This is a genomic window from Streptomyces sp. NPDC057424 (assembly GCF_042803315.1).
Classification (GTDB): Bacteria; Actinomycetota; Actinomycetes; order Streptomycetales; family Streptomycetaceae; genus Streptomyces.
Genome location: NZ_JBHVCP010000060.1, coordinates 1 through 42,812 on the forward strand (window position 1 = coordinate 1; position 42,812 = coordinate 42,812).

36 protein-coding genes and 8 pseudogenes are annotated in these 42,812 nt (G+C 72.2%); 16 read left to right on the forward strand and 28 right to left on the reverse strand.

Features of this window, described 5'->3' with window-relative positions:
- Positions 1-687: 687 nt before the first annotated feature.
- Positions 688-1,214: pseudogene (locus tag ACFU3E_RS32110) on the reverse strand (Ku protein); the annotation flags it as partial.
- 418 nt (positions 1,215-1,632) lie between these two features.
- On the opposite strand from ACFU3E_RS32110, the gene ACFU3E_RS32115 reads away from it, so the two are divergent.
- On the forward strand, positions 1,633-2,169 hold the full coding sequence (locus ACFU3E_RS32115) for a dihydrofolate reductase family protein (protein ID WP_384166235.1): 537 nt from the start codon (positions 1,633-1,635) through the stop codon (positions 2,167-2,169).
- Between the two features lie 469 nt (positions 2,170-2,638).
- Positions 2,639-2,743 (forward strand): annotated as a pseudogene (locus tag ACFU3E_RS32120) (IS5/IS1182 family transposase); the annotation flags it as partial.
- Positions 2,744-2,811: 68 nt separating this feature from the next.
- Here ACFU3E_RS32120 and ACFU3E_RS32125 read toward each other — a convergent pair.
- On the reverse strand, positions 2,812-3,246 hold the full coding sequence (locus ACFU3E_RS32125; RefSeq protein ID WP_384166237.1) for a VOC family protein: 435 nt from the start codon (positions 3,244-3,246) through the stop codon (positions 2,812-2,814).
- A gap of 234 nt (positions 3,247-3,480) precedes the next feature.
- Here ACFU3E_RS32125 and ACFU3E_RS32130 point away from each other — a divergent pair.
- Positions 3,481-3,570 (forward strand): annotated as a pseudogene (locus tag ACFU3E_RS32130) (IS5/IS1182 family transposase); the annotation flags it as partial.
- Between the two features lies 1 nt (position 3,571).
- On the opposite strand, the pseudogene ACFU3E_RS32135 reads toward ACFU3E_RS32130, so the two are convergent.
- From ACFU3E_RS32135 to ACFU3E_RS32145, 3 genes and pseudogenes are all read right to left on the reverse strand, one after another.
- Positions 3,572-3,745, reverse strand: a pseudogene (locus tag ACFU3E_RS32135) (GNAT family N-acetyltransferase); the annotation flags it as partial.
- A gap of 157 nt (positions 3,746-3,902) precedes the next feature.
- Entirely contained in the window at positions 3,903-6,839 is a 2,937-nt protein-coding gene (locus tag ACFU3E_RS32140) for an AAA family ATPase (protein WP_384166240.1), read from the reverse strand.
- 102 nt (positions 6,840-6,941) lie between these two features.
- Positions 6,942-7,186: pseudogene (locus tag ACFU3E_RS32145) on the reverse strand (hypothetical protein).
- A gap of 450 nt (positions 7,187-7,636) precedes the next feature.
- Here ACFU3E_RS32145 and ACFU3E_RS32150 point away from each other — a divergent pair.
- A complete protein-coding gene (locus ACFU3E_RS32150) occupies positions 7,637-8,518 on the forward strand; it encodes a universal stress protein (RefSeq protein WP_384166243.1) in 882 nt (293 codons plus the stop codon).
- Positions 8,519-8,531: 13 nt separating this feature from the next.
- Here ACFU3E_RS32150 and ACFU3E_RS32155 read toward each other — a convergent pair whose 3' ends face one another.
- From ACFU3E_RS32155 to ACFU3E_RS32165, 3 genes and pseudogenes are all read right to left on the reverse strand, one after another.
- The gene (locus ACFU3E_RS32155; RefSeq protein ID WP_384166246.1) at positions 8,532-9,764 is read right to left on the reverse strand and encodes a DUF4032 domain-containing protein; all 1,233 of its coding nucleotides are present in this window, start codon (positions 9,762-9,764) and stop codon (positions 8,532-8,534) included.
- A 145-nt stretch (positions 9,765-9,909) separates the two neighbouring features.
- Positions 9,910-10,652 (reverse strand): annotated as a pseudogene (locus ACFU3E_RS32160) (MBL fold metallo-hydrolase); the annotation flags it as partial.
- A gap of 123 nt (positions 10,653-10,775) precedes the next feature.
- Complete coding sequence (locus ACFU3E_RS32165; protein ID WP_384166249.1) at positions 10,776-11,399, reverse strand: alpha-ketoglutarate-dependent dioxygenase AlkB; 624 nt, start codon at positions 11,397-11,399, stop codon at positions 10,776-10,778.
- 101 nt (positions 11,400-11,500) lie between these two features.
- Between ACFU3E_RS32165 and ACFU3E_RS32170 the strand changes: the two genes are divergently transcribed.
- Together ACFU3E_RS32170 and ACFU3E_RS32175 are read left to right on the forward strand one after the other, a co-directional pair.
- Positions 11,501-12,139 (forward strand): TetR/AcrR family transcriptional regulator, encoded by a 639-nt coding sequence (locus tag ACFU3E_RS32170; RefSeq protein WP_384166252.1) that lies wholly within the window; start codon positions 11,501-11,503, stop codon positions 12,137-12,139.
- A gap of 16 nt (positions 12,140-12,155) precedes the next feature.
- Positions 12,156-13,829, forward strand: coding sequence for an FAD-binding dehydrogenase (locus tag ACFU3E_RS32175; protein ID WP_384166254.1), 1,674 nt, complete (start codon positions 12,156-12,158; stop codon positions 13,827-13,829).
- 22 nt (positions 13,830-13,851) lie between these two features.
- On the opposite strand, the gene ACFU3E_RS32180 is transcribed toward ACFU3E_RS32175, so the two are convergent.
- The 3 genes from ACFU3E_RS32180 to ACFU3E_RS32190 all read right to left on the reverse strand — a co-directional run bounded on the left by ACFU3E_RS32180 (position 13,852) and on the right by ACFU3E_RS32190 (position 15,973).
- Positions 13,852-14,202 carry a DUF488 domain-containing protein gene (locus ACFU3E_RS32180; RefSeq protein WP_384166257.1) on the reverse strand — a complete coding sequence of 117 codons (351 nt, stop codon included), beginning with the start codon at positions 14,200-14,202 and terminating at the stop codon, positions 13,852-13,854.
- 195 nt (positions 14,203-14,397) lie between these two features.
- Positions 14,398-14,652 carry a WhiB family transcriptional regulator gene (locus ACFU3E_RS32185; RefSeq protein ID WP_102909756.1) on the reverse strand — a complete coding sequence of 85 codons (255 nt, stop codon included), beginning with the start codon at positions 14,650-14,652 and terminating at the stop codon, positions 14,398-14,400.
- A 103-nt stretch (positions 14,653-14,755) separates the two neighbouring features.
- Positions 14,756-15,973 carry a saccharopine dehydrogenase family protein gene (locus ACFU3E_RS32190; RefSeq protein WP_384166260.1) on the reverse strand — a complete coding sequence of 406 codons (1,218 nt, stop codon included), beginning with the start codon at positions 15,971-15,973 and terminating at the stop codon, positions 14,756-14,758.
- Positions 15,974-16,099: 126 nt separating this feature from the next.
- Here ACFU3E_RS32190 and ACFU3E_RS32195 point away from each other — a divergent pair, with 126 nt between their 5' ends.
- Positions 16,100-16,807 (forward strand): TetR/AcrR family transcriptional regulator, encoded by a 708-nt coding sequence (locus tag ACFU3E_RS32195; protein WP_384166263.1) that lies wholly within the window; start codon positions 16,100-16,102, stop codon positions 16,805-16,807.
- Positions 16,808-16,820: 13 nt separating this feature from the next.
- Here ACFU3E_RS32195 and ACFU3E_RS32200 read toward each other — a convergent pair whose 3' ends face one another.
- The gene (locus ACFU3E_RS32200; RefSeq protein WP_384166330.1) at positions 16,821-17,720 is read right to left on the reverse strand and encodes a LysR family transcriptional regulator ArgP; all 900 of its coding nucleotides are present in this window, start codon (positions 17,718-17,720) and stop codon (positions 16,821-16,823) included.
- A 69-nt stretch (positions 17,721-17,789) separates the two neighbouring features.
- Between ACFU3E_RS32200 and ACFU3E_RS32205 the strand changes: the two genes are divergently transcribed.
- On the forward strand, positions 17,790-18,407 hold the full coding sequence (locus ACFU3E_RS32205) for a LysE/ArgO family amino acid transporter (protein WP_384166266.1): 618 nt from the start codon (positions 17,790-17,792) through the stop codon (positions 18,405-18,407).
- Between the two features lie 291 nt (positions 18,408-18,698).
- On the opposite strand, the gene ACFU3E_RS32210 is transcribed toward ACFU3E_RS32205, so the two are convergent.
- Positions 18,699-19,154, reverse strand: a complete 456-nt coding sequence (locus ACFU3E_RS32210) for a cyclic nucleotide-binding domain-containing protein (RefSeq protein ID WP_384166269.1) — start codon at positions 19,152-19,154, stop codon at positions 18,699-18,701.
- Positions 19,155-19,771: 617 nt separating this feature from the next.
- Positions 19,772-19,993, reverse strand: a complete 222-nt coding sequence (locus ACFU3E_RS32215; RefSeq protein WP_384166272.1) for a hypothetical protein — start codon at positions 19,991-19,993, stop codon at positions 19,772-19,774.
- A gap of 271 nt (positions 19,994-20,264) precedes the next feature.
- On the opposite strand from ACFU3E_RS32215, the gene ACFU3E_RS32220 reads away from it, so the two are divergent.
- From ACFU3E_RS32220 to ACFU3E_RS32245, 6 genes are all read left to right on the forward strand, one after another.
- Positions 20,265-20,699, forward strand: a complete 435-nt coding sequence (locus ACFU3E_RS32220) for an ATP-binding protein (protein WP_384166275.1) — start codon at positions 20,265-20,267, stop codon at positions 20,697-20,699.
- Positions 20,700-20,899: 200 nt separating this feature from the next.
- Positions 20,900-21,763, forward strand: coding sequence for a SigB/SigF/SigG family RNA polymerase sigma factor (locus ACFU3E_RS32225; protein WP_384166278.1), 864 nt, complete (start codon positions 20,900-20,902; stop codon positions 21,761-21,763).
- A 31-nt stretch (positions 21,764-21,794) separates the two neighbouring features.
- Positions 21,795-22,052 carry a DUF5133 domain-containing protein gene (locus tag ACFU3E_RS32230; RefSeq protein ID WP_384166281.1) on the forward strand — a complete coding sequence of 86 codons (258 nt, stop codon included), beginning with the start codon at positions 21,795-21,797 and terminating at the stop codon, positions 22,050-22,052.
- A 113-nt stretch (positions 22,053-22,165) separates the two neighbouring features.
- On the forward strand, positions 22,166-23,017 hold the full coding sequence (locus ACFU3E_RS32235) for an ANTAR domain-containing protein (RefSeq protein ID WP_384166284.1): 852 nt from the start codon (positions 22,166-22,168) through the stop codon (positions 23,015-23,017).
- Between the two features lie 135 nt (positions 23,018-23,152).
- The gene (locus ACFU3E_RS32240) at positions 23,153-23,989 is read left to right on the forward strand and encodes a DUF1206 domain-containing protein (RefSeq protein WP_384166287.1); all 837 of its coding nucleotides are present in this window, start codon (positions 23,153-23,155) and stop codon (positions 23,987-23,989) included.
- A gap of 28 nt (positions 23,990-24,017) precedes the next feature.
- Positions 24,018-24,452: a hypothetical protein gene (locus ACFU3E_RS32245; RefSeq protein ID WP_384166290.1), complete on the forward strand. Its 435-nt coding sequence runs from the start codon at positions 24,018-24,020 to the stop codon at positions 24,450-24,452.
- A 31-nt stretch (positions 24,453-24,483) separates the two neighbouring features.
- Here the strand turns inward: ACFU3E_RS32245 and ACFU3E_RS32250 are convergent, their stop codons facing one another.
- The 9 genes and pseudogenes from ACFU3E_RS32250 to ACFU3E_RS32290 all read right to left on the reverse strand — a co-directional run bounded on the left by ACFU3E_RS32250 (position 24,484) and on the right by ACFU3E_RS32290 (position 34,270).
- Positions 24,484-26,727: an FUSC family protein gene (locus ACFU3E_RS32250; RefSeq protein ID WP_384166292.1), complete on the reverse strand. Its 2,244-nt coding sequence runs from the start codon at positions 26,725-26,727 to the stop codon at positions 24,484-24,486.
- A gap of 195 nt (positions 26,728-26,922) precedes the next feature.
- On the reverse strand, positions 26,923-28,293 hold the full coding sequence (locus tag ACFU3E_RS32255) for an NAD(P)/FAD-dependent oxidoreductase (protein ID WP_384166295.1): 1,371 nt from the start codon (positions 28,291-28,293) through the stop codon (positions 26,923-26,925).
- 217 nt (positions 28,294-28,510) lie between these two features.
- Positions 28,511-30,238, reverse strand: coding sequence for a PP2C family protein-serine/threonine phosphatase (locus tag ACFU3E_RS32260; RefSeq protein WP_384166298.1), 1,728 nt, complete (start codon positions 30,236-30,238; stop codon positions 28,511-28,513).
- Positions 30,235-31,089: pseudogene (locus ACFU3E_RS32265) on the reverse strand (SpoIIE family protein phosphatase); the annotation flags it as partial. The gene ACFU3E_RS32260 and the pseudogene ACFU3E_RS32265, both read right to left, overlap by 4 nt.
- Positions 31,090-31,482: 393 nt before the next feature.
- Positions 31,483-31,866 (reverse strand): annotated as a pseudogene (locus tag ACFU3E_RS32270) (ATP-binding protein); the annotation flags it as partial.
- Positions 31,866-32,306 (reverse strand): anti-sigma regulatory factor, encoded by a 441-nt coding sequence (locus ACFU3E_RS32275; protein WP_384166333.1) that lies wholly within the window; start codon positions 32,304-32,306, stop codon positions 31,866-31,868. The pseudogene ACFU3E_RS32270 and the gene ACFU3E_RS32275, both read right to left, overlap by 1 nt.
- Complete coding sequence (locus ACFU3E_RS32280) at positions 32,306-32,725, reverse strand: STAS domain-containing protein (protein WP_384166300.1); 420 nt, start codon at positions 32,723-32,725, stop codon at positions 32,306-32,308. Before ACFU3E_RS32280 ends, ACFU3E_RS32275 begins: the two co-directional genes overlap by 1 nt.
- A complete protein-coding gene (locus ACFU3E_RS32285) occupies positions 32,722-33,609 on the reverse strand; it encodes an STAS domain-containing protein (protein ID WP_384166303.1) in 888 nt (295 codons plus the stop codon). The genes ACFU3E_RS32280 and ACFU3E_RS32285 overlap by 4 nt, the downstream gene beginning before the upstream one ends.
- Positions 33,610-33,868: 259 nt before the next feature.
- Positions 33,869-34,270: an STAS domain-containing protein gene (locus ACFU3E_RS32290; protein ID WP_384166306.1), complete on the reverse strand. Its 402-nt coding sequence runs from the start codon at positions 34,268-34,270 to the stop codon at positions 33,869-33,871.
- A 349-nt stretch (positions 34,271-34,619) separates the two neighbouring features.
- On the opposite strand from ACFU3E_RS32290, the gene ACFU3E_RS32295 reads away from it, so the two are divergent.
- Complete coding sequence (locus tag ACFU3E_RS32295) at positions 34,620-34,991, forward strand: PRC-barrel domain-containing protein (protein ID WP_384166309.1); 372 nt, start codon at positions 34,620-34,622, stop codon at positions 34,989-34,991.
- Positions 34,992-35,029: 38 nt separating this feature from the next.
- On the opposite strand, the gene ACFU3E_RS32300 is transcribed toward ACFU3E_RS32295, so the two are convergent.
- Positions 35,030-35,464, reverse strand: coding sequence for an ATP-binding protein (locus tag ACFU3E_RS32300; protein WP_384166312.1), 435 nt, complete (start codon positions 35,462-35,464; stop codon positions 35,030-35,032).
- A 117-nt stretch (positions 35,465-35,581) separates the two neighbouring features.
- Positions 35,582-37,480, reverse strand: coding sequence for an AMP-dependent synthetase/ligase (locus ACFU3E_RS32305; RefSeq protein ID WP_384166315.1), 1,899 nt, complete (start codon positions 37,478-37,480; stop codon positions 35,582-35,584).
- 152 nt (positions 37,481-37,632) lie between these two features.
- Here ACFU3E_RS32305 and ACFU3E_RS32310 point away from each other — a divergent pair, with 152 nt between their 5' ends.
- The gene (locus ACFU3E_RS32310) at positions 37,633-37,866 is read left to right on the forward strand and encodes a DUF6480 family protein (protein ID WP_384166318.1); all 234 of its coding nucleotides are present in this window, start codon (positions 37,633-37,635) and stop codon (positions 37,864-37,866) included.
- A gap of 27 nt (positions 37,867-37,893) precedes the next feature.
- Here ACFU3E_RS32310 and ACFU3E_RS32315 read toward each other — a convergent pair whose 3' ends face one another.
- The 3 genes from ACFU3E_RS32315 to ACFU3E_RS32325 form a co-directional block, all read right to left on the reverse strand.
- Entirely contained in the window at positions 37,894-38,982 is a 1,089-nt protein-coding gene (locus tag ACFU3E_RS32315) for a glutamate--cysteine ligase (RefSeq protein ID WP_384166321.1), read from the reverse strand.
- A gap of 110 nt (positions 38,983-39,092) precedes the next feature.
- On the reverse strand, positions 39,093-41,300 hold the full coding sequence (glgB, locus tag ACFU3E_RS32320; protein ID WP_384166324.1) for a 1,4-alpha-glucan branching protein GlgB: 2,208 nt from the start codon (positions 41,298-41,300) through the stop codon (positions 39,093-39,095).
- Between the two features lie 3 nt (positions 41,301-41,303).
- Positions 41,304-42,674, reverse strand: coding sequence for a maltokinase (locus tag ACFU3E_RS32325; RefSeq protein WP_384166327.1), 1,371 nt, complete (start codon positions 42,672-42,674; stop codon positions 41,304-41,306).
- Positions 42,675-42,812: the final 138 nt, after the last annotated feature.

Consider the following 42,812-nt stretch of genomic DNA (forward strand, 5'->3'; position numbering starts at 1 on the left):
TGCCCACCCGCCGCACCAGACGGCAGGCCACACAGACCTAACGGAGTCCTACTAGCGCTCCGGTGACGATCTGTACGTACACAGCCGCCAACTCGCGCGACGTCAGCTCAACTCCCGCTGCGTGCAAATCGTTCAACAGCCAGTCGTCCTGGGCACGGCCCCGTACGGTCAGACACTCCTCCCGGTCCGTGAGGCCATCGAGTGCGGCACGGGAGAGTGTCACGTCCTGGCCGTCATGAGAGAGGTACGTGACCGTCGGGGCTGTCATCGCCCGGAGCCGCTCCACCTCCTCCGCGGGCAACCGCAGCAGCAGAAAAAGCGTCGCCAGCGCAGATGGGCTGCGCGAAGCTGGCAACGAGCCTGCGGCCGTCAGCCCCATGGCCGATCTCCGCGAAGACCTCGCGGAGGGGCGGCCGCATCCGCTCGGCTTGGGACCGGGAGAAGTGCCTGCCGCGGCACTAGCATCCGCTGGACGGGTGCGTCGGAGAAGACAGGCCAGCACCCCAGGGGGAACGCTTCTAGTCCGGGAACGGCCTGCGCCCCCGGGGCGCCTTCCAACGCAGGCTCCAGCGGGGAAGCGCCGCGCGCGACGAACCGCCGGTCCGTCAGCATCTCCCGTACGTGTGCCGGGTCCGTGACGTACCAGGAACGCGTCGGATCGTGCCACAAGCGCGTACGCCCGGTAGGGGTTTCTGGCGACCTGACCTCGTCAGGCCAGCGCATCGCGTGAAAAACGACGGCGTCCTCGCGGACCCTCAGCAGGCCGAGGTGCTCGCGGCCGGACCAGGCGTACTTCGCGACGGCCACCTTGCTGCTCCGGTCGAGGGCCATGCGCAGAAGCTTGTGCGGCTTCGCGGCGACCTGCCCGCTCGGGGCCGGGTAGTAGCCCTCGCCGATCTTCAGGGGGTCGAGGGAGTCCAGCGGAACGAATGCGACGATCGCGATCGCCTTCGCCGTCGGCAGCGGCAAGTCCCGCAGCTCCTCGTCGCTGTTCGGGATGACCTGTTCCTTGGTCACTGGTAGCCCTTGCCGATCCCGCCCTGGTCGACCTCGCGGTCCTCGATCTCGCAGTATCTGCGCACCCGTACCCGGCCCATGTCCTCCAGGTGGTACTGGTGGAACCTGATCGAGTGGTCCTCGGTGGCGCTGGCCACGTTCATCGGCACGGTGACCAAACCAAAGCTGATCGCGCCGCTCCAGATGTTCCGGGGCATGACAGACCTCAGCGATTACTCCGAGCAACACCAGGCTATGAGGGCAACTGCCAGCCGCGCACGGGCAGGGGCGCCTGCCGACCCTGACTGGCCTCACTTCGCGGGCACGAGGCTGAGAGTCCTGGAACACCCAGCTCGCACCACGGGTCCCCGGAGCCTGGCATATGGAGTCGTGTGCGGCCGTGGTCGACCCCGACGGCACCGCGCCCCATGACGTTTTGGTCCTGCAGGGTCAGCAGCGCCGTGAAGCGGAAGTCCCAGTCCTCGGAGACGAGATCGGACACGGCCAGCATCAGCACGTCGATGAACCACCGAGGTGGCGCCATTGGACAGGTCCAGGTCGTGGCCACCGCCGGAGAGGATGTTGCTCACCGACCTAGGATGCGATCCCGGCCCTCCACCTGCTTGGAGAAGACGTATGACGGATGCGAGCACCGGCAAAGTGGTCGTGAACAGGGTGATGTCCCTCGATGGGTTCATCGCCGGTCCCGGCCACACGATGGACTGGATCTTCGAGCACATGACGTCGGCGACGTTCCCGGAGGTCATGGCGGCCACGGGCGCCATGCTCATCGGCCGGGGCACGTACGAGGTCGGCAAGCGCATGTCCGACGAGAACACCGACTACGACGGCGGGGCGCAGTTCGTCCTCACCCACCGCCCGCCCGACGAGCCGGACCCCAACGTCACCTTCCTCACCTGCGGCATCGAGGAAGCCGTGGCCATGGCACGCCGCGCCGCCGGTGACAAGAATCTGGAGATCCTCGGCGCCGACGTGGCCGCTCAGTGCCTGCAGCGCGGCCTCGTCGACGAGATCCTGGTGTACGTGCTGCCGGTGCTGCTCGGCGACGGCGTCCGCTTCGCGCCGCCGGGCCTCGACCGGATCGACCTGGAACTGTTCAGCAACGTCCAGTCGGGCGGGGTCACCATGCTGCGCTTCCACGTGCGCAAGTAGGCACGGTCGCAACTACTAGCCTGCTGTCATGGCCCCCCCCGTGGGGCAAGTTCCCCACTCTCGCTGAACATCCACTGGGCCGACGGTGGCTGCAGTTCATGGCGAGCGTCGGTCGGGCTTCCAGCACGATCGACGCGTACGGGCGGTCGAGGACCACCTGCGGTTCTGTGCAGTCGAAGGCACAGATCCCGTACTGGCCGGTGCGGACACGGTTGCCGCCTGGATCGGGGACATGCTCGACCGTCCCCGCCAGCGATCAGCGAAGGCGCCGCTGCATCCGGAGACGGGACTGGCGAACGCGACCGTCCAGCATCGTGTGGTGGCCGTGCGGTCCTTCTACGCGTACCTGGTGGAAGACGGGCTGCGCGAACGGAATCCTGTACGTCGAGGGCAGTGAGCCGCCGTGGCCGTCCTCCTCGGCAGGGGCTCGCGCGGCGCCTCGAGCAGGCACCCTGGCAGCGGATCCTCTTTGCGTGCATGGAAGATCCTTCGTGACTGCCGTCTGAACGGCGACGGCGTTCACACCGCCATGCTCGGCATCGCCCGGCTGCACAACCTCGCCCTCGCGGGGTAGCGCCCGCCCCGTACGAGACCGAGAGCCCCGAGGGAGGTGGCTCCCCACCTCCCCGGCTCGAAGAGTGTTCAGTCGATACAGAACTCGTTGCCCTCGATGTCCAGCATCGGGATGCACGACTCGTTTTCCTCATCGGCATACAGCGTTTGCACGTGGGTTGCACCGAGTGTGACCAGTCGCGCACACTCGGCTTCGAGCGCGGCTAGGCGCTCGTCCCCCACGAGCCCGGTGCCGACCCGGACGTCGAGATGCACCCGATTCTTGGCGATCTTGCCTTCCGGGACACGCTGGAAGTACAGGCGCGGGCCCACGCCTGAGGGATCACTGCAGGCGAACCATGACCCCTGCTCCTCAGGAGGCAGGGTGCGGTTGTACTCGTCCCAGGTGGTGAACCCCTCAGGCGGCGGCGGAATGACGTACCCCAGCACTTCGCACCAGAAGCGAGCGAGGCGCTCAGGTTCTGCGCAGTCAAAGGTGACTTGGAACTTCTTGATCTCTGACATCGGCGCACCGTACCGCGTACCAGGGGGACTCTGCCGCTCATTTCCCCAGGCGGTTCCGCCCGCCCCCGTCGCATCCTGGGCCGCCCTGGAATGAAGGATCGTCGTCAAACCCGGTTGCGCCATGAAGTCGCCGCACGAACTTTGGTCCGATCCTGTCGAGGCCGAGGCGCTGAAGGTTCGACTCGACGATCTGCACCGAGCGAAGATCCGGCTCGCGGGTGAAATGATCTTGTCGTGACTGGTGTGATCACGGCGTTGCCCTCCTGGACAGCCCCGTTCACCGGGCTGAGCCCGCGCAGGTTCGGCGAGCTGATCACCGCTCTGGGTTGGCGGTCTGGGTGCAGAGCGCTGCCGGCTCGCCGGGGAGCGCGTCGGCGAACCAGTCGAGTGCCGCCGCGCACGCCTGGGCGGCGTACCCGCACCCCCACGCTTCCGGCAGGAACATGTAGCCGAGCTCGGCCTCCCCGGCCTCCGGACGAATGCGGCCATGTTCGGCGTCAGCATCGGAACCAGCAGGGGAGAAACCGCCTCAGGGTCCTGCCCCAACAGCCGACCGTGTTCCGCGCGTTCAGACCGGCACCGGCCAGCGCCTCGTGCGCGGCCACCAGCACCAGGGGCTTGAGCCGCACATACCGGGCCCTTGGGCAGGCGGCCGGTCAGCCGGACGCCGACGGCTCCGCGGTGATCAGGCCCTCGCGGTAGGCGATCGCCACGGCCTCGCCGCGGCTCGAGGCGGCCAGCTTGGCGAGGATGTTGGAGACATGGACGCTCGCGGTCTTGCCGCTGATGAACAGTTCCTCGCCGATCTGCCGGTTGCTGCGGCCGAGGGCGAGCAGCCGCAGCACGTCCTGCTCGCGCGCGGTGAGCACGGCGGCCCCGATGCCGCCGCCGGGCCTGTCCGACAGCCGGCCGCGACGGATCAGGGCGTCCACCTGTTCGCGCAGCGGCGCGGTGCCCAGGAGGTCCGCGGTCTCCCGGACCGCCCGGGCCTCCGTCCCGGCCTCCTCACGGCGCCCGGCCGCCACCAGGGCCTCGGCGTACCGCAGCCGGCACCGCGCCTGCTCGTAGACATCGCCGTAGCCGAACGCGGTCACCGCCTCCGCCCAGGCCGCCACGTTCGGCCCCGACCGGGCCCGGACCCACTCGGCCTCGGCACGCGCCAGCCACGCCTGCCCCTCGGGGCCCTGGGGAGTGCCGTCCTCGCCCCGTCCGGCAGTGGCCCGCGCCAGCTCCACCAGTTCCGCAGCGGTGTCCGTCCAGCGGCGCGCGCCGGCCTCGTCACCCGTCAGCCGCAGCCCGGCGGCCGCGTCGGCCACCGCCGCCAGGGCCAGGGCGGCGAGCCGGACCGCCGCGTCGGGCGGCGCGCCCGTCTCGTCGGTGAGAGCCCTGATCGTGGACCGCGTCCACCGCACCGCATCCTCCGGATCATGGCGCAACGCCGCGGCGTCGGTGAGCACGATGCCCGCCACCAGGGCGGCCATCCAGTCGAACGGCCCCTCCAGCAGGGCACGCGCCCGGTCGGCCGCCGCGACGTCACCCCGTGCGAGCGCCACGTACAGCCTGGGTCCGACCGTGTACCCGCCGGCCGGAGGCAGCACTTCGGCATCGGCCGCCGCCGCGCGTACACACTCCTCCCAGCGGCCCAGCACCTGCAGCACCACCAGCCGCAGATAGCGCATCTCCAGCGGGTACGGCGACGACAGCAGCCCGGCACGCCGGGCACGGTCCAGGCCCTCCGTCAGCCAGGGCACACACTCCGCCAGGTCCCCGTTCTCGTAGCAGCCCATGGCGAGGTTGAACAGCGCCCGCAGCTCCACGGCCGCGTTGCCCGAACTCCGGGCGAGGTCCCGGGCCCGCATCAGCCGCTCACGGCCCTGCGGTGCGCGCCGCCCGCCCTCGTCGAAACCGGCCAGGGAGATGAGCAGGTCCGCCTGGGCGTCGGGCACCCGCAGCTCTTCGGCCACGGTGAGGGCCCGGCGGGCGACGCGCAGCGCGGTCTCGTTCTCCCCGACGTAGCGCGCGGCCATGACGTGCGTGGCGGCGGCCCACACCCACGTCCGCGACGGGGGCTGCTCGGGGATCATCGCCAGGGCCTCGCTGCTGTAGGCGAACGCCGCCGTCAGGCTGTCCACCCGCAGCAGGTCCCCGGCCAGCGTGTAGCGGACCCGGGCGGCGAGTTCGGAGTCGGCGTCCTGGCCGAGCTCCGCCAGCGCGGACCGGGTGAGGGAGACCGCACGGTGCAGCTCCCCGGCGTGCGCGGCGGCCGCGGAGGCCCGCAGGGTCAGCGTCACCCGGTCGGCACCCCCGTCCGGCGGACGGGCCTCGGGCCCCACGGCCGGCCACAGATCGAGGGCCGCTTCGAGATGCCGCTGCTCCTCGGCCGGCGCACCGACCTGCTGGGCGTGATCGGCGGCCTCCAGCGATGCGGCCAGCGCCTCGGCGAGGTCGTGGCTCTCCCGGTAGTGGTGGGCGCGCTCGGCGGCACTCTCGGCGAGGTTCCCGCGCCCGGCGAGCAGCCGCGCGAACGCGCCGTGCAGCCTCGCCCGCTCCCCGGGCAGCAGATCGGCGTAGACGGCCTCGCGGGCGAGGGCGTGCCGGAAGGAGTACGTGTCGTCGTCCCCGGCGACGAGCAACTGCCGTCCCACCGCCTCCCGCAGCGCCGACTCCAGCTCCGCCTCCGGCAGCCCGACCGCCTCCCGCAGCAGGTCGTGGTCCACTCGGCGCCCGGCGACGGCGGCGGTCCGCAGCACCTGCTGCGTGGTCTCGGAGAGCTGCTCGAAGCGGATCAGCAGCACATCGGCGAGCCCGCTGGGCACCCCGCCGGACTCCGTGTCGGTGGCGGCGAGCAACTCCTCCGCGTAGAAGGCGTTCCCCTCGGCCCGCTCCACGATCCGCCGCACCGTGGCCTCCGGCAGCGGCCTGGGCTCCAGGGCACGCACCAGCCGGTTCACATCGGGGTCGGCCAGCGGCCGCAACTCCAGCCGCTCGACGGCCGGCAGCCGTACCAGCTCCGCGAGCAGCGGCCGCAGCGGATGCCGCCGGTGCAGATCGTCCGCCCGGTACGAGGCGAACACCGCCAGCCGGTGCCGGAGCACGCCCCGCCCGAGCAGGAACCGCAGCAGATCCCGCGACGACTGGTCGGCCCAGTGCAGATCCTCCAGCACCAGCAACAGCGGGGCGACCTCCGCCACATCGGCGAGCAGTCCCGCCATCCCCTCGAACAGCCGCAACCGCCCGTCCACGTCCCGCACGGAGCCGGTCCCGGCCCCCAGCAGCCTCTCGACCACGGGATGAGCGGCCAGGGCACCCGAGAACCGCTCGTCGGCGGTGAACACCCCCAGAATCTCGGTGAACGGCAGATAGGGGAGTCCGACGTCCCCGAGATCCACACAGTGCCCGGTGACCACGGTCATCCCGTGGTCACCGGCCCGCCCGGAGATCTCCTCCAGCAGCCGCGTCTTGCCGACTCCGGCGTCCCCGGCAAGAAGCACGGCCCGGGCCTCGCCGGCACGTGCGTGTTCCAGCACGCCCGAGAGCCGACCGAGTTCGGCTTCCCGTCCTACGACCGGCGTGACGAATGAAATCTGAGGCACTCGACCAACTCTCCTGGGGGCGTGGGACTGTGACACCGTGCGGCCCCGCCGCGCGAGCGCGGCCAACCACATACCACCCGCTGCCGCGATGGACCGGACCCTCTAGGTCCGCAAGACCTTGGCCCAGTCCGCCGGCACCCGCCCCGCAGGTCCGGGCGTGGGCTGATCGGCCGGATGACTCACCGGCCCCGCCAACTCCGGCCCGCCCCCGTACAGTTCGTTCGTCCCGTAGTTCCAGTACCAGTCCTCCGCCGCGGGTGGAACCACCCCCCACCCGCCGCATCGCACTCCGCGCACCCGTTGCCGCTCGGCGGCACACTCGGGTCGATTCCGTTCCGGCCCCTCATGCCGACTCCTTCTCGACCCCTGCGAGCGGATCCGGACACCTGGTTGAACGACGCGGGGTGGGCCGGGAACCTCGGCAGCGTACGGACCCGCCCGCCGGACTCCTCCCGCACCATCCGGTACGCCCCGCCGAACCGCCGCCTCAGGCCCCGGGCCACGGCCCGGGAGACGCCCGGGTCGTCGTCCACGGTCATGATGACGGTCCGCGCCGAATCGGCGGCCTGTGCCATACGTCCCCCACGCCGGGCGGTCGACTCACGGCACGGCGTCCCGGGGCACCGCGCCGATCTCCGCCCATCGTATGTTCGATCGCCCCGCCGCGCTCCGATACGCGGACCGGTTCGGCGGGCCCGGCCGTCCCAGGGCTGTCGGCCACCACCGCGCGGTGAGGCGGGAGAGGTAGTGAAGACTGTGCGGCAGCACGTAGTGATCGTGACAAGGGAGGCACCGGGATGACACGCCCGATCACCGCAGGGGTCGACGGATCGCAGGAGAGCCTCGCGGCCCTCGCCTGGGCGGCGCGGGAGGCGGTGCGGCGCGACCGGCCGCTGCGCGTGGTGCACGCCTGGCGGTTCCAGCCGCAGGAGACGCTCGGAGCGGGCATCGAGGGGGACGCGGACAGCCAGGCAGAGTGGGTCCACAGTGCGGTGACCGGGGCCGTCGGGACCGTCGGCGAACGGCATCCGGATCTCGCGGTGACCACCGACGTCATCGAGGGCGCGGTGGCCGACACCCTGGTCGCGGCGGCGGCCGACGCCGAGTTGCTGGTGCTCGGCTCGCGCGGGCACGGTCGCCTCGTCGGGTTCCTGCTCGGCTCGGTCGGCCAGCAGGTGATCGCCGCGGCCACCCGGCCCGTGGTGCTCGTCCGGGCCGGTGACCAGCCCTCGTCCGAGGCCGCCGGGCGCGAGATCGTCGTGGGTCAGCAGGGCGACCCGCAGGACAGCGCCGACGCGCTGCGCTTCGCCTTCGAGACCGCCGCCGCGCGCGGGGCGGCCGTGCGGGTCGTGCGGGCCTGGAGCCTGCCGCCCGTCTTCGCCTACAGCCCCGGTTCGCTGAAGCTCCTCGACGAGGCCGGGGGACTGGAGCCGTACGAGAAGAAGAGCCTGGCCGCCGCGGTCCGGCCTTTCCGGGACCGCTTCCCCGACGTGCCGGTCGAGGAGCACGTGGAGATGGGCAGCGCGAGCCAGGTGCTGCTGTCGGTGGCCGGGACGGCCCAGCTGATGGTCGTCGGCCGCCGGGCCCACCGCACGGCCGTAGGGGCTCGCATCGGCTCGGTGGCCCACGGGATGCTGCACCACGCGGACTGCCCGGTGGCGGTGGTGCCGCACGTGTGACGGCCCCGGCCGCTCACTCCGCCGTCGGCTGCAGGGTCTTGCTCGCCTTGGGCAGGATGTTCTTGATGTAGTCCTCGACCGCGGTCTCGATGCCGATGTCGTGCTGGGCCCGCTCGGACATGTACCAGCGGTGTTCGAGGAGCTGGTGGTAGATCTCCGCCGGGTCCATCGCACCGCGCAGTTCGAGCGGCACGGCCCGCACGGTCGGCCGGAACACCTCCCGCACCCAGCGGTGGGCCAGTACCTCGGGGCGGGCTCCGAGGGGGTCGCCCGGCGCGTAGTCGTCCTGGGTCGCCATCCAGCTCTCCAGGTCGTTCAGCAGCCGCCGGGCCTGGTTCTCCTCGGTGTCCAGCCCGGTCAGGCGCAGCAGTTGCCGCTGGTGGTGGCCCGCGTCGACGACCTTGGGCACGAAGCTGACCGTGTCCCCGTTCGAGGCGTGCTCGATCTGCATCTCCGCGACGTCGAAGCCGAGGTCGTTCAGGCGGCGGATCCGGCGTTCGATGTGGTGGTACTTGTCGGCCGGGTAGACGGAGGCCCGGGTCAGCTCCTCCCACAGGCCGCGGTAGCGGGCGCAGATCTCCATGCCGAACTCGATCGGGTCCACGGACGGGTGCAGCGCCCCCGACGCCTCCAGATCGAGCAGCTCACCGCTGATGTTCACCCGGGCGAGATCGAGGTCGTAGTCCCGCTGCCCGGCGCTGAGCTGCGGATGCAGGTCACCCGTCTCGGCGTCGACGAGGTACGCGGCGTAGGCGCCGGCGTCGCGCCGGAAGAGGGTGTTGGACAGCGAGCAGTCGCCCCAGGCGAACCCGGCCAGGTGCAGTCGCACCAGGAGCACGGCGAGCGCGTCCATCAGCCGGTGCATGGTGGCCGGGCGCATGGTCGTCTCGAACATCGAGCGGTACGGCATCGAGCCGCCCAGGTGCCGGGTGACCAGGACGCTCTCCAGTGGGGCGCCGCTCGCGTCGGTGCGGCCGGTGACCACGGCCAGCGGGTCCACTGCGGGGATGCCGATCCGGTCGAGGCCGCGCAGCAGCTCGTACTCGCGCAGCGCGGGCCGCTCGGCCAGTTCCTTGACGGCGATCACCTCGTCGCCGGCGCGGGAGTAGCGCACCACGTGCCGGGAGATGCCGCGCGGCAGCGGGACGAGGTACTCCTCCGGCCAGTCCTCCAGGGGCAGGTGCCACGGCAGTTCCAGCAAGAGCGCGGGGTGCTCGGGGTTCGTCGCGCTGATCTGCAGTGCCATGCGCCGGGTGTCCTTGTCTCGCCGCCGATCGTCGCCTCACTCTAAGGGGTCCTTGCTCCAGAGCGCCCGGTCAGGTCGCGTGCTCCGGTGTCTGGGGAGGCACGGCCGCGCGACCCGGGCGCTCCTGGTGCGAGAACCTCTGCAGGGCGCGTTCCCGGGCCCGGTGAGCGGCGTCCCGCACCGGCCCGCGGTGGACCGGCCCGTGGCCGGGGAGCAGCAGCCCGCCCTCCAGTTCCGCCAGGACGTCCAGAGAGGCCAGGGCCAGCGGCCGCTCGCGGTGGAACATGTCCGGCAGCAGCTGCGGCCCTGCCACCCGCGAGGTGGGGTGTCCGCTGACCAGGGCGTCCCCACAGATCAGCACACCGGTGCCGGGCGGGTGGTAGGCGCAGTGCCCGTCGGTGTGGCCGGGTGTGTGCACCGGCACCGGCCGTCCGCGGGCGGGTCCAGTGGCCCCCGCCGCCGGGAACGCCTGTGGAGCGGTGACGGGGACAGGGGGGTGCCGCCCGCGCGCAGGGCGTGCACCGCCCACGGCAGGACCCCCGGCCGCCGGCCGTTCCTCAGCACTGTCCCGACGGACGCCTGGTGCAGGAACTTACGGCGCGCGTGGGGCACTTCGGCCTCGTGCAGGTGGACGGGCGTGCCGTACGCGGCGCTCAGGTGCTCGGCATTGCCCAGATGGTCGTTGTGCGCGTGCGTGATCAGCACGGCCGCTACCGCCTCCGGTGAGCTGCCCACCTGCGCGAGCGGGGCCAGGACCTGCTCCCGGCCACCGGGGTAGCCGGTGTCGACCAGGGTGACGGCGTCTCCCCCGCTGAGGATCACCCAGTTGGTGTTCGAGCCGTGCACCAGGTAGGTGCCTTCCGCGACTTGGCGCACGTCCGCCCGCATGATCGCCCCGCCTCGTGTGGTCCCGGTACCGGCCCGTCGGGAGAAGGGAAGCAGACCAGGGGGCAGGCGGAATCGCCGGGTCCGCCTCAATGGAGCCGTGCGGGAGGAGTGTTCGGTCCGTGGTCAGCGCACACCGTGCGGGCGGAACTGGATGCTGATGCGCGGCTCCGTCGCGCGGGTGCTCTTGGGGATCGCGTGCTCCCAGGTGCGCTGGCAGGAGCCGCCCATCACGACGAGGTCGCCGTGGCCCAGCGGACGGCGCACGGTGTCCCGGCCGCCCCCGAGCGGGCGCAGCAGCAGGTCCCGGGGCGCCCCGACCGAGAGGATCGCGACCATCGTGTCCTCGCGCGCGCCGCGCCCGATCCGGTCTCCGTGCCAGGCCACACTGTCCCGGCCGTCGCGGTAGTAGCACAGTCCGGCCGTGGTGAACGGCTCGCCCAGCTCCTCGCCGTAGTGGGCGCTCAACGCGGTCCGAGCCTCGGCCAGCACCGGGTGCGGCAGCTGATCGTCCACGCCGTAGAACGCGAGCAGGCGGGGGACGTCGACCACGTTGTCGTACATCTTGCGCCGCTCCGCCCGCCACGGAACCTCCGCGGCCAGCAGCTCGAACAGTCCGTCCGAGCCGCTGAGCCACCCGGGCAGGACGTCGAGCCAGGCGCCGAAGCCCAGGTGGGTACGGCTGATCCCGTCCAGAGAGCCGAGGCGCAGCTCGTCGGCCTGGTCGAAGAGGGAGCCCTGGAGATGCATGCGGCCAGCGTACCCCCAAATCGAAAATGTGTTCCATGAAGAATCGGTCTTTCGATACATCGGTGTATCCAATACAGTCGTGTATCAAAAGGAGGCCGGAGATGCCTGCCGAGGGAACCACGGGGCGCGTGACCAGGCGCCGAGTCCGCACACGCGCCAACCTCCTCGAGGCGGCCTTCTCCGTGTTCGCGGCCAAGGGCTTCGGGCATGTCTCGATCGAGGAGGTCTGCGAGGCCGCGGGCTACAGCAGGGGTGCCTTCTACTCCAACTTCTCCAGCCTCGACGAGCTGTTCTTCGCCCTCTACCGCGAGCGGGCCGACCTGATCGCCGAGCAGGTGTCCGGTGCCCTCGCCCTCGACGGGCCCGGCCTCGACGTGCCCGCCGCCGTGGACCGCGTCACCCACGTGCTGCTCCTCGACCGTGACTGGCTCCTGGTCAAGACGGACTTCCTGGTCCACGCCGCCCGAGACCCGGAGGTGGCACGGAGCCTGCTCGAACACCGTGCGCGGCTGCGGCGGGCCATCGCCGAGCGGCTCGGCCGGGCCCGCGGGCACACCGCGCTGCCCGCCGTGCTGGGCGACACCGACGGCGCCGCCCGCGCCGTGGTCGCCGCCTACGACGGCGTCACCACGCAACTGCTGCTGGACCGGGACCTCGATCACGCCCGCGCCTGGCTGAAGCAACTGCTCACGGCCCTGCTGACCGACGGCAGCGGCACCCTCGCCCACCCGAAGAACTGAAGAAGGGAACGTCGCCATGGATGCCGATGTCATCGTCGTCGGAGCCGGCCTCGCCGGTCTGGTCGCCGCACACGAACTGACCAGCAGGGGCCGGCGGGTCGCCCTCGTCGACCAGGAGAACGCCAACAACCTCGGCGGCCAGGCCTTCTGGTCCTTCGGTGGGCTGTTCCTCGTCGACTCGCCCGAGCAGCGGCGCCTGGGTATCAAGGACTCCTTCGACCTCGCCTGGAGCGACTGGCGCGGCAGCGCGGGTTTCGACCGGCTGGAGGACGAGGACTCCTGGGCCGTGCGCTGGGCCCGCGCCTACGTCGAGTTCGCCGCGGGGGAGAAGCGGTCCTGGCTGGACGAACACGGCATCAAGTTCCTGCCCACCGTCGGCTGGGCCGAGCGCGGCGACCTCACCGCGCACGGGCACGGCAACTCGGTGCCCCGGTTCCACATCGCCTGGGGCACCGGCACCGGCGTCGTCGAACCGTTCGTGCGCTACGCCAGGCAGGCCGCCCGCGACGGCCTGCTCACCTTCCACCACCGACACCGCGTCGACGCACTCGTCGTCGAGGACGGTACCGCCCGGGGCGTACGCGGCACGGTCCTGGCCGAGGACCCCGCACCCCGCGGCGTCGCCTCCGGCCGCGACGCGATCGGCGAGTTCGAACTCACCGCCCAGGCCGTCATCGTCACCAGCGGCGGTATCGGCGCGAACCACGACATCGTCCGCCGCTACTGGCCGGAACGCCTCGGCACCCCGCCCCGCGAGATGGTCACCGGCGTCCCCGCCTACGTCGACGGGCGCATGCTCGACATCAGTGCCGAGGCGGGCGTACGGCTGGTCAACCGCGACCGCATGTGGCACTACACCGAGGGCCTGCAGAACTGGGACCCGATCTGGCCCGGCCACGGCATCCGCATCCTGCCCGGACCGTCCTCGATGTGGTTCGACGCCCTGGGCCGCCGCCTGCCCGGCCCGTACCTGCCCGGCTACGACACCCTCGGCACCCTGAAGCACCTGCGCACCACCGAGGACATCGCCGGCTACGACCACTCCTGGTTCATCCTCACCCAGAAGATCATCGAGAAGGAGTTCGCGCTGTCGGGCTCCGAGCAGAACCCCGACATCACCGCCAAGGACCGCGCGGGGTTCCTCAGGGAACGCATCCTCGGCAAGGGCGCGCCCGGGCCGGTCGACGCGTTCCTGCGCAAGGGCGCCGACTTCGTCACCGCCCCCGGTATCGAGCAGCTCGTCGAGAAGATGAACCAGCTCACCGACAAGCCGCTGCTCGACGCTGCCGGGATCAAGCGCCAGGTCGAGGCCCGTGACCTGCAGATCGCCAACCCCTACGCCAAGGACGCCCAGGTGCAGGGCATCCGCAACGCCCGCCGCTACATCGGCGACCGCCTCGGACGGGTCTCCACCCCGCACCGCATCCTCGACCCGGCCGCAGGCCCGCTGATCGGCGTCAAGCTGCACATCCTCACCCGCAAGACCCTCGGCGGCATCCAGACCGACCTCGACTCCCGCGCCCTGGGGACCGACGGCAAGGCGGTCGAGGGCCTTTACGCGGCCGGTGAGGTCGCCGGATTCGGCGGCGGCGGTGTGCACGGCTACAACGCGCTGGAGGGCACCTTCCTCGGCGGATGCCTCTTCTCCGGGCGGGCGGCGGGCCGGGCGGCGGCGAAGCAGACCGGCTGACCTGGCAGAACGGCCCGCCGCCTCACGCTTCGAGGAGGCGGGCCAGCACCGTGGCGTGGCTCTCCTGCGGCGTCTTCGACGCGGTCAGCAAAGTCACATCGCCCTTGCGGACCAGCTCCCGCACTCCGTCGAGGACCCCGGCCGCCTCACGGGCGGCGAGCTCCGCCTCGTACCGTTCGGCGAACTCCTCGTAGGAGCCCTCGCCCGCGTGGTACCAGCGCCGCAGCTCCGTCGACGGGGTGATCGCCTTCGGCCACTCGTCCACCCGGGCCGCGTCCTTCGCGATTCCGCGCGGCCACAACCGGTCGACCAGGACCCGCACTCCGTCCTCCGGCTCGGCGGGATCGTAGACACGGCGCACGCGCACGCTCATGGTCGGCTCCTCTCCGCGGCGGTCACGGGTGTGCCGCGAGCCCGGCCCCGGCCGGGGGCGCGTACCGTTCGCCACCGATCGGTGCCGAACGGCCGGTTCCGCTCGGCCGGGCGGGTGTTCCGTCCGCCCGGCCGAGCCGGGGAAGAAAGGTGATGACATGAGTGCACCCCAGATCCCCAGGTGCGGTGGCCGGTGTTAGCCGGAGCGGCGGCGGGCGGCCGCGCGGCGCTTCAGCGCACGCCGTTCGTTCTCGCTCGTCCCGCCCCACACGCCGATGGACTGGCCCGTGTCCAGGGCCCATTGCAGACACTGCTCCTGGACGGGGCAGCGCCGTCGGCACACCGCCTTGGCCTGCTCCGTCTGCAGCAGAGCCGGGCCGGAGGTGCCGATCGGGAAGAAGAGCTCGGGGTCCTCGTGCCGACAGGCAGCGTGGTCTCGCCAGTTGTCCATCGAAGTCACCTGCATCGCAGTAGAAACGTGCTCTCTCGGATGCTTACTCCTCTTCGGGTCACCTGTCGCTGCGTGGTGAAACAGGGCGTTCCCGGACAGTCGTTCACTGTTCCCGCATGCCCCAGGGGGAGCCGTACTCCGTCAGCAGGTCCAGGAAGGGCCGGGCCGGGAAGGCCTCCGGGCCGAGGACGCCCGCACCGGACCAGGCGCCCGTGGCGAGGAGTTCGAGCGCGACCACGGGATTGATCGCGGTCTGCCACACCACCGCCTGGGAGCCGTACTCCGCCATGGACCACTGGTTGTCGACCACGTGGTACAGGTAGACCTCGCGCGGCTCGCCGTCCTTCAGGCCCCGCACCCAGGTGCCCGCACACGTCTTGCCGTGCATCCGCTCGCCCAGCGTCGCCGGGTCGGGCAGGCAGGCGGCGACCACGTCCCGGGGTGAGACCTTCACCGGCCCGTCCGGCCCGGCCACGGTCACCGGTTCGGTGCGGTCCAGGCCCAGCAGATGCAGCGTCTTCAGCGTGTCGACGAACTCCCGGCCCAGACCGTACTTGAAGGTCACCCGGCCGGCGTCGATCCAGCGCGGGACGAGCAGCACCTCCTCGTGCTCCACGTTCACGCACTCCACCGGGCCGATGCCCTCGGGAAAGTCGAAGATCTCGGGCTCGCTGAAGGGCTCGGTGGTGAACCAGCCCTTGCCGGCCTCGTGGACGACCGGCGGGTTGAGGCACTCCTCGATGGTGGTCCAGATGCTGAACGAGGGTGCGAAGTCGTAGCCGTCGACGGTCAGGTTCGCGCCGTCGCGGATGCCGATCTCCTCGATCTCGTCGAAGAGTTCGTCGGCGGCGTAGCGCGCGAACACGTCCGACAGACCCGGCTCCACGCCCATGCCGACCAGGGCCAGCAACCCCTCCTTCTCCCAGTCGGCGGCCTGCGCGAACTGCTCGTCGCCGAGCTTGACCCCGCACTCCTCGTACGGCCGCTCGGTGTGCGGGCGGGACAGCGACATCGCCATGTCGAGATAGGTGGCGCCCGCGGCGCGGGCCGCGCGGAACAGGGGCATCACGAAGCGGGGATCGGTGGCGTTGAGGAGGACGTCGCAGCGGTGCCAGGCGAGCAGGCGGGCCACGGCCGCCTCGTCGCCGGCGTCCACCTGCTCGGCGGTGAACCGCGCGTCACCGCCCAGCGCCGCGACCGCCGCCTCGGCGCGGTCCGGGGCGTAGTCGGCCACCACCATGGCCTCGAAGAACGGCCGCCGGGCCGCGATCCGGGTGATGGCTCCGCCCACACCACCGGCACCCACGAGCAGTACACGCATGACAGAAACTCCCTTTTTGCGTAGAAACGCGACGCGCTCTTGGGGAGATACAACGCCGCCCCGTGTCTTAAGGTCAATGGCGTTGGCATAAGGATCCGGGGCCGGGCCCCGAGGAGGGAGTCCGCCGTGCCCAAGCCCGTGGTGCCCGAGGGGAAGCGCCGTCGGCGCAGGCCCACCAAGAGCGGCACCGTCCTGTCCGAGGAGCTGATCGTCGGCACCGCGCTGCGCATGCTGCGCGAACACGGCAGCGCGGGGCTGACCGCCCGCCGGCTGGGCCTCGCCCTGGACGCCGACCCGAGCACGCTCTACCGGTACTTCCGCGGCATGGACGACCTGACCCTCGCCATCGGCGACGCGCTCATCGGCCAGGCCCTGGAGGGCTGGCGGCCCACAGGGGAGTGGCGGGCGGACCTGCGGTCCTTCGGGCTGCGCATCCACGCCGCGTATCTCGCACACCCGCAGGCGGCCCTGCTCACCACGAACCGCGTCACGGGCCGGGCCCACGAACTGGCCGCCGACGAGGCCGTCCTGGACGTCCTGCGCACAGCCGGTTTCCCGCTGCCCGACACCGTGCGCATCTACCACGCCTTCATCGACCAGACCCTGGCCTTCGCCGCGCTGGACGCCGCCTCGCTGACCCTGCCCAGCGACTCGCTGCACGCCGACGAGGACATGTGGCGATCTACGTACGCCCGCCTGCCCGCCACCACCCATCCCCGCATCGCCGAGGCGGCGCCCCTGCTCGCCACCCGCATGCTCACCAGCGCCTACCCGGCGGCCCTGGAGATGCTGCTGGACAGTGCGGCGGCCCGGCTGGAAAACATCGGGGCCTGAGCGGGCCCGAGCGTCAGGCGCGCAGGGCTTCCGCCGCGGTCTCCGTCACCGTCTCCGCCACCCGCGCCAGGGCCGGCGAGTCGAGCTTCCACTGCTGCCAGTACAGCGGCACGTCGACCGTGCGGCCCGGGGCGATGCAGGCGAGCCGGCCGTCGCGCAGCAGCGGATCCGCCTGGGGCTCCGGCACCAGACCCCAGCCCAGCCCGGCGGCGACGGCCTCGACGAAGCCCTCCGAGGTCGGCACGTAGTGCCGCAGAGTGCCCGCGCCGCTCCGCCCCCGGGTGAGCCCGCGGACGAAGCCGTCCTGGAAGTCGTCGCGCCGGTCGAAGACCACCACGGGCACCTCCGTGAGCGCCTGCGTCAAGGGCCCGCCGAGGTGGCGCGCGGCGAAGTCCGGCGCGGCCACGGGCAGGTAGCGCATCCGCCCGAGCGACCGCGCCGTGCAGCCGGGCACGGGATCCGCGGACGAGGTCACCGCGGCCATCACCACGCCCTCCCGCAGCAGCGCCGCCGTGTGGTCCTCGTCCTCGCGGCGCAGCTCGAAGCAGAGCCGCGGCTCCTGCGGCACGCGCGTCAGGACGGGCAGGAACCAGGTGGCCAGAGAGTCCGCGTTCACCGCCACCGACACCCGTGTCGGCTCCCCGGCGCCGCTCAGCCCCAGCTCCGCGTACGCGTCGTGCTCCAGCCGCGCCACCTGGCGGGCCAGGCGCACCAGCACCTCGCCCGACTCGGTCGGCCGCACCGGCTTGGTCCGCAGCAGCAGGACCCGCCCGGTGCGCTGCTCCAGCGCCTTCACCCGCTGGCTGATCGCCGACGGCGTCACATGCAGTGCGGCCGCCGCCGCGTCGAACGTCCCCTCGTCCACGACGGCGAGCAGGGTCCGCACCTGGTCCAGCGGGAGATCGGTCATCATCACGCGTGCTAATGATACGTAAGAATCCTTAGCTGGCCCCTGACTGGGCGTGTCCGTAGCGTCGACGCCATGACCAGCACCTTCACCGCCGGCGCCGCCGGTTTCGGCACCGGACTGTCCCTCATCGTCGCCATCGGCGCCCAGAACGCCTTCGTCCTGCGCCAGGGGATCCGCCGCCAGGCCGTTCTCGCCGTCGTCGGGATCTGCGCCCTGTCCGACGCCGCGCTCATCGCGCTCGGGGTCGGCGGGGTCGGCGCGGTGGTGGTGAGGTGGCCGGGCGCCCTGACGGTGGTCGGCTGGGTCGGCGGCGCGTTCCTGCTGGGCTACGGCGCCCTGGCCGCCCGCCGGGTGTTCCGGCCGGACGGCGGCGCGCTGCGGACGGAGGGCGAGGCGGCCGGATCGGTGCGCCGGGCGGTGCTCACCTGCCTGGCGATGACCTGGCTCAACCCCCACGTCTACCTCGACACCGTGTTCCTGCTGGGCTCTGTCGCCGCCGGCCACGGTTCGCTGCGCTGGACGTTCGGTCTCGGCGCGGTGCTGGCCAGCCTGTGCTGGTTCACCGCCCTCGGGTTCGGAGCCCGTATGCTCGGCCGCTTCCTCACCGAGCCCGCCGCCTGGCGCGTCCTGGACGGCCTGGTCGCCGTCACCATGATCGTGCTCGGCGCCGTACTCGTCCTCGGCAGCTGACACCTCGCCTGCGGGGCGCGCTTCGGCTGGTGCGACAGTGATCCTCACCCGAGAGATGTGGCGAGCACCGAGGAAGCGGCGCGTGGACGCGAGCGAGAGCGCGACCGAACGGCGGGAGCCCGAGTCGAAGGAGCCACGGCGGCGCGGCCGGCGGCGCTGGGCCATGGGCACCCGCGCCTGCCGCCTTCGGCCCCCGCGCCGCCGTCGCGGGCGGCGGACTCCTGGTCGTCGCGGTGATGCTGGTACTGGCCGCCGCCGCGCCGGTGCTGCGGCGCTACCGGGTCTGACGTCTCACAGGGCTCCGCGCCGGTGCAGCGTGTACTGCTCCATCAGCTTGCCCCGGGTCATCTCCAGCCGGTGCGCGAGCACCTCGGCGACGTTCCGCACGAGCATCAGCCCGAGCTCCGGGTCCTCCTCGCACAACCCCAGCACGGCCGCCGCGTCGAACTCGTAGGCCCGCACCGGGCTGAACGCCACCGCGCCGAAGTCCCAGGTGTAGGGCGGGAACAGCCACGACCAGCCGAGCAGGTCGCCCGCGCCGAGGCTGGCCACGGTCACCCGCTGCAGGGAGCTCACCTGCTGGTCCAGGGAGACGGCGCCGGAGCGGATGATCCAGAAGCGGTCGGCCGTGCCGTCCGCCTCGAAGATCCGGGCGTCCTCGGGAAAGGACACCTCCCGGGCGAGCGTCATCAGACGCTGCCGCTGGGGCGGAGGCAGGGCGGTCAGGAGTTTGATCGCTTTGGTCATGCGGAGCTCCTCGCCGGGCGGTCGACTGCGGTGCTGTCCCTAGGGGGTCCTTTCACTATGCCCGCCCGGGTCGCGCGGCCTGGCACCGCGCCTCGCCGCGTTGCCGAGAAGCCCTGGTGGCTCCTCGCCCGAGCTCTCGCCTTCGCTCGAGCAGGGGGCACCCCCATCGACGGCTCTCCGGCGCCCTGCGATGCACGGCACCAGACCACGCGACCTGATCGGGCGCTCATAGTGAAAGGGCCCCTAAGCCCATTTCAGCCGCTGGCGGGGCCCTGGGCACCTCGGCGTACGGGACTTCTTCGGGCAGGCTGTCCGGGCATGAAAAAGCCCTGGCTGGACGGGGGAGACCAGCCAGGGCCGTAAGCGGTGATGCGCGGAGGACGAGGGGTCGACTCCGGCACCACGTATGGATGAACCGTAAACCATCTAGGAGCTGTGTGCGTCCCCGAGGCCGGGTTGCGTGACCTGTTTCACGTCCGGGTCACCGCATGAGCACCCGGACCGTCTCCGGTCCCGGGTCCTCGGGGTCGGGCAGGTGCATGTCGCCGTCCTGTGCGCCGGGTTCCCGGCGTGTGCCCCGGCGATCCGGTCGTACCAGGGCGCCGGCCCCCGCCCGGTCAGTCCTCCGGGCCGTGTTTGCCCGGAGTCACGATCTCGTCCAGCACCCGCAGCACCGCCTCGTAGGACATCCGCCGCACGGTCGCGTCCCGAGCCCCTTGCGGGTCGGTCGCATGCAGCTCCTCGCTCCTGGTCCGCCAGGCCCGCTCTTCCTGCACCGCGCACTCCCTCGCACGCTGGATGCGCCGCAGCAACTCGTCCGAATCCACCACATCGGTCATGCACACCGCGTACCCGCCCGGCGCACGGAAATGGCACCCGGCCCACGGCCGTTCGAGGTGTTTTCGCGTCTTCCGGCCGGACCGGAGGTTTGCAGGTGCGGGGAGAGGTGAGCCGAAGAGCAGGACCGCGGCGCTCGTGCGGTGTTCGTCCCGAACGCCGCGACAGGTCGAAGCGAGCAGTGGGTCCGCGGGCCCCAGGCAGGCCCGTGCGGGCGGCCGCGGAGCGCGGTCCGGACCCGGTTTTCCGTCTGTGCTGCCAGGGAGCTGCAGAATGTGCGACGAGCACATGATCGAACCCGTATTCGAGCCGCCCGGCGCCCACCGCGCCCGGCCGTGCAAACCCGCCGAGGCGCGCCGGGCGGTGGAGCGGGCCGTGGCCGAGCGCTGCCGGGCCACCCACACCCCGTGCGACACGGACGCGCTGTCCGACGCGCTGCTCGTCGTCTCGGAGCTGACGACCAACGCGATCCTGCACGGCGGCGGCGTCACCGACTTCCAGGTCGACGTCGACGGCCCGGGTGTGCGCGTCTCGGTGAGCGACGGCAGTGACGCGCTGCCCGTGACCGTGCCACGCACCGACCCGCACGGCCGGATGCGGCACGGCGGCCACGGCTGGCCCATCGTCTGCCGGCTCGCCCGCGACATCCGGGTGTCGGACCTGCCCGCCGGGGGCAAGTGCATCACCGCCGTCGTACCCCTGTCCTGAAGACCCGTGAGTCTGCGCCCGACAGATTGCACAGCAAAGCGGAGTTTGTTCCACCAGGGGCAGGGCAGACGCAGTTTCGTGCTTCGGACCGGAGGCGCGCCAGCGGGAGCGGTATGACTGCCCCGGAGGCCCTCCGGGCGTTCCGGGCAGCGATCTTCCCGCGGTCAGTCCCTGAAACCACCGTTCAGGAGCGAATCCGCATGCTCATCGAAACGCCCACCCATCGTCCCGGCACGCCCGAAACGACGACCCCCGCTTCCCGGCGGCGTCACGACGACGCCCCCGACACCGCCGCCCTCTTCGCCCGGATGGCGGAGCTGGAAGAGGGTCCCGAGCGGGAGGCCGTCCGCGACGAACTGGTCACCCTGTGGCTGCCCATGGCCCACCGCATCGCCGGCCGCTTCCGCGACCGCGGAGAGTCGATCGAGGACCTCCGGCAGGTCGCCGCACTGGGCCTGGTCAAGGCCATCGACCGGTTCGACCCGAGCCGGGGTGCCTTCGAGAGTTACGCCGTCCCCACCATCACCGGCGAGGTCAAGCGGCACTTCAGGGACCGCATGTGGGCCCTGCGGGTCCCCCGCCGTGTGCAGGAGCTGCGCAACAAGGTGCGGGTGGCACGACGTGAACTCACCCAGAACCCGGGTAGCCCCGAGCCCTCCGTGGCGGCCCTCGCCACCCACACCGGCCTGACCGAGGAAGAGGTCAACGCCGGGCTCGAGGCCCTGGACAGCTTCAGCACCCTGTCGCTGGACGCCGAGCTCTCGGCCGACGACGACGGCTACAGCCTCGCGGACACCCTCGGCGCCGCCGACTCCTCCTACGACGTCGTCGTGGACCGCGAGTCGGCCAAGGAAGGCCTGCGCCGGCTGCCGGAACGCGAACGGGCCATCCTCTACATGCGCTTCTTCGAGGACATGACCCAGAGCCGTATCGCCGACCACCTCGGCATCTCCCAGATGCACGTCTCGCGCCTCATCAGCCGCAGCTGCGCCCGTGTGCGCGACGAGGTCCTGGGGCAGCGGACGGGCACCCGGGGGAGCGGCGGCCCCTTCACGACGGCCTGACCATTCCGACCCCGCGAGGAGCGAACGACCCATGCTGAGGCCCCACCCCGCCGTGCTGCGCAGACTCGTCGACGAGTACGAGGCCCTGGCGGCCGCCGAGGCCGCCCGCGGACCGGCGGAGCTGAATCCACGGGCCCGCGACCTGGCGTACACCCTGTGCGTGTCCACCGGCACCCGGGACGTCAAGCGCGCCCTGGAAGCCGCTCACCGGTGGCTCGCGGCCGCACCGGCCCGCGAGCCTGCTGTGCCGGCGGCCGGACAGCGCATGCCGGCCACGGAGCCCGCCTGACGCGCGTGTGCCACTGACACGAGGGGGAAGGCGAGGCAGAACGAGGGCCCGGCCGACGGCGGAAGCCGCGGCCGGGCCCGTTCGCGTCATGTCACCGAGACCCTGGGAGTCCCATGTCCACAGCCGGGCGGGCAACGGCCGACGACGAGCTGGAGCGCCTGCGAGCCGAGGTGCGCGACCTGCGCGCCCGGGCGCGCGTCCACCCACTGATCTCGCAGGCGCAGGGCATCGTGCAGGAGCGGTACGCGCTCCCGGACGGGGAGAGCGGCTTCGCGTTGATGCAGCGGGCGTCCCAGCGGTACAACGTCAAGCTGCGCACGCTGGCCGGCGTCCTGGTGACCGCACCGCGGCCCGACGAGCCGGACACGCTGTGGTTCCCGCGGCGCGTCCGCGGGCCGGAACCCGACCTGACCTTCATGCGGGCGCACCGGCCCGGGGCCGGCAGCCGTGGTGCCGTCCTGCGGGCCGTGCTGGACTCCACCCTGGCAGTGGTCGGCACCGACATGGGCAACGTGCAGCTCACCGACCCCGCGCGGGGAGGTCTGCGCATCGAACAGCACACCGGCCTCACGGCCGACTTCGTCGACTTCTTCGCCCACGTCGGCGAGGACGGCACCTCGTGCGCCCGGGCCGCCCAGGACGTCGCCCAGGTCACCGTGCGCGACGTGGAGAGCGACCCGGTGTTCACCGAACCGGCCCGGCGGGCCATCCTCGCGGCGGGCAGCAGGGCCTGCCACAGCGTGCCGCTGACGACCGAGTCGGGGCGGTGCGTCGGCATGGTCTCGGCCCACTTGGACCGGCCCCTGAACGGACTGACGACGGCCCAGAGCAAGGCCCTCGACGCGGTGGGCGGCCAGGCCGGCCGCTGGCTCGCCTGGCACGACCGCACGGTGGTCCTGGACGCCCTGGAGTACCTGCACGCCCTCGGCCGCGCCGGTCGAGGATCGAGGTTCCGGCGGTCCTGAGCCGGTCACGGACGTGACACCTGCGTGCCGCTGGGGAGACACCACGCCCCGCAAGAAACCGGAACCCCCTGGTCCGGGGGCTGGGGAGGGTGTGTGAACGCCGACCCGGGGCATCCGGACTGCCGGGAGGTCGACATGAACACGAGTGCGATGGCACAGAGCGGTCGGTTCCGGGCCCGGCGCATGGCCCGGGGTTCGGTGACCGAGTGGGCGGCACGGGCGGGGTTCGCCGCCCGGGGCGTGATCTATCTGCTCGTCGGAGCGCTGGCCCTGCAGATCGCCTTCGGCGACACCGGCCGGCAGGCCGACCGCGGGGGAGCCCTGCAGGAACTGGCGCAGAAGCCGTTCGGCGCGCTGCTGCTGTGGGCGCTGGGCATCGGGCTCGTGGGCATGGCCCTGTGGCGGCTGTCCGAGGCGCTCTTCGGCTCCGTCGGCAAGGACGGCCGCAGCGCACGCAAGCGGCTGATGGCGACGGTCCGCTTCGCCTTCTACGTCTTCGTCGCCTACTCGGTGCTGACGTTCGCGGCCAGCCGCCACCAGAGCGGCGGATCCAGCGACCAGCAGTCCCGGGACGCCACGGCCAGGGCCTTGGAGATACCCGCCGGCCAGTGGCTGGTCGGTGCCGCCGGGCTCGCGGTCATCGCCGCCGGCGGCTGGATCGGCGTGCGCGCGGTGCTGCGCAAGTACCACGACAAGCTCCGGCTGGGACAGATGAGCCACCGGATGCGGCAGCTGGTGGACGTCACCGGCGTCGCCGGCGGCGCCGCCCGCGGGCTGGTGTTCGCGGTGGCCGGGGTCTTCGCCGTCCGCGCCGCCATCGCCTACGAGTCCGACAAGGCCAAGGGCCTGGACGACACCCTGCGCACCTTCGCCGGCACCCCGCTCGGCCCCTGGCTGCTGGTCTGCGTCGCGGCCGGGCTGGTGCTCTTCGGAGTGTTCTCCTTCGCCATGGCCCGGTGGCGACGCGTCTGAGCCGCGTCCTGTGGGGAACACGAAGCCAATGAGCGATTCCGAGATTCCGCATGGCGACGGCCGGCCCGTGGACGTGTACCTGGACCTCCTGCGCATCCGGATGGACACGGAGGACTACCGCCTCCTGATGCGCGCGGTGGAACCGGTCCTCGAGGCGATCGACGAGGAACGCCTGTCCAGCCTCGACTTCGCGCTCGACTCCGGCCCCGACGACGAACTGCCCCAGGAGGTCCGTGACGAGGTGGCCCTCGTCATCGCCACCGCCGTCACCGGCCGCCTGGACAACGAAGTGGTCGAACTCGACGTCGACGACACCGGCCCGGTCAGGATCGTCACGGACGCCACCACCGCGTCCGACCCGATCCGCCTCGGGGAGATTGCCGACTACATCCGGGACCGGCACAAGCAGACCGAGGAGCTTCGGGGCATCGCAGAGGTGAGCGGGCTGCCCACGGACTTCTGACGGGCGGCGCCTCTCGCCCCCGGGGCGCCTCTCACCCCTTGGGTGCCGCAACCGGCACGCCCAGCGGCCGGGCCAGGCCCACCACGGCCTCGTCCAGCCGCTCCAGATGCCGCAGCACGCGGTCGGTGATGCGGCCGTAACGCGGTGTGCCGGCGTCGGACCCCAGCAGGGAGGCGATGCTCGGCCCGGTCTCGGCCTGCACGTCCGCGTGCTCGTCGGCCACCCGGGTCGCGATGGTCTCGATGTTGCGTACCGTGCGCCCGGCGGCCCCTCGCAGCCGCGGGTCCGCCGCGATCGAGGGATGCGTGGGCAGCAGCTCGGCGGTCGCCGCCAGCGTCCGCGCGTGATACGCGCACGTCTCCAGCAGGGCCACCACGTACCGGGCCGTGTGGCGCCGGGTGCGCAGCGGTGTGACCGGGTGGATCAGCGGCTGGGTCGCGGCCCGAAAATCGGCCAGCGCCTGGTCCAGGTCGCGCGCCTTGTCCAGCAGGTCGTCCGCCGGCCCGCCGCTGAGCTGGCCGACCGCGGCCTCGGTGACCTCGGCCAGCCGCTCCAGCACGGTGCCGAGCAGCTCGTTCGTACGGCGATCGGTCTGCACCGGCAGGACCAGCGCCGCCGCGACCACCCCGCAGGCCACGCCGAGCGCCGTCTCCTCGATCCGCAGCACGAGCACGTCGAGACTGTAGGTGTGCAGCAGCGTGTACAGCAGCCCCAGCATCGCGGTGACGAAGAACGACATCAGGGTGTACGACAGCGGCGCCGTGTAGAACATCGCGAAGATCAGCACCAGGACCAGGGCGAACGCCGTCCAGGTGTGCCGGCCCACCAGCCCCGCCAGGACGATGCCGGCCACCACGCCGAACACCGTCCCCAGCAGCCGCCGGTAGCCCTTCACCAGGATCTCGCCCGTCGACGCGGTGTTGAGGAAAACGATCCAGCACGTCAGCACCGCCCAGTACCAGCGCTGCGTGGACAGCAGCTCTCCGCCCACGATGGCCAGTGAGGACCCGACGGCGACCTGCACGGCCGCACGCGTGGTGGGTCGGCGCAGCCCTGTCTGCTCCTCCTGCGCCGCTTCCTCGCCGCCACCGTCGATCGCGGCGTCCTCGGCGTCCAGTTCCTCGCGGGAGCGGGCCGTCGCGGGGGTGTCGTCCGACTCGTCCTGCGGGCCGTCCAGCGCGATCCGCAGCCCGAGCACGGCGCGGGCCGACTCGCCGATGCCGCGGAAGACGTCCTGGACGGCGGCCGACGCCGGCGGCAGGTTCTCCTCGTCCCGGTAGCCGAGGAGACGGTTGCGCACATGGGCCAGCCCGGTGCCCGTCTCGCCGCTGCCCGCCCGCAGCACCAGGGCGTGCAGCGCCTGCAGATCGCGGTGGAGCGTGGCACCCGTCTCGTCCGGCACGGCCGGCCCGGCCACCGACGGGGCGGGTGCGCCGGGCAGGTGCAGGGTGAGCGTGTCGGCCCGTTCGGCGCTGCGGGCGGACAGCAGCAGCAGGCCGAGCCGCTCGGCGGCGACCTCGGCGTCCGCGATCCTGCGCTGCACCAGCCGTGCCGCCGACTCGTCCGGGGTGCCCTCCTCCAGCCGGTCCTGGATCATCATCGCCGTCTCGTGGAGTCGCGCGGTGCCCTCGCGTACGGCCTCCAGCGCCTTGTCCATCTCGTCGGCGGGGGCGTCGAGGAGTCCGAGCTGCGCGGACACCAGCTGGGCCAGCCGCGCGCGGAAGGCCAGCCGCATCCGCAGCAGGACACCCGTGGGCGTCGCCGGCACGATCGCGAAGCGCATCAGGGCGCTGGAGCAGAACGCCACGGCCATGGCACCGCACAGCGCGGGCAGCGTGGCGACGGTGGCACCGACGAACAGGGACAGGAAGTAGACCTGGAAGCCGATCAGTCCGAGCGCGGTGCCCCGGTCGCCGAACCGGCGGCCGTAGACCGCGCAGAAGATCAGGACGACGAAGAAGGCGTCACCGACGACGAGACGCGCGTTGAGCACCGCGCCCAGGGACAGCGAGGCCAGGGCCACCGGCAGCCCCAGCGCCAGGGTCACGGCCTGCGCGGCCGGCTGCTTCTCCCGGATGGCGAAGGTGGCGACCATCGCCGCCATGGCCCCCGCCACCAGGAGGTGCACATCGGCGCCCAGCAGGGAGAGCACGGCCAGGGTCAGGGCGATCGCGCCGACCGTCCGCAACCCGGCCGTCAGACGCAGCAGTCCGGGGTCGGACGCCGCGATCCGGTCCCGCAGCCGTGCCCGCACCGCGCGTCCCGCTGCCCTCACGCCGCCGCACTCTCTCCCGACTCACACCAAGATCCGTATCTCAGCATGACATGCCACGAGCGGGCACTCCCCTCCGGCCCGGTCCTGAGCGGTGTCCGCACGGTCCCGCCTGCCCCGCGACGCCGGGCACGCACGCTCGCACGCACCAGATGCCGCGGGGCCCCGCCCTCCGGCGGACGACGGGACTGTGCGGCACTAGTCCGGCAGGCCGGACCCCTCGACCTGCGCCCGCACCTGCTCCGGCGTCAGATAGGCGTCGGTGTACTCGAAGTCCTTCAGCCGAGCGGCCTTGCGGGCCTGGAACCCGGTCCGCACGAAGTCGTCACCGGCCACCGCGTTGAGCAGCCAGTTCGTCATCACCCGCGTTTTGGCCACATTGGTGCGCAGTGCCGACCAGTGGTAGCCGCGGGCCACGGCCTGGGCGGGCAGCCCGCGCAGTTCGATGCCCAGTGGCTTGGAGACCGCGTCGGTGCCGCCGAGGTCGACGACGAGCCCGAGGTCCTTGTGGACGTACGGCTTCAGCGTCTGGCCCCGCAGTGACGCGATGACGTTGTCGGCGACGTGCCTGCCCTGCCGCAGGGCGTGCTGCGCGGTGGGCGGGCACATGGCCCCGTCCCCCTTGGCCAGATCGGGCACGGCGGCCGAGTCGCCGAGCGCGAACACCCCGTCGTCGCCCGGCAGGTTCATCTCGGGGGCGACCGCGAGCCGCCCCTTGACCGTCTCCGCGCCGAGCGTGGCGATGAGCGGACTGGCGACGACCCCGGCGGTCCAGATGAGCGTGCGGGTCGGAACCACCCGCCCGTCGGTGAAGGTGACCTCCTCGGGGCCCGCCTTGGCGATGGAGGTGCCCAGGGAGATGTCGATGCCCCGCCGGCGCAGGATCTCCTGCGCGCTGCTGCCGAGCTTGTCGCCCAGCTCCGGCATGAGTTTCGGCGCGATGTCGATCAGATGCCACTTGATCAGACCCGGGTCCAGCCGCGGGTAGCGCTTGACCGCCGCGTGGGTCAGCCGCTGCAGGCACGCCGCGGTCTCGGTCCCCGCGTAACCGCCGCCGACCACCACGAACTGCAGCCGCGAGGCCCGCTCGACGGGGTCCTGGCTCGCGTCGGCCAGGTCCAGCTGCGAGATCACGTGGTCACGGATGTACGCCGCCTCGGCGAGCGTCTTCATCCCGAACGCGTGGTCCGTGAGCCCCGGGATGTCGAAGGTCCGGGTGATGCTGCCGGGCGCCAGCACGATGTAGTCGTACGGCTCGTTGACGATCTCGTCGGTGATGGTGCGGATGACGCAGACCTTGGACTTCAGGTCCACTCCGATGGCGCCGCCCGGAATGATCCGCGTGCGGTACTTCTTGCTGCGGCGCAGGGAGACGGCGATCGACTGCGGCGTCAGCACGCCGGAGGCGACCTGGGGGAGCAGCGGCAGGTAGAGCTGGTAGGCGAACGGCGTCACCAGCGTGACGTCGGCCTCGTCCGGGGAGAGTTTCCGTTCCAGACGGCGGACGCACTCCACGCCGGCGAAGCCTGCGCCAACCACCAGGATCCTGGGTCGTGTCACGGTGTTCATCCCTTTCTGCGGCTCCAGGCGGTCTGCCTCGAACGCCTTCCGACTGCCCTTGGATCGGTGGTTCGCACCCTTTCGATCCCACCGTGTGTCCCTCCGGTACGCCAGTCCAACACGGCAGGCAGACGAACGCGTCGATCACCACCATGCCCGCACCGTGGCCGAAAAGCACCAGGCGGGAGTGAAGAACGCGTGCACACCCGGCCTGCCGGACCCGCCGTCAGGATCCGGCGCGGCCTTGGAAATGACACAGCAGCAGACACACGTCGTCGTCCCGCTCGGAATCGCTCAGCAGCGGATGCAGGAGCCGGTCCGCCGAGCCCTCCAGGTCCGCGTCCAAATCCGCGGAGCGAAAGCCGCCGAGTGCCGTGGCCAGCCGATCGATGCCGGGGTCTATGCCCTGCGCACGCCGCTCCACCAGCCCGTCCGTGTACAGCGCGAGGGTCGAGCCGGGCGCCAGCTGCTCCGTGTGGTCGGCGATCTCCTGGGTGAGCGGGATGCCGAGCATCGCGCCGGGTTTGGCGTCGAGGGTGCGCACGGTGCCGTCGGGCAGGCGCAGCACCGGCGGCGGATGCCCGGCGGCGGCCCAGGTCAGCGTGGGCTCGTCCGGGTGGAACCGGGCGATGACGGCGGTGGCGTACAGGTCCGGCTGGAGATGGTGCAGGAACCGGTGCAGCCGGGTCAGCAGCCGGCCCGGGCTGTCGCCGTCGACGGCGTACGCCCGCAGTGCGGTGCGCAGCTGGCTCATCATGACCGCCGCGTGCAGACCGTGTCCGGTCACGTCGCCGATGACGGTGATGAGACCGCCGTCCCGCTGGGGGAAGGCGTCGTACCAGTCGCCGCCGATGTTCAGCCCGTGGGTGGCCGGAAGATACCGCGCGGCCAGGCTGAGGCCCGGCGTGGCGGGCAGATCCGTCAGCAGGGCGCGCTGCAGTGTCTCGGCGATGTCGCGGTTGTGCTCGAAGCGCCGGGCGTTGTCGATCGCGATGCTGGCCCGCCGGGTGAGCTCGATCAGCATCACCGCGTCGTCCGGGTCCCAGCGGGCACCGGGCGGCGACAGAGTGAGGACCCCCAGCGGCGCCCGTCGCGTCGGCAGCGGCACACACAGCAGTGGCCGGCCGGGATCCAGCGCCGACGGCGGCTGGTCCTCGACGCCGGGCAGGTTGCCGGGGTGGTCGGCGGCGTACTGGGGCCGCCCGGTCCGGGCCGCGACCACGGCGGCGGCCGGATGCGGCGCAGACCGGTGTCTGTCCTCCTCGTGGTCGAACAGCCACACGTCGACGCTGCTCGCGTACTCCGGCACCAGCAGGTCCGGCAGCCGGCGCACGATCTCCTCGTGGTTGAGCGACGCCGTCAGCACGGCACTCGCGTCCGCGAGGAACGTCAGCCTGCGCCGGGCGCTCTCCGCCTCGTTGCGGGCGCTGCGCTCGGCGGCGAAGGCCTCGCGCTGGGCCCGCCCGGCCGCGTCCAGCTCGGCGTGCAGGGCCAGGACGCCCTGGTTGGTCTGGTGGAGCTCCTCGCGGTGGAAGGAGACCAGGTTCTCCTGCTCGGTGAGCTTGTCCAGCACCACGGCCGTGTCCTCGTCGGCGCCGAGCAGGGCCTCCGACAGGGCGGCGGGGTCGTCGGCCACGGTGCCGTCCTCGGCGGCCTCGGCCGTCTCGGGGCAGGGGACCGTGACCTCCCAGAGCGGCTTCCCGGCGGCGCACGCCTCCGGCGACGGGGTCACCACGACGTGCAGCAGCCCCTCCTCGGCGGGGGAGCCCGCCAGGTCCATGGTGAGCCGCCAGGTGCCGCCCTTGGTGAGGCACTGCCGCAGATGGGCGCTGAGGGCGGCGGCGAGCCGGGTCCGTTCGACGGTGGGCATGCCGTACGCGGCGGCCAGGCGCGCCAGGGAGATGCGGGCGCGGGCCGCGTCGGTGACGGTGGTGATCTGCCAAGTGCGCATCATGGGCGTTCCGGCGGGGTCGAGGTCAGCACGGCCACGGCGGTGTCGTCCCGCACCGGCCGGGCGGGACTGCTGGCGTCACGTATCGTCACGGCGGCCGTCACGGCCGGGTCGGCCGCGGGCAGCCCGGGGCCGGACGGTGGGGCCCAGCGGCTGGGCAGGCCGTCGGTGTGCAGGATCAGCAGCGGGTCGTCCGTCCAGTCGGCCTCCTCCTCACGGAGAGTGGCCGGCCGGTGGAGCCCCACGATGCCGGGCCGTGACAGCAGGGGGTTCCAGGTGCCGGAGGTGCGCAGCCGCGCCCCCACGTTCCCGATGCCGGCGAACCGCAGCCGCCCGGCCGACAGGTCGACCTGGGCCAGGGCGACGGCCGCGCCCCGCGTGCTCTTCAGCGCATCGTGCAGCCGCCCCAGCGACTCGGCGGGGGAGAGGTGGGCCCAGCGGTGCAGCGCCGCGACCGCGGCGGACGAGGCCCGCGCGGCTTCCGGCCCGTGCCCCAGCCCGTCCGCCAGCATCAACGTCACCCGGTCTCCCGCCCGGACCCAGGCCCAGGCGTCTCCCGAGTACTCGGCTCCGCCGTAGGGGATGTTCACCCCGCCGGCCCGCACGCCGGGGACCGGCGAGGAACGGTCGTGTGTGACGGCCCCGGGGTTCGGCAGGCCGCGGGCAGGCGCCGCGCTGTGGTCCTGCGGTTTCGTCTCCGCGCCGCTTCCGGTGGCCGCGGCGTTCGCCGGGCCGTGGGCCGGCGGAGCCTGGTGACCGGTGTGGCGGCCGCACGCCCCGGTGCCGGCCGGGCGGTGGGCCGGCGCCGTCCGAGGACCGGTCTGGGTACCGGGCGTGACGGCGTCTGCCGGGCCCTGGGCCGGTGTCGTCAGGGAGGCCGGGCCGGTCCGGGATGCGCCGGCGTCCGCGAGGCCGTGGACCGGTGTCGCCCGGGGGCCGGGCCGGCTTCCCGGCGTGCCGGAGCCCGGCAGATCGTGGCCCGGCGCTCCGTACGGCCCCTGCCCGGTCCCCTGCGCACGGCCGGCCGCGGGTGCGGAACCACCGGCGGCGCCCCGGGCCTGTTCCGCGGCTCCCGGCGTACCTGCGGACACCGCCGCGTGGCCCGTCAGGCCACCGCATGCCACCGTGCCGAACGGCGGTTCGCCGCCCGGCCACCGTCCGCCGGCGGAAACCCTGCCGTCGGACCGCACCGCCGCCTCACCGCCCCGGGGCGTCGCGCTCACGCGGGCGACCGCGACCGTGCCGCGTCCGGGGACGCTGTGCAGGGCGAAGTCGTCGGCCAGGCGCAGACACGTGCCGAGGCCCGCGCCGAGCGAGCGGGACGTGGAGAAGCCGTCGCGCAGGGCCGCGGGCACATCGGTGATGCCCGGGCCGTGGTCGATCGCGGCGATCTGCACCACCCGGGGCTCCTCCCGGCCCTCCCGCAGAACGGGCGGGGCCACGACGTCGATGAGCACCTGACCACCCTCGGCATGCTTCAGCAGGTTCGTGGCGAGCTCGGTCGCGACCAGCGCGGCCGCCGCGGTACGCCGCTCGTCCAGACCGGCCTGCGCGGCAGCGCCCTCCGCGGCGACCCGCGCGTCGCGCACCCGGGTCGAGTCGCGCACCGGCACGTCCCACACGCGCGGCATCAGACCTCCTCGCGCGGGCGCGGCGGCCGACCCACCCAGCAGGTCACCCGGACCGTGGTGCCCGAGCCCGGCGTGGTCTCGATGTCGAAGTCGTGCACCAGACGCCGTGCGCCGCTCAGCCCCATCCCGAGACCGCCGCCGGAGGTGTAGCCGTCGGTCAGGGCCTGGTCCAGGTCGGTGATGCCCGGCCCCTCGTCGGTGAAGGCCAGCCGCAGCCCCTGCGCACCCGCCCTGCCGACCTGCGTCGCCTCCATCTGTCCGCCGCCGCCGTGCACCAGGGTGTTGCGGGCCAGCTCGCTGGCCGCGGTCAGGAGCTTGGTCTGGTCCACCAGGCCGAAGCCGAGCCGGGCAGCGGCCTGCCGTACATGCTGTCGCACCCATACCAGGTCCATGTCCGACCGGATGGGCAGGCAGGCCTCCACGCCCGCGGCGGTGTGCATCACGGACTCTCCTGACGCGGGCTGCCGGGACGGGGCACCGGTGCCCGCCGCGCGAGGAGCTCCATGCCCGCCTCGGTACTGAGCGCGGTGCTCAGCCCCGGCAGCGTCAGACCCAGTTCGACCAGGGTGATGGCGACCGCCGGACGCATCCCGGCCACCACGGTGCGTGCTGCCAGCAGCTTGGCCTGCGCGGCGATCTCGGCCAGCACCCGGCCGAGGAAGGAGTCGACGATCTCCACGCCGGAGATGTCGATGAGGACCCCGCGCACCCCGGTACGGGAGATGGTCTCGGCGAGATCCTGCTGGAGCTGCTGCGCCGTGCTGTCGTGCAGGTCACCCTGGAGTGTGACCAGCAGGACGTTGCCGAGCCTGAGGACCGGCACGTGGCCGGTCACGGGACGGGGGTACGCGTCGTTCACCGCTGACCCGCACCCGGGTTCACGATGTCCGCGCCGAGCTCGTGCAGCGCGTACCCGAGTGCGTCGGCGAGACTCGCTCGGGTGATCACGTCCAGGTCCAGGCCGAGATGCACGATGGTCTGCGCGATGGCGGGGCGGATGCCCGAGACGATGCACTGCGCGCCCATGAGCCGCGCCGCGGCGACCGTCTTCATCAGGTGCTGCGCCACCAGCGAGTCCACCGTCGGCACCCCGGTGATGTCGAGGATCGCGAACCGCGCGTGCTGCTCGACGACGGCGTTCAGCAGCGTCTCCATGACGATCTGGCTGCGGGCGCTGTCGAGCGTCCCGATGAGCGGCACGGCCACGACGCCGTCCCACAGCCGGATGACGGGCGTGGCCACCTCCATCAGCTGGAGCCGCTGCCGGTCGCTGAGCGCCTGCCACTCGCTCAGCGCCGTCTGCATGGCCACCAGCCGCAGGGTGCCCATCAGCACCGTCAGCGCGGTCGAACAGGCCCGCAGGTGCTCGGGTGGGGCCTGCTCCAGATCGGCCGCCAGCAGGTTCTCCACGGGCGGCCGGAGGGCGGCCAGCTCGCTGGAGACCTGGGTGTTGGACAGCCCGGCGCGGGAGCGGGCCACTCCCATCCGGGCCAGCTGCTCGCGCACGCCGCTGAATCCCGCGGAGTCCGGGTCCTCCACCTGCTCCGAGTCGGCCACCTGGGCCAGCGCGTCCACGACGACCTTGCCCGCCTCCACCGCCTCGTCGCGCGAGACGGTGAACACGGTGCGGAACAAGGGCTCGTCCGCCCACCGCTGGGCGATCTGCTCACGCCGGCGGTACAGGAAGTCCCTGACCTCATGGGTGGGCGTGGCGAGCTGTCCGTCCGCTTCGTGCTCCGGCACCTGGGTTCTCTCCTCATCCGCGTTGCGTCGACCGAGCCCGCTTCTGGCAACGAGACGGCGATGTGACACTTGCCGGGCGACAACTCTAACCATGCGCCGACCTCGTACGACACCTGCTCCGGTGCAAGCGATCCGGTTCAGGGAAACGGCGGTTGGCGCCGTCGGCGTGTGACGGGTGAGCCGTCGTTCGGGCGGGGCGGAGCGAGGGCACCGGGCGCCCATGGTCACCGGTGCCGTGCCCGAGGGGGCACCCGGACCGTCAGAGGCTCTGTTCCCCGGCCTCCTCGGGATGGTGCGGCCCTTCGTCGGCACGGGTCAGGGCCTCGTCGACGCTCTCCGATATCGGCACCGTGATGCTGACGCCGGTCAGATCGAGGATGCGCCGCACGGCCGGCGCCGGGCTGATGACGTGCACGCTGCCCTCGGTCTTACGGGTCTCCTGGTACACCCGCAGGATGATGTTCATCCCGGACGAGTCCATGAAGGGCACGGACGAGAGGTCGAGCAGGAAGTGCCGTCGGCCGTGGTGGAGTTGGTTGGCCAGATGGGCCTGGAACTCGGTCGCGGTGTCGACGTCCAGGTAGCCGTCGACCGTGATCAGGGCCACGTCCTCCCGGGGCAGTTCGACTTCCACGGACAGCGGGTTCTGGGCGAGGGGCACGGATACCTCCAACAAGTGCTACGGCCTGGGCTGGTCACCTCTGGGGATGACCGCGGTGCGAGGGGATCCCGGTCGTCGTTCTCCGGACTCGAATGCCGTTTCTCATGCGCCTCCCTTCACTGACGGGCTTCGGATGTCACCGCGCCCCCGCGATTACCCCGGAAACCGCCCTCCATGCCCCCTCGGCCGGACATCGTCGGGAGCGGCCGCCGGAAGTCGCGTGCGGGAGCAGGTGTGTGCGCCGAATGCGCTTGCGGCAGGAGGGTAATTGCTGGTGTGGAACGGGGCGGGCGCGAGGCGCTCGCCGGAGGAAGGGCGATCCGCGCATCGCCAGGGAGGATGGAGCAGCGTGGCCATCGACAGGATCTGGTCGTACGCGCCGGACAGCGGTCACAGTGAGGGGCAGGACCTGACCGGTTTCGCCGTCGCTGCGACCGACGGCACGATCGGGCACGTGGACCGGGAGGCCGCCCCGCACGACATGCGGCACCTGGTCGTCGACACCGGCGTCTGGGTGTTCGGCCGCAGCGTCCTGGTACCGGCCGGAGTCGTCACCGGCATCGACATACAGGGGAGGAAGGTCACACTGGCCTGCAGCAGGGGGGACGCCAAGGCGGCGCCCCGCTTCCAGACCGACAGCGAGACCCGGGACCGGGAGTACCTGCGGGCCGTGGGTGACTACTACGGCCGGCTGCCACCCCGCGAGACGGCCTCGGCCTGAGCCGGTCACGGGCGCTTCGCGCCCGTGACGCTCCCGGCTCACCAGGGCAGGAACACGTGCACGTCCTTGCCCCGGTGGTCGGCCACCACGCTGACCTGGTCGCACAGCGTGTGGATCAGGTGCCACCCGATGCCCCCGCCGCCGCTGCGTGGATCGAAGGGGCGTGGGGCGGGCTCCGTCGTGCTGGTGTCGTGCAGCACCACGTGCACCCCGTCGAACGTCCGGCGCATCCGCAACGCGAACGGGCCGGGGGCGTACTGGACCGCGTTGGCGGCCAGTTCCGTCACCACCAGCAGGATGTCGTCCCAGTACTCGGGGGCAGAGGGCGGGGAGGAGCGTGCCAGATCACGCAGGAACTCCTCCGCGGCCAGCCGCGCACCGGTCACGTCATGCGGCTCGCCCACGAAGCTGTTCGTGCGGCTCGGGATCTCCTCGGAGGTCAGGGCGTCGTCCCCACGCGGCTCGGTTGACATATCGCCTTTCCGGCCCGGGCGTCAGCAAGGGCTGTCGTCAGGGCTGTCGTCCTTTCTCTTGCGTCGCCACTGTTGCGTGTTCCCGACCGGGACAGGCCTACGCGTCCGGCCGCACGCTCAGCGGAACACGTTGTCCGAATCGTCCCAATTCGGCGGTTCATCCGGGCTGCTCGGCCGCCCGGGACGCCTGCGGGACCGGTACATCGCGTCGATCTCGGAAGCGTAGTGCCGCACGATCTCGTCCCGGCGCAGCTTCATCGACGGCGTCAGCAGCCCGTTGGCCACGTCGAACGCCTCCGGCAGGACCCGGAACACCCGGATCGACTCCGATGGCGACACGACGCTGTTGGCCGCGGCCACGGCCCGCGCGACCTCCTCCCGCAGCGCGTTCTCCTCCCGCGCCTCCCGCATCTCGCCCTGCATCGCCAGCCCGGCCCGCCAGTGCGCCAGGAACTCCGGATCCAGCGTGATCAGCGCGCCGACACAGGGCCGGTTGTCCCCCACGACCACCGCCTGGTGGATGAGCGGGTGCATCCGCAGCCGCTGCTCCAGGGCCAGCGGGGCGACGCTCTTGCCGCTGCTGGTGATGATGATGTCCTTCTTGCGGCCGGTGATCGTCAGATAGCCCTCCGAGTCCAGCTGTCCCAGGTCCCCGGTGGCGAGCCACCCCCGGCGCAGCGCGGCCCGGGTGGCGGCCGGGTCGCCCACATACCCCTGGAACACCGACGGGCCGCGCACCAGGATCTCCCCGTCCTCGGCCACCTGGATCTCCATGCCCGGCAGGGCCTGTCCGACCGTCCCGGACTTCTCCCGGCCGAGCGGCTGCATCGTCACCCCGCCGGCGGTCTCCGTCAGGCCGTAGCCGTCGTGCACGTAGATGCCGATGCCCTCGTAGAAGAGGGACAGATCGCGGCTGAGAGGGGAACCGCCCGACGTCGCCCGCTGCACCCGTCCGCCCAGCGCCGCCCGCAGCCTGCGGTACACCGTGCGCTCGTACAGCGCGTGCTGGAGCCGCAGGTCGAAGCCGGGCCCGCGGCCGCGGCCCAGCCGCTGACGCTCCAGGGCCGCGGCGAAGTCCCGGGCGGTCTCCGCGGCCCGCTCGAACAGTCCGCCGTGCCCCCTCTGCTGAGCCGTGCGGAGGAAGTTCTTGTAGATCTTCTCGAGGACCGACGGGACCGCGTAGAGGTACGTGGGCCGGAACGAGCGCAGCGCCGACGACAGCGCCTCCCCGCTCAGATCGGCCTGGTGCCCCATCAGCAGCCCGCCGCGCACGCACAGCCCCTGGATCATCAGCCCGTACACATGGGAAAAGGGCAGGAACGCGAGCACGGAGCCCTGCTCCCCGCGCGGCGCCGCCGTGTGTCCCCAGCCCGCCAGCAGCGTGTCGCAGGGGCCGGCCAGGTTGCGGTGGCTGAGCGCACAGCCCATGGCACGGCCGGAGGTGCCGGAGGTGTAGGCGATGACGGCCGTCGAGTCCGGCAGCACGATGCGGCGCATCGAGTCGACCGTGGCGAGCGGGATGAACTCGCCGCGTACCGTCAGGTCGGCGAGCGCGCCCGCGTCCAGCTGCCAGACGTGGCGCAGCAGGGGCAGCGACGCGCACACCGAGCCGACGGTCATGATGCCCTGTTCGTCCTCGACCACCACGGCCACGCACCCGGCGTCCCGCAGGATCCACTCCACCTGGTCGCGTGACGACGTCGGGTAGACCGGGACGACCTCGGCGCCCACGGCCCACAAGGCGTAGCACAGGACCGTCCACTCGAACCGGGTGCGCGCCATGATCGCCACGCGGTGGCCCGGCGCGATCCCCGAGGCGATCAGTCCCTTGGCCACGTCCACCACCTCGTCGCGCAGCTCGATCGCCGTCACCTCCTCCCAGGCCGCGGAGGCCGGGTCGGCGCGGCGGGCGAGCATCGGGCGGGTCGGTTCCCGGTCCGCCGTCTCGAAGACGCTGTCGGCGAGCCCGCCGGTCAGGGGCGCAACGGCCGGGGGAGCGAGGGCGAGGTCGCGCATGCACTGCTCCTGACGTGTACGGGGTGTGACGTTGCCGACGGGTACCGTCATCGGCGGTGCTCGAATGTAGTCGAGTCGGGACCCTTCGGGGTCGGAAAATACGGAAGTGGAATCCCCTGATGATCTCGGGGTGACCGGGGGACCCGGACGGCATGACTCACATCAGCCCCGATCCCGAACCCGAACGCACCCCCGGTCTGGAACCCGGCGGCGGTGTACCGCCGGGCGAGACCCCACCCGCGGAGAGCAGCATGCCGGAGACGCTGCCCCGGGAGACGCACAACCCGCCCAAGGGCTGGGCCAAGGCGCCACTGACCGTGATCATCGTCCTCGCGGTGCTGATCGCGGCGTTCTTCCTGGCCTACGCCCTCGTCCTGATCCTCTGAGCCCCGGCCCGGAACGGACGGGACGCCTCACGCCTGCGTGTGGCGGACGCACTCGGTGACGACGTCCCGCAGACTTCCCGTGCGCTCCATCAGGGCACGCTGCACCTGGGCGCCGTTGCCCTCCCGCAGCAGCTCGTCGCAGGCGGCCCGGGCCCGCTCCAGGTCACCGGTGCCCGCGAGGGCCTCCTCGACATGGTCCAGCAGGGCACGGACAACGGCCTTGGCGGGCATGCGCCGCATGGTCTCGGGGTGCAGCAACTCGCCCGAAAGGCCGGAGCGGGCGGCCTGCCAGTCGGCCAGCCGCAGCAGACTGACACCGTGGCCGAGCGGCTCCCGGCCGGCCCGCCACTCCCGCGCGGCCGTCTCGACCAGCCCGCGGACGAGGGTGGCGATCAGCGCGGCCGTGCCGGAGTGCAAGCAGACGTCCGAGACCCGGATCTCCACCGTCGGGTACTGCTGGGACAGCCGCGCGTCGAAGTAGATCATCCCGTCGTCGAGGATGACGCCGGTCGCCACCATGTCCGAGATCAGACGGTGGTACCGCTCGGCCGAGCCGAAGATCTCCACAGGACCGGCCGACGGCCAGCGCCCCCACACCCTGCTGCGGTAGCTGTTGTACCCCGTGTCCTTGCCCTGCCAGAACGGCGAGTTCGCGCTGATCGCCCTCAGCACCGGCAGCCACGGCCGCAGCCGGTCGACGACCGCGACCCCCTCCTCGTCGGTCTCGACGGACACGTGCACATGGCAGCCCATCACGAGCTGCTCCTGGGTGGCGATGCCGTACTGCTCCTCCATCCACTGGTAGCGCCGGTTGACTCCGACGGCCGGGCTGACCGGCAGCGGCGAGGTGGCCAGCGCCGCCACGGTGCAGCCGATCTCCTCCGCGTGCCGGGCGGCCTCCTTGCGGCAGCGGACGATCTCCGCGCGCAGGCTCTCCATGGACGACTGCGGATGGGTGGCGAACTCCAGCATCTGCTCGTGGAGTTCCTTCTCGAACACGTCCTGATCGGCGTCGTCCTTCTCCGCCCGGGCGAGTACCGCTGCGGCCAGCGCCCGCGGTTCCCCGGTCTCCGGATCGACCAGGAGGAGTTCCTCCTCCACTCCCACGGTGCGCACCTGATGCCTGCCCTTCTGTGCCCTGCCGCGTCGTACCACCGGGTGCTCCCGGTGGTACGACCCCCAGTGCCCCGCTCAGGCGGTAGGACACCTGGCGGGCCGGCAGGACTTCACGCGGCGAACGGCGTCAGCCACACCGTGGCGAGCGGGGGCAGCGTGATCCGGACCCGGCCGTCCTCCGGCTTGACCGGCTCCGGGTTGGTGACGCCGCCGCCGCCGTAGCGCGTGTCGTCGGTGTTGAGACGTTCCTCCCAGGCGACGACCTCACCCGGCACCCACAGGCCGTAGTCCTGCCGGACGACGGGGGAGAAATTCGACACCGCCAGCAGCGGATTGCCCTCGCCGTCGTAGCGGAGGAACGCGAAGACGTTGTCGTCGGCCGAGTCCACCGCCACCCACCGGAAGCCCTCCGGGCGGGTGTCGCACTGCCACAGCGCCGGAGTCGCCCGGTATGCCGTGTTCAGGTCGCGGACCAGGTCGCGCACGCCCCGGTGGTCGCCCGCCGAGTGGTAGCCGTCGTCGAGCAGCCACCACTCCGGGCCGTGTTCCACCGACCACTCGGCTCCCTGCGCGAACTCCTGCCCCATGAAGAGCAACTGCTTGCCGGGGTGGCTCCACATGAAGCCGAGGTAGGCCCGGTGGGTGGCGCGCCGCTGCCACCAGTCGCCGGGCGTCTTCGACACCAGCGCCTGCTTGCCGTGCACGACCTCGTCGTGGGAGATCGGCAGGACGTAGTTCTCGCTGTAGGCGTACACCATCGAGAACGTCATCTCGTGGTGGTGGTACTTGCGGTGCACCGGCTCGTGCGCGATGTACTCCAGCGAATCGTGCATCCAGCCCATGTTCCACTTCAGCCCGAAGCCGAGCCCACCGGTGTCGGTCGGCCGGGTCACCCCGCCCCACGCGGTGGACTCCTCCGCGATCGTCACCACGCCGGGAGCGCGCCGGTACACGGTCGCGTTCATCTCCTGCAGGAATCCCATGGCCGCCAGGTCCTCCCGGCCGCCGTAGGCGTTGGGCTCCCACTGGCCGTCCTCGCGCGAGTAGTCGAGGTAGAGCATCGAGGCGACGGCGTCCACGCGCAGCCCGTCGATGTGGAACTCCTCGCACCAGTACACGGCGTTCGCGACCAGGAAGTTGCGCACTTCGGTGCGGCCGAAGTCGAACTCGTACGTGCCCCAGTCCGGGTGCTCCGCGCGCCGGTCGTCCCCGGGCTCGTACAGCGGTTCCCCGTCGAACCGGGCCAGCGCCCAGTCGTCCTTCGGGAAGTGCGCCGGCACCCAGTCCATGATCACGCCGATGCCGGCCCGGTGGCAGGCGTCGACGAAGAACCGGAAGTCGTCCGGAGTCCCGAGCCGGGCCGTCGGAGCGTAGAACCCCGTGACCTGGTAACCCCAGGACCCGTGGAAGGGGTGCTCGGCGACCGGCATCAGCTCGACGTGCGTGAAGCCCATGTCCTTGACGTACGTCGGGAGTTCCTCGGCGAGCTGCCGGTAGGTCAGCCCCGGCCGCCAGGAGGCAAGGTGCACCTCGTACACCGACATGGGCGCCTCGTGCACCGGCGTGTCGGCGCGATGCGCCATCCACTCGGTGTCGCCCCACTCGTAGTGCGAGGCCGTCACGATCGACGCCGTGTTGGGCGGCTCCTCGCAGCGACGGGCCATCGGGTCGGCCTTGAGGAAGCGCCGGCCGTACCGGGAGTGGATCTCGAACTTGTACGCGGTGCCCTCGCCGACGCCAGGCAGGAACAGCTCCCACACGCCGGACGCGCCCAGGGAACGCATCGGGAACTGCGTCCCGTCCCAGTGGGTGAAGTCCGTGGCGACCCGCACGCCCTGCGCGTTCGGCGCCCACACGGTGAACCGGGTGCCGGTGACGCCCTCGTGGGTCATGGGCTGCGCACCGAGCGCCTGCCACAGCTCCTCGTGCCGTCCCTCGCGGATCAGGTGCAGGTCGAGCTCGCCGAGCGCGGGCAGGAAACGGTACGGGTCGTGCGTCTCCTGATCGCCCTCCTCGTACGCCACGTGCAGGGTGTACTCGGGGACCGCGTCCAGCGGCAGCACGCCCGAGAAGAGGCCGTCACCCTCCGAGACGAGGGCCGTGCGCCTGCCGCCGATCACCACGCTCACCGCGCGGGCGAAGGGGCGCAGTGCCCGGAACGCGACCCCGCCGGGCACCGGGTGGGCGCCCAGCAGCGCGTGCGGATCGTGGTGGGCACCCGCCAGCAGACGTCCGCGGTCCTCCGGACTCAGTGCGGGCGCGGTCGTGCTCGGGACCGGGCCTGACGGCTCCGGGATTGAGGTGTCTCGCAGGGCCACGGCTCAGTCTCCTCTCACAGCGAGGCGCTCGATCGCCGCCATCGGTACAGGCAGCCAGTCGGGGCGGTGCCGTGCCTCGTACAGCACCTCGTACACGGCCCGGTCCGTCTCATAGGCCCGGAGCAGTCCGTGCTTCTTGCGCGGGTCCCAGCCGGCGCGGGCGGCATAGCCCGCGCAGTAGGCCTCGCGGCAGCGGCGGGCCCACTGCGGGCGCCAGGGGCGGCGCTGCCGGGCGGCGTAGTCGAAGGAACGCAGCATCCCGGCGATGTCCCGCACGGGGGAGTGGGCGCTGCGTCGTTCCGAGAGCGGCCGGGACGGCTCGCCCTCGAAGTCGATGACGAACCACTCGCGCCCGGCCCGCAGCACCTGACCGAGGTGCAGATCGCCGTGGATGCGCTGCGCGGGAGGTCCGGGGTCACAGCCGGTGAGGGCGGCGAACGCGGTCCGCAGACCCGGCACGAAGGGCTGCAGCGCGGGCACGCAGTGCGCGGCCGCGTCCAGCCGCTCGACCATCGCGGCCGCCGTCTGCCCGTTCTCCCCGGGTCCGCCGACGGGGAACGCCGACGCCAGCGCGAGGTGCACCTCCGCCGTGGCCGCGCCCAGCGCCCGGGCCTGGACCGTGAAGTCGTCCCCGGCGGCCAGCGCGTGCAGCCCGAGCGTCCAGCCGTCGGAGGCGTCCCGCAGATACGGCTGGAGCACGCCGAGGGTGGCCTTGAACGGGTGGTTCGTCTGGAACCAGGCCACGGGGGCGGGCACGCGGTGGCAGCCCTGACGGGCCAGCGCGCCCGGCACCTCCAGGTCCGGGTTGACGCCCGGCTGGATGCGCCGGAAGACCTTCAGGATGTACTCGTCGCCGTACACCAGCGAGGAGTTGGACTGTTCGGCGTCCAGCAGCCGCGGCACCAGCCCGGCGGGCACCCGCTGGTCCGGGGCGCAGTCGAAGCGCAGGGGGCCCGCGGTGCCCGGGTGCCGCAGCCGGTCCAGCAGCAGCTGGGCCGAGCGGGGGTCGTGCAGCGCGTCGTAGACCGTCAGTCCGGCCAGCGGCCCGTCCTGCACCCGCCCGATCAGCGCCCGCCCCAGCCGCGGCGACGGCTGCTCCCGGACGCCGAGCAGCAGCTGGTAGCAGTCGCCGGCCGGGGGAGCCCCGCCGGGCGAGGGCACGCCCGTGTGGCCGGCGTGACCGGCGTGGACCAGCAGATGCAGACAGCCCGGGAAGAGCTCGGTCATCGACAGCAGACCGAGTTCCGTGACGGGCCGGTCCTTGCCGGCGAACCAGCGCTGCCGGGGCAGCCAGTCGCGCAGCAGCCCGCCGAGCGACTCCATGGGCTCGGCAAGGCGCGGGAGGTCCGGGCGGAGGGATGCGGTCTTCGGCATGGTCACGCCTCCTTTCGTCGGCGCAGGCTCACAGTCGCCGGCCGATGCGGGATGCGACTCGAGTGAGCCTGAACCAGTAGAAGCCGTGGCCCCCGAGGGTCAGCAGGTACGGCAGCTCGCCGATGGCGGGGAAGCGGA

Coding starts and splice junctions, on each gene's coding strand:
- ACFU3E_RS32240 (WP_384166287.1), top strand. CDS start 23,153: ATGAACACGAGTGCGATGGCACAGAGCGGTCGGTTCCGGGCCCGGCGC.
- ACFU3E_RS32225 (WP_384166278.1), top strand. CDS start 20,900: ATGCTCATCGAAACGCCCACCCATCGTCCCGGCACGCCCGAAACGACG.
- ACFU3E_RS32300 (WP_384166312.1), bottom strand. CDS start 35,464: ATGTCAACCGAGCCGCGTGGGGACGACGCCCTGACCTCCGAGGAGATC.
- ACFU3E_RS32185 (WP_102909756.1), bottom strand. CDS start 14,652: ATGGACAACTGGCGAGACCACGCTGCCTGTCGGCACGAGGACCCCGAG.
- ACFU3E_RS32125 (WP_384166237.1), bottom strand. CDS start 3,246: ATGTCAGAGATCAAGAAGTTCCAAGTCACCTTTGACTGCGCAGAACCT.
- ACFU3E_RS32155 (WP_384166246.1), bottom strand. CDS start 9,764: ATGGCACTGCAGATCAGCGCGACGAACCCCGAGCACCCCGCGCTCTTG.
- ACFU3E_RS32115 (WP_384166235.1), top strand. CDS start 1,633: ATGACGGATGCGAGCACCGGCAAAGTGGTCGTGAACAGGGTGATGTCC.
- ACFU3E_RS32180 (WP_384166257.1), bottom strand. CDS start 14,202: ATGAGCGTGCGCGTGCGCCGTGTCTACGATCCCGCCGAGCCGGAGGAC.
- ACFU3E_RS32205 (WP_384166266.1), top strand. CDS start 17,790: ATGACCAGCACCTTCACCGCCGGCGCCGCCGGTTTCGGCACCGGACTG.
- ACFU3E_RS32235 (WP_384166284.1), top strand. CDS start 22,166: ATGTCCACAGCCGGGCGGGCAACGGCCGACGACGAGCTGGAGCGCCTG.
- ACFU3E_RS32310 (WP_384166318.1), top strand. CDS start 37,633: ATGACTCACATCAGCCCCGATCCCGAACCCGAACGCACCCCCGGTCTG.
- ACFU3E_RS32245 (WP_384166290.1), top strand. CDS start 24,018: ATGAGCGATTCCGAGATTCCGCATGGCGACGGCCGGCCCGTGGACGTG.
- ACFU3E_RS32210 (WP_384166269.1), bottom strand. CDS start 19,154: ATGACCAAAGCGATCAAACTCCTGACCGCCCTGCCTCCGCCCCAGCGG.
- ACFU3E_RS32190 (WP_384166260.1), bottom strand. CDS start 15,973: ATGCGTGTACTGCTCGTGGGTGCCGGTGGTGTGGGCGGAGCCATCACC.
- ACFU3E_RS32325 (WP_384166327.1), bottom strand. CDS start 42,674: ATGCCGAAGACCGCATCCCTCCGCCCGGACCTCCCGCGCCTTGCCGAG.
- ACFU3E_RS32255 (WP_384166295.1), bottom strand. CDS start 28,293: ATGAACACCGTGACACGACCCAGGATCCTGGTGGTTGGCGCAGGCTTC.
- ACFU3E_RS32275 (WP_384166333.1), bottom strand. CDS start 32,306: ATGCACACCGCCGCGGGCGTGGAGGCCTGCCTGCCCATCCGGTCGGAC.
- ACFU3E_RS32215 (WP_384166272.1), bottom strand. CDS start 19,993: ATGACCGATGTGGTGGATTCGGACGAGTTGCTGCGGCGCATCCAGCGT.
- ACFU3E_RS32305 (WP_384166315.1), bottom strand. CDS start 37,480: ATGCGCGACCTCGCCCTCGCTCCCCCGGCCGTTGCGCCCCTGACCGGC.
- ACFU3E_RS32165 (WP_384166249.1), bottom strand. CDS start 11,399: ATGCATCTCCAGGGCTCCCTCTTCGACCAGGCCGACGAGCTGCGCCTC.
- ACFU3E_RS32200 (WP_384166330.1), bottom strand. CDS start 17,720: ATGATGACCGATCTCCCGCTGGACCAGGTGCGGACCCTGCTCGCCGTC.
- ACFU3E_RS32175 (WP_384166254.1), top strand. CDS start 12,156: ATGGATGCCGATGTCATCGTCGTCGGAGCCGGCCTCGCCGGTCTGGTC.
- ACFU3E_RS32230 (WP_384166281.1), top strand. CDS start 21,795: ATGCTGAGGCCCCACCCCGCCGTGCTGCGCAGACTCGTCGACGAGTAC.
- ACFU3E_RS32260 (WP_384166298.1), bottom strand. CDS start 30,238: ATGATGCGCACTTGGCAGATCACCACCGTCACCGACGCGGCCCGCGCC.
- ACFU3E_RS32150 (WP_384166243.1), top strand. CDS start 7,637: ATGACACGCCCGATCACCGCAGGGGTCGACGGATCGCAGGAGAGCCTC.
- ACFU3E_RS32170 (WP_384166252.1), top strand. CDS start 11,501: ATGCCTGCCGAGGGAACCACGGGGCGCGTGACCAGGCGCCGAGTCCGC.
- ACFU3E_RS32220 (WP_384166275.1), top strand. CDS start 20,265: ATGTGCGACGAGCACATGATCGAACCCGTATTCGAGCCGCCCGGCGCC.